The following is a 57,671-nucleotide window of genomic DNA, read 5'->3' on the forward strand; positions in this document are numbered from 1 at the left end:
CGCCAGCGAATCGCCGAACACGGCGACCTGCGTGGTCGGAGCCGCCTTCGGCACGGCGGGCTTGGGCTGGGCGACGGCGGGCGGCGGGCTCGGGCGACGGCGGCGCGCGGCGCGCTCCTCCTCCGACCGGCTGGTCACCGCCGGTGCGCGGGGGCGCGAGGGACGGGCATAGCCCGGCGGCGGGGCGGCGCCCGGCGCAGCCTGGCCCGGCGGCGGAGGCGGCGGGCTGCGCGGCTGATCCTCCCATGGCCAGTAGAACGAGCGCGATTCCTGCTGGGGCTGCGGGGCGGGACGGCGGGGCTGGGGGCGGGCATAGCCGTCGTCGCGGTAGCCGCCGCGGGGGCGGCGCGGGGCATAATAGGGATCCTGCGGCGGCGCGTCGTAGGTGTCGCCCCATTGGGCCGAGACCGGCGAGGGGCCGGCGAGGCAAGCGGCGCCGAGTGCGAGAAGGCCGAGGATCGCGGCAGGGCGCGGCAGCGCCGGGCGATCGGTCGGGCAACGGGCCATCCAGAAACCTCGATCGGTGACACGCGGACCGGGTGATGTCCGACCCGGTTCGAAGGAACGAGGATAACGCGAGACGGCGCATCCGTCTAAGGCCGCCGCGCGTGGGATTGTCGCCCCGCCCGGCATCCGCGATCAGCGGCCACCCTCCAGACGTTCCAGCAGAGCGGGTCGGGCATAGCCGTCGGCCGGGATGTGTTCGCGGATCTGGTAGCGCCGGACCGCTTCGCGCAGCTTCGGCCCGGCCCGCCCGTCGGCCTCGCCGTCGTAGAAACCTTCGCGGGCGAGCCCGGTCTGCAGGCGCTTCAGTCCTGCCCCGTCGAGGCGCGCGGCGTTGTTCGGCCAGGGGGCGGCCAGCGCCGGGGCGCCGGCCAGCCGATCGGCGAGATGGCCCACCGCGAGGGCGTAGGAATCGCTGGTGTTGTAGCCGCGGATCGCCTCGAAATTCTCGGTGATGAGAAAGACCGGCGCGCCCAGGCCGCCGGGCAGGAACAGGCTCGCCTCGCCTCTCAGAGGCAGCGGCTTGCCGTCGGTGCGGCGCACGCCGCGGGCGGCGAAATCCGAGAGCGGACCGCGATAGCGCGTCAGGTCGAAATCCTTCGGCAGGCTGACCTCGTAGCCCCAGCTCACGGCGGGGTTCCAGCCGAGCGAGCGCAGGTAATGCGCGATGGAGGCCAGCGCGTCGGCCTCCGAGCGCCAGATGTCGCGCCGCCCGTCGCCGTCGAAATCGACCGCCTCGCGCAGATAGACCGAGGGCAGGAACTGCACCTGACCCATGGCGCCGGCCCAGGAGCCGACCATGTTCCGCGGTTCCACGTCACCGTTCTCCAGGATCCGGAGAGCGGCGAGCAATTCGTCGCGGAACAGCCGGCCGCGATGACCGGCATAGGCGAGACTCGCGAGCGAGCGCAGGACCGACAGGCTGCCCGCGCTCGCCCCGAAATCCGACTCGACGCCCCAGAAGGCGAGGATGACGGAGCGGGGCACCCCGGTCTTCGCCTCGATCGCCGCGAGGGTGCCCGAGAGCCGCGCGGCCTGCGCCTTGCCCCGCGCGATGCGACCCGCGGAAACCGCGCCGACGAGGTAGTCCCAGACCGGACGGCTGAACTCATTCTGGCGACGGGTGCGGGCGATCACCTCCGGATCGGGCGCGGTCACGCCGGCGAAGGCCGCGTCGAATGTCGCCTGGGAGATGCCGCGGGCCTTGGCTTCCGGGCGCAGCCCGGCAAGGAATCCAGGGAAATCGCCCTCCTGCGCCCGCGCGGGCGCAGTGGCGACGAGGAGGGCCGTGAGGAGCGCGGCGAGCCGAACCCTCACCGGCGGTTCCGCTTGGACAGGGCATCCTCCCAGGCGAACGCCTGTCCGACGATGGCGTCGAGATCGTCGTGCTTCGGCGCCCAGCCGAGCTCGCTGCGGATGCGGTCGGCGCCGGCGATGATCTGGGCCGGGTCACCGGCACGGCGGGGCGAGAGCCGGACCTCGAAATCGCGGCCGGAGATGCGCTTGACCACCTCGATCACCTCCAGCACCGAGTAGCCCCGGCCGTAGCCGCAATTCAGGGTCAGGCTGTCGCCGCCGCGGCGCAGGTGATCGAGGGCCACCATATGGGCCTCGGCGAGGTCGGAGACCTGGATGTAGTCGCGCAGGCACGAGCCGTCGCGGGTCGGGTAATCGGTGCCGAACACCTCGAGATGCGTCCGCTGGCCGAGAGCGGCCTGGGTCGCGACCTTGATGAGATGGGTGGCGTTGGGCGTCGACTGGCCGGTGCGCCCGCGCGGATCGGCACCGGCGACGTTGAAGTAGCGCAGCACCACGTAGGAGAAGCCGTGGGCCTTGGCCGCATCGGCCAGCATCCACTCGCTCATCAGCTTGGAGCGGCCGTACGGGTTGATCGGGTTCGTCGCCAGCGTCTCGGGCACCGGCACGGTTTCGGGCTCGCCGTAGACGGCGGCGGTGGAGGAGAAGATGAAGTGCTTCACGCCGGTGCGGGCCGCGGTCTCGATCAGAGCGCGCGTCTTCACCGTGTTGGCGAGATAGTACCCCAGCGGATCGGACACCGAATCCGGGACCACGATCTTGGCCGCGAAATGGGCGATGGCGTCGATCCGGTGGCGCAAGATCGTCTCGGTGACGAGCGCCTGATCCGAGACGTCGCCGACGACGAGACGCACCTCCGGCGGCAGGGCCCAATCGAAGCCGGTGGAGAGGTCGTCCAGCACGACCACCTCCTCGTGGCCGGCATCGACCAGCGCCAACACCATGTGGCTGCCAATGTAACCGGCGCCGCCCGTGACCAGAACCGCCATGAATATTCCCCTTGATGATCGCCCCGAACGCGAAAGCCCCGCCCGAAATACCGTATCCGTGGCGATGCCCCAGGCTCTTGAGTCTTATTGATAATTTTCGAAAACCGGCGGCCGTCTCTCGGGCCGGAGGCTCTAGCGGATAAAGTTTCAGGTCCGATTAATCGCGAAAAGTGTCATGCTATGCCGCAAGCGGGGCTGTTGCCGGACGCGCGTGTACTATTTCATTGACAGCGCGGCCGACGATGGTCGCCCCGCCCCACACCATCCACGGGTTCCGTCAGATGAAACCGATTCGCAAGGCCGTCCTCCCCGTCGCCGGCCTCGGCACGCGCTTCCTGCCGGCCACCAAGGCGGTACCTAAGGAGATGCTCACCGTCGTCGACCGCCCGGTCGTTCAGCACGTGGTGGACGAGGCCCGCGAGGCCGGCATCGAGCATTTCATCTTCGTCACCGGCCGCGGCAAGGCGGTGATCGAGGACCATTTCGACATCGCCTTCGAACTCGATCACACCCTGCAGGAGCGCGGCAAGACCGCGGCTTACGAAGAGCTGAAGCGGGACCTCCCCAAGGCCGGACAGACCAGCTTCACCCGTCAGCAGGCCCCCCTCGGCCTCGGCCACGCCGTATGGTGCGCCCGCGAGATCGTCGGCGACGAGCCGTTCGCGGTGCTGCTTCCGGACATGCTGAGCCGCGGCTGCATGGGCCAGATGCTCAAGGCCTACGAGCAGCATGGCGGCAACGTCATCGCTGTCGAGGAGGTCAAGCCCGAAGAGACCCACCAATACGGCATCGTCGCCGTGGGCGAGACCTTCGGTCAGACCTTCGAGATCACCGGCATGGTCGAGAAGCCCAAGCAGGGCACCGCGCCGTCGAACTACATCATTTCCGGCCGCTACATCCTCCAGCCCGAAATCTTCTCGATCCTGGAGCGGGGCGAGAAGGGGGCCGGCGGCGAGATCCAGCTCACCGACGCCATGATCCGGCTGGCCGAGCAGCAGAAGTTCTTCGGCATGCGCTTCGACGGGCGTACCTACGACACCGGCTCGAAGATCGGCTTCCTCACCGCCAATCTCGCCTATGGCCTGGAACGTCCGGAACTGTCCGAGGCGCTGAAGGCTGAAATCCGCGCGCTTCTCGGGTAAGCGCTCGAAACCGGCGAATTTTCTCTGAATCTCGAAAATCGAGTGAGATCAGGACGTTAAGACAAGAATCTGGGATTCCACATTCCAGATTCCACCAATTTTAAGCGGTTCCATGCGCAAGAGCGTGCGAGCTATGCACACAGCGCAGGTGAAAACGATCTCACAGCTCTTGCGTTTTGTGCGTCGCGATGCGAATTGTGCATTGCGAGATCGCGATGGCGTCGCGGTCCCGCAGCCCTTCTTGGGCGTTTCCTCCCTAGACTTCGGGCCGCCCTCCATCGGGGCGGCCTTTTTTCTTGGTGATGCCCGCGGTTGGACGCCGCGTCTCGCGCCACCTGTGGCCTGAACCTCGACTCTGTTCTCGATCCTTCCGCCCGACCCCGTCGGGCCGTAGTCCGTCTACTCGGCGGCGATGCGGAGGGGCGATGTGTCGATGGTCTCGGCGGCGACTTCGGCGATCACCTGGGAGAGGTGACGGCTGAGGGGCGCGAACCCCGCGGTCAGCGCCAAGGACTGCTCGTTCATGTAGAGCGCCCGATTGATCTCGATCTGAAGCGCGTGCCGTCCGAGACCGGGCTCGCCGTAATGCTCGGTGATGAAGCCGCCGGCATAGGGCTTGTTGCGCACCACCCGGTACCCCAGGGCCCGCAGACGATCCTCCACGCTCTCGGTGAGACCGGGACTGCAGCTCGTTCCGAAGCGATCGCCGAGCACGAAATCCGCCTGAGCGCTCTCGTCGCGTCCGAGGCTCGACGAGGGCATCGAGTGGCAATCGATCAGGATCGCCTTGCCGAAGGTCCGCGCCGTGCGCTGGATCAGGCCGCGCAGGGTCCGATGATAGGGCTTGTAGAGGGTCTCGATCCGCGTCACCGCCTCCTCGACCGGTAGACGCTCCCGGTAGATCTCCTGCCCGTCCGCGACGATGCGCGGCACGGTGCCCAAGCCCCCCGCGACCCGCATCGACCGGGTGTTGGCGTAGGACGGCAACCGCCCGGTGAACATGCGGGGGTCGAGCTCGTAAGGCTCGCGGTTCAGGTCGAGATAGGCGCGGGGAAAGCACGCTCGCATGAGCGGCGCGCCGAGCCCGACCACGGAGGCGAACAATCGGTCGACATGGGCGTCTTCCGAGCGGCGCAGCGTCAGCGCGTCGAGGCGGGAGGCGGCGAGGAAGGCCGGCGGATAATGCGCCCCGGAATGGGGCGCGTTGAACACGAAGGGAAAGACGTGCTCGGCGGGCTCGTCCACGAGGAAAGGCGGATCGAACGTCTCGCAGCCGTCGGCGGGGAGGGGGCTCATCGCGTCGCGGACGCCGATCTGTGGCGGATGGAGGACATCGGACCACTTTGGGGCGGCGGAGCCGACCTGTCTACTGCGTCCCGCGCCATCGATGGGGGTCCGGCCGTGGCCGCGACCTTAACCCCGTGTTTACCATGCGGCGGCTTTATGGAATGAACACCACAGGGCGCATAGGCACCGGGACGCCGTTCGATGAAGATCCTGCTCGCGGAAGACGATAACGACATGCGCCGGTTCCTGGCCAAGGCGTTGCAGAACGCCGGCTACGACGTGCTGTCGTTCGACAACGGGCTCTCTGCCTATAACCGTTTGCGCGAGGAGCCGTTCGAGCTTCTCCTGACAGATATCGTGATGCCGGAGATGGACGGGATCGAGTTGGCGCGCCGCGCCACCGAACTCGATCCGGACATCAAGGTGATGTTCATCACGGGCTTCGCCGCCGTGGCGCTGAATCCCGACTCCAAGGCTCCCAAGGACGCGAAAGTCCTTTCCAAGCCGTTCCACCTGCGCGAGCTCGTGAACGAGGTCGAGAAGCTGCTCGCCGCGGCCTGAGACGCGGCCGGATCGGGCTCTTCCCACCAGCGCCTCATCCTGAGGTGCCCGCGCCAGCAGGCCTCGAAGGGGGCTCCAGGGATCGCGCGATACGCCGGAGCCTCCTTTGAGGCTTCGCCACGCTCCGCACCTCAGGATGAGGGCGGAGGGTCGAATGAGCGCTGTGTCTTCCCCGCAGTAGGAAGATCGGCGCCGCTCACCTATATCGGCTGCTTCTTCTCCTCGGGCGCGCGAGCGACCATGCAGCCGGTCACCCTCTACACAACGGCCTGGTGCCCCTATTGCTCGGCGGCCAAGAGCCTGCTGCGCGACAAGGGCGTGGCCTTCACCGAGATCGACGTCGAGAAGACGGCGGGCGCCCGGGCCGCGATGGTCCAGCGGGCCGGCGGGCGCACGAGCGTGCCGCAGATCTTCGTCGGCGACCGCCATGTCGGCGGCTGCGACGACCTCTACGCCCTGGACCGGGCGGGCGGACTCGATCCGCTGCTCGCCGCATGAGCGACGGCACCCGCTTCATCGCCGCCTGCGTCCAGATGCGGGGTGGGCGCGATCCTGCCGCCAACCGCGCGGCGGCCGTGATGGCCGTGCGCGAGGCCGCGCGGGCGGGCGCGGCCTATGTCCAGACACCCGAGACCACCTCGCTGATCGAGCGCGACCGGACCGCCCTGTTCGCCCATGTCGGGCCGCAGGATCAGGACGCGACGCTCGCCGCGCTGCGCGAGGTCGCGCGGACGGAGAAGATCGTCCTCCAGATCGGGTCGCTGGCGATCCGCGAAGGGGACAAAATCGCCAACCGCGCCTTCCTGATCGATGCCGAGGGCGAGATCCGGGCGGCCTACGACAAGCTGCATCTCTACGACGTCGATCTGCCGAACGGCGAGAGCTGGCGCGAATCGGCAACCTATTCGGGCGGTGCCTGCGCCGTCGTGGCGGAGACGCCGCTCGCCGCCTTCGGCATCACCATCTGCTACGATCTGCGCTTCCCCGCGCTCTACCGGGCCCTGGCCGAGGCGGGCGCCACGGTCCTGACGGCCCCGGCCTGCTTCACGCGGCAGACGGGCGAGGCGCATTGGCACGTGCTCCAGAGGGCCCGCGCCATAGAGACCGGGTCGTTCATGATCTCGGCGGCGCAGGGCGGGCGACACGAGGACGGGCGCGAGACCTTCGGCCATTCTCTCATCATCGATCCCTGGGGCGTGATCCTGGCCGAGGCCGAGGGCGACGCGCCGGGTGTGATCCTCGCCGAGATCGATCTTGCCCGCGTCGCCGAGGCGCGCGCGCGCATCCCCACCCTGTCGCACGCACGCCCCTTCAACGTGCGCCGCGTCTGATCTCCCGTCACCTCTCGCCTGCGGACGCGGCCCCGAGCCGGGACCCGAGGCCCATGCCCCATGATCCGCTTCACCCTTGTCTGCGATTCCGGTCACGACTTCGAGAGCTGGTTCCCCTCAGGCTCGGCCTATGACGAGCAGGCCGCCCGCGGGCTCGTGACCTGCCCGTTCTGCAACTCGGCGAAGGTGACCAAGGCGCCGATGGCCCCGGCGGTGGCGCGCACCGACCGCGAGCGCCGGCCCGCCGCCGAGCCCCCCGGCGCGGCCGGCCTCCCGGCGGTCCCGAGCCCGCCGCCCGCCGCGCCCGTGCCGATGATTGCCGAGCCGGAGCGACGTCTGCGCGCCCTGCTCAACGCGATGCGCGAGCAGGTGGTCGCGAGCGCCGAGCATGTCGGCGACCGCTTCGCCGAGGAGGCGCGGGCGATCCATTACGGCGATGCCGAAGGGCGGCCGATCTACGGCGAGGCGACCCTGAACGAGGCGCAGGAACTTGCCGAGGAGGGCATCCCGGTCATGCCGCTGCCGTCCGCGCCGGACGACCGGCATTGAATCCTGCCCGGCCCGCCGGGCCGGGCTACAAACCCCGCTCGCGCCGCAACCGCACGATCGCGCGGTCGAGGGCGCCGAGGAAGGCCGAGCGATCGCTCTTCGAGAACGGCTTCGGGCCACCGGTGATGGCGCCGGCCTCGCGCAACTCCTGCATCAAGTTGCGGGTGGCGAGGGCCATGCCGACGGAGGCATCGGTGAAGGCCTTGCCCGTGGGACTCAGGGCCACCGCACCGGCCTTCACGCAGCGGCTCGCCAGCGGCACGTCGGCGGTGATGACGACGGCGCCGGGGCTCGCCCGCTCGGCGATCCAGTCATCGGCGGCATCGAATTTGTCCCCGACCACGACACGCTCGATCCAGGGCTCGCGCGGCAGGTTCAGGAAGGCGTTCGCAACGACGAAGACGTGAAGCCCGTAGCGCGCCGCCACGCGAAAAACCTCGTCCTTCACCGGGCAGGCATCGGCATCGACGTAGATGCGGATCGGGTCGGGCGTCGTCATGCCGCTCGCCTCGCGGACAGGACGATGCGGGCCGCCGCCCGGCTAGGCTCCTCGTCGCCGGGCAGACGCATCCTGTCGTCGATGCGGCCGAGGGCGTCGAGCTGGGTCCGGCGGGCCGGGCCACCGGCCATGAGCGGCGCCAAGGTATCGGCCAGACGCTCGGGGGTGCAGTCGGCCTGCACGTATTCCGGCATGGCATTTTCCGAGAGGATCAGGTTCGGCAGGACGATGGTCGGCACCTGGATCAGGCGGCGCGCGATCACCTCCTCGACCCGCGAGACCTTGTAGGCCACCACCATCGGCACGCCGGAGAGGGCGAGTTCGAGGGTCACCGTGCCCGAGGCCGCCAGCGCCGCCCGCGCCCGGCGGAAGGTCGCGTGCTTGGCGGGCTCGCCGTGGACGATGCGGGGCTGGCGCTCCCAGGCGACCGCGAGCCGCTCGATCAGCGCCCGGTGGCGGCTCACCGCCGGCAGCTCGATCTCGAACGGGCCGACCCGCCGGACCAGCTCGGCGGTCGCACGGCCGAAGACCGGCATCAGCCGCTCGATCTCGGAGCGGCGCGAGCCCGGCAGCACGGCCAGCACCGGCGGGCGCCCGTCGCGGATCGCCTGCTCCTCGGGGGAGGGGCGCAGGTCCGAAAGGCGCTCGATCAACGGATGGCCGACATAGGTGCAGGGCGGGCCGCCGAGGCGGCGATGCGCCTCCGGCTCGAACGGCAGCAGGGCGAGCACGTGATCGATGAAGGGCACCATGCCCTTGGCCCGCCACGGCCGCCATGCCCAGACGCTCGGCGAGACGTAATCCACGATCGGCAGGCCGGGCAGCCGCTTGCGCACGCGGGTCGCGACCGCGTGGGTGAAGCCGGGGCTGTCGATGATGACGAGAACGTCGGGCCGGGCCGCCACGATGTCCTCGACCGTCTCGCGGATGCGCCGCAGCAGGGTGCGGGCGCGGGCCAGCACCGGCAGGTAGCCCATCACCGCCACGTCGTCGATCGGGAAGAGCGACCCGAATCCTTCCGCCGCCATGGCCTCGCCGCCGACGCCGCCCAGCGTCAGGGGCGCGGGCGAGAGGCCGCGCAGGGCCCGGATCAGCTTGGCGCCGAGCTGGTCGCCGGAATCCTCGCCCGCCACCAGCCAGATTTTTTGGTGGGGGTTCACGGCGTCACCTCCAGGCCGATCAGGAAGAGACCGGCCGCATCCGCGGCCGCCACCGTCTCCTCCGAGTCGATCACCAAGGTGTAGCCGGCGCCGATGGCGATGCCGACGCAGCCCGCCGCGGCCGCCCGATGCACCGTGCGCGGGCCGATCGCCGGCAGGTCGATGCGCAGGTCCTGGCCGAGCTTGGGCAGCTTGACCAGGACCGCGCCCTTGGGCGCCCTGCCGTAGCCGAGCGGCCTGCGGTTGAGCGCGCGGGCGCGGATCAGCATCCGGTCGGTGCCCTCCGGGCCCTCGACGGCGACGACCCGCTCGGCGGCGACCACCGCCGCCTGCCCGACATCGAACGGGCTCAGCGCGCCGAGCATGGCCCGGCCGGTGGCGATCGATAGCGATGCATCCGGGTCGGGAGCGTGCCGGCCGAGGCGACCGGGCCGGCCGAGCAGATCGGGGGCGACCTCGTGGACGCCGAGCACCCGGTGGCCGTTCTCTTCGAGGAGCGACAGCACGGCGCGCAGCAGCCGGTCGTCACCGCCCGCGAGCCCCCGCAGGATGTCCCGGTTCTTCACGGCATGGGCGGCGTTCAGCAAGGCCGCCGGACTCGGGCGGGCCACGCCGCCCGCCGGCACCACGGCCTCCGGGGCCCAGTCCTTCAGGATGCGCAGGGTGCCCGGAATGTCGAGGAGATCGACCACCGCGTCGGCCCGACGCCGCATCGACCGCTCGGTGAAGCCGCGCACGGCGAGCACCCGGAATGGTCGCCCCGCGCGCTCCAGGGACGCGGCGACGAGTTCCGGCAGGCGACCGGCCCCGGCCACCAGCGCGAGCGGTCGGGCCGTCCCCTGCATGGCGGAGTCAGCGTGCCGCATCGGCATTGCCCGAAAGCCGGTGCCCACGGTTCGGGCCGATGCCCTAGACCGCCGCAGCGACGGCGCGGGGCGTGCAGATCGAGCGCTTGCCGCCCTCGCGGATGAAGGACAGGATCTCGTGGATCGCCGGATGGGTGTCGAATTCGGCGGCCACGTCCTCCACGCGCTCCATCAGCGTGCCCTCCTGGGCGAAGAGCAGCCGGTAGGCGCGGCGCAGGGCATGGATGTCCTCGCGGGAGAAGCCGCGCCTTTGCAGACCGATGATGTTGAGACCCGAGAGATAGGCACGGTTGCCCAGCACCATCCCGTAGGGGATGCAGTCGTTCTCCAGGCCCGACAGCCCGCCGACGAAGGCGTGGTCGCCGACGCGGGCGAACTGGATCACCGCCGCGCCCCCACCCAGGATCGCGTAGTTGCCGACCGTGCAATGGCCGGCCAGCATCACGTTGTTGGAGAAGATGACGTGGTCGCCGACGCGGCAATCATGGCCAACATGGCTGTTGGCCAGGAAGGCGCAGTGATTACCGACCGTGGTCTCCAGCCCGCCCCCCGCGGTGCCGGGGTTCATGGTGACGCCCTCGCGGATCAGGCAATCGGAGCCGACGGCGAGCGTCGAGGGTTCGCCGCGATATTTCAGGTCCTGCGGCGGGTGACCGATCGAGGCGAACGGGTAGATCTTCGTCCGCGCGCCAATCGTCGTGCGCCCGGCGACCACCACGTGGCTGATCAGTTCGCAGCCATCGTCGAGCGTCACCTCGGGGCCGACATGGCAGAACGGGCCGATCCGCACGCCCTCGCCGAGGCGGGCGCCGTCCTCGATCACGCTGCTCGGGTGGATGCCGTCTCGCGAAGGGCTCACCAAGGCGCTCACTCCGTCACCAGCATGGCGCCGATCTCGGCCTCGGCGACGAGGACACCGTCGACGCGGGCCTCGCCCCGGAACCACCACATCGTCTTGCGCTGCTTCATCTTGGTCATGTGCAGCCGCACCTGGTCGCCGGGGACGACGGGCTTGCGGAACTTGCACTTGTCGATGGTCATGAAGAAGACCTGTTTGGTCTTCAGCTCCGCCGCGCGGTCGCCGATGATGTGGCGGCAGCAGATCGCGCCCGCGGTCTGGGCCATGGCCTCGATCAGCAGGACGCCGGGGAAGACCGGCATGCCCGGAAAGTGTCCGGTGAATTGCGGCTCGTTGGCGGTGACGTTCTTGATGCCGATGCAGCTCTCGTCGCGATCGATCTCGATGATCTTGTCGATCATCAGGAACGGGTAGCGGTGGGGCAGCAGCTCCAGAACCTTCTGGATATCGGCCGATCCCAACTCCCGCGGCGCTTCGCTCATCGGTCTCAACGCTCCCCGCTCAACGATACTGTGCGCGGCCGTTGCCGCTCGATCCGGCGACCCTGCCCGGTGAGGGCGCCTCATCGGCAGAAAATCGGGCGGATGCAAGACTTTTGGACCGATTCGACCTTTCGCGCCCCGGTGGACGCGCGGCGGACCCCGCAAACGATGCCGTTCGCGAACGCATCGGGGCGGCCACGCCCGCCCGCCGTCACCCTCGAAGACGCTGCCCGGACAGTATGCAACCCACCTGTACTCGACATCGCATCCTTACGGCCAAGCTTTCAGCTACGTACATTGCCGCGAGTGCTGGCGAAGATCATTCCATGGCTACTGAGTTTTTTCGGAGAACCGTTTCGACACTTGCCGCGTTTGATGGCGTCTTTCGAATTCGGAGGTTACGCCAATGAGAACGGTTGCACTTGGTCTTGCTGCGTTGCTGATGAGCACTTCGGTCTACGCGCAGGGCGCGGCCGGTGCGGGCGAGCGCGGCGGCATGCAGGCGGGCAGCGAGCGGGGCGCGTCCTCAGGCGGCATGCAGAACCGCGGCGGCGACACCCAAACCCGTGGCGGCGACACACAAGCCCGCGGCAGCGATGCCATGTCCGGCAAGGAGATGGGCAAAGGCGCCGACAGGGCCGGACGGGGCGAGACGGCCGGCCGTGAGTCGGGCAAGGATGACAGCAAGGGCGCGATGGCCCGCGACGGTCGCGGCGAGCGCGGCATGGACGGGCGCGCCGGACGCGACACGGCCGAGCGGGGGGATCGCGGCGAGCGGATGCGGGGCGAGTCCCGCAGCGAGCGCACCAGCCTGCGCGACAGCGACCGCAGCCGGGTCAGCAGCCGCACCGACGTGCGCTCGACCTCGACCACGGTCGATGGCGGCTACCGCCGCGAGGGCCGCTACGTGTTCATCGGCGGCCAGCGCGTCGTCTACGGCTCGCCCGAGTATCGTCGCCTGATCGTCACCGAGCGCCGGTCGAGCGGTCCGCGCCGCTACGTCACCATCCGCGGCCAGCGGGTGATCTACGGCTCGCCGGAATACCGCCGTCTCGTCAGCGTCAGCGAAGAGCGCCGTTACGTGACGATCCGCGGCCAGCGCGTCCTCTACGGTTCGCCGGAATACCGCCGTCTCTCCACCACCGTCTCGACCACCGAGCGGAGCGGCGGGGCGATCAATGCCGGCTACAGCGAGAGCCGTTCGAGCCGCACGGACGTGCGCAGCTCCAGCCGTTCCGAGACCCGCGGGGCGGAGCGCAACGAGCGCAACGAGATGCGCGGCAACGAGCAGGCGCGCAACAAGGCGACGGGCGAGGCCCGGGGCGAGAACAAGGGCATGGAGCGCGACGGCATGCGCAATGCCGGCATGCGCGGTGGCGAGTCGGGCGATCGCGGCGGCAACAACATCCGCAACGCCTCGGACAAGGGCGGAGCCGACCGGGGTGCCGACCGCGGTTCGATGGGCGGCAACATGCGCGGCGGTGAGGCCGGCGGCATGAAGAGCGGCGGCTCGACGGGTGGCTCGGAAGCCGGCCGCGGCGGCGGCGGCGGCCGGTAACACGGGCCCTCACGGTCGCGCCCCTCCGAAAGGTTGGGGCGCGGCGTCCACCACTCTTCGTGATGTCGGCCCTCATCCGTTCCGGGTGGGGGCCGATCTTGTTTTCAGGTCTTGAGCACGGGTTCGGTCACCGCGCCGGCGCCGCGCTCGGCGAGATAGTGCGGTTGGAACAGGCACATGCGCACCGCGTCGCGGTAGCGGCCGTTCACGAAGAACTCGTCCCTGAGGATGCCCTCCGGGCGGAAGCCGCAGCTCTCGTAGATGCCGGCGGCGCGCTTGTTGTCCTTGTCTACGTGCAGGTACAGCTTGTGGATGTTGAGCACCTTGAACGCGTAGTCGATGGCGATGCGGGTCGCGCGCTTGGCGTAGCCCTTTCCTTGATGATCGGGGTGGATCGCGATCTGGAATTCGCAGCGCCGGTGCAGGTGGTTGATCTCGACGAGCTCGACCATCCCGGCGGGCTCGCCGCGCTCGGTGGCGATGATGAAGCGCCGTTCGGTCTGGTTGTGGATGTTGCGCTCGTAGAGCTGCGCCAATTCGGCGAAGGACTCGTAGGCCTCCTCGAACCAGTAGCGCATGATGCTGTCGTTGTTGTTGAGCTGATGCACGAAGAGGAGATCCTCGCGCTCCAGCGGTCTCAGCTTGATGGTCATGTCCGTGCTCGGCCGGGGCTGCTGCGGGAGCGTTCGCCCAGGCCTACTCCCACGGCGCCCACGACGGAATGATGAAAGCCGGCTTTGCTCCCGGAACCGGACGATGCCGGACATCGTGCCGGCAGCGGGCGCTGAGGCATTCCGCCTTCACGCACCGCGCAGCGCCGCCTCCTCCGCCACGAGTGCCGCGACGTCGGCCTCGGTGATCGCGGCGAGACCGCAGGGCCGGCGCAGGGCACGGGTCGGCTCGCCCCAGCGCATGATCAGCACCACCGTCTCGACGCCGGGGCAGGTGGAATGGTTACAGGCGATCTCGTTGACCGAGAGCGCATCCTCCTCGGTCAGCCCGAGCGCCGGGGCGAGCAGCGCCTTGGCCCGCCGCGCCGCTTCGGCAAGCGCGGCGGAGCGGGCACGCCAATCCTTGAGGCTGACGAAGCCCATCGAGCGTCAGGCGGCCTCCCGGCGCCAGGCCGGGAACGGGTCGGACAGGGTGCGGTAGGCCTCTGCGTCGAACCGGGCCTCTTCCGTCCCCACGAGGCAGGCATCCAGCGCCGATCGAATGGCCGCCTGATCCATCTCGCGGCCGATGAAGACGAGTTCCTGACGACGGTCGCCCCAATTGTCGGTCCACACCGAATGCAGCCGCTCGCGGAACACCTCCTCCTCGGGCCAGCGGCGGCGCGGCACCGCCGCCCACCAGAAGCCCATGGCGCCGACATGCGCCACCGCGCCGGCGAGGGAGAACTCGCCGACCCAGTCGGGCCGGGTGGCGAGCCAGAAATGACCCTTCGCCCGGATCAGCCCCGGCCAGGTCGTGTCGACGAAGGCCTGGAACTTCGCGGGGTCGAAGGGCCGACGCGCCCGGTAGACGAAGGAGGTGATGCCGTATTCCTCGGTTTCCGGGACGTGCTCGTGCGCGCCGTAGAGTTCCTTGAACCAGAGCGGGTGCTCCTGGGCCTTCTCCTCGTCGAACAGGCCGGTATCGAGGATCGCCTCCGGCGGCACCCGGCCCTGCGTGGCCTCGACGATGCGGGCATCGGCGTTCAACGAGCGCACCACCGAGCGAACGAGGTCGCGCTGCGCGGGGCTCACATCCCCGGCCTTGTTGATCACGACGACATCGGCGAACTCGATCTGCTCGACGAGGAGATCCACCAGGGTCCGCGCATCGTCCTCGCCCGCGATCTCGCCGCGATCGCGCAGGAACGCGTTCGAGCCGTAATCCTTCAGGAGATTCATCGCGTCGACCACGGTGACCATCGTGTCGAGCCGGGCGACGTCGCTCAGTGCGCGGCCCGTCTCGTCGCGGAACGAGAAGGTCGAGGCCACGGGCAGCGGCTCGGCGATGCCGGTCCCCTCGATCAGGAGGTAATCGAAGCGGCCCTCACCGGCGAGGCGGCGCACCTCGGCCAAGAGATCGTCGCGCAGGGTGCAGCAGATGCAGCCGTTGGTCATCTCCACCAGCCGCTCGTCGGTGCGCGACAGGTTCGCGCCGCCGTCGCGGACGAGGTCGGCGTCGATATTCACCTCGCTCATGTCGTTGACGATCACCGCGACGCGGCGGCCCTCGCGGTTGTTGAGAACGTGGTTGAGCAGGGTCGTCTTTCCCGCGCCGAGGAAGCCGGACAGCACCGTGACGGGGAGGCGGGTGTCGGTCGAGGACATTGGAACTCCTGTGATATGTAACTTTATAACGTTTCATATCCTAGCCACGTCAAGCCTCAAACGCGCCCATGGGCCGGGCAATCGGTCATCCGGAGCGGTCAGTGGCTGGTACGGACCCGGAAAGCGGTCGACTCACCGGCCGAGTCGCGAGAAAAGGCGCTTTCGCGCGGCCCTGCCGAAACCGAGAACGGGTGACGCGCGTACCCGTGAGCGGCCCCGGTGGCCGGCGGAGCGAGGAGGAACGGGGTGCGACCCTGGCGCGAGGGACCGGGCGACCGGCGCAGCTACCACCACGGCAACCTCAAGGAGGCGCTGATCGAGGCCGCGCGCCGCTTCATCGCCGAGCGCGGCATCGGCGGATTCACCCTGGTCGACGCCGCCCGTCTCGTCGGGGTGACGCCCGCTGCCCTGTACCGCCATTTCCGCGGGCGCGAGGCTCTGCTCGAAGAGGTCGCCGGCCGCGGCTTCTCCGACCTCGCCGAGCGTCTGGCGCGGGCGCTGGCCGGCCGGGGCACGCCGCTGGAGCGCTTCACCCGGATGGGCGAAGCCTATCTGGCCTTCGCCGAGGAGGAGCCGGGCTACTACGCGGCGATCTTCGAGGTGCGGGGTGCCGCCGCCCCGGCGCACGCGCCCGATCGGCCGAACCCGTTCGACCTCTTGGTCGAGGCCCTGCGGGCGACCTTCCCCGAGGGGTTCAACGGCGTCGATCCGCGCTTCCTCGCGCTCGAGGTCTGGGCGCTCTCCCACGGCATCGCCACCCTCTCGGCCGCCGGCCAATTGCCCAAGAGCGGACCGGACAAGTACGAGTTGCTGCGCGCGGGCGTGCTCGCCCTCGTGCACGGAGCCGGCGAAAGGGTGAAGCCCACCCCTTGAAACCGCCGAGGCGGCCCCGCATGTGAATGTTGTTCACATTCACACCCCGGAGCCTTCAGCCGTGAACACGTCCTCTACGTCTCCCTGGTCCAGCGGCGCATCGCACCGCAACGGCCCGTTTCCGAAGCGCTCGATCGAGATCGGCGCGATCGTGGTGAGTTTCATCTATTTCTGGCCGGTCGCCGTCGCCTACGTGGCCTGGAAGATCGCGGGCTATCCCGCCCTCGATCAGATGCGGGAATTCGCCCGCAGCGGCGCCTGGAGCCTGGGCAGCACCAACGGTCAGTCGCGCTTTGCCCGCGCTTTCGAGGCGGCGAAGGGGGGCACCGGTTACCGTGCCCCCAGCGGCAACTGGGCCTTCGAAGAGTACCGCAAGGCCGAATTGGATCGGCTCGAGGCGCGCCGCCGGGCGCTCCAAGAGGAGAGCCAGGCCTTCGCCGACTTCGTCGAGGAGCTGAAGCGGGCCAAGGACCGCGAGCAGTTCGATGCGTTCATGGCCAAGCGTCGCTCCGAGGGCGGCGGCCCGACGATCGAGGCGTAATCCCCTCCATCGAGAGCGTGGCCTTCGCGAAGGGCGCCCCGCCGGAACCGGCGGGGCGCCCTTCGCATGTCTGAAGCATTTTGCGTGCAGTGCAGCGATTCCCGGGCCATGCCCGGTTGTCGCGGGCCGGGACCGCCATAACTGCCGCTTCTGGGAACAAGCGTTGGCGCGGCGCCTTGTGAGACACGAGGACACGCCCGCCGGGCCGGATGACCTTTGACCTTCCAGCGGAGAGCGGTGGCCTGATGCGGCGCGCCCATGCGATGCGGTTCGGCAGCGAGCTTGCCGAGGACGGAGTGCGGTTCGCCCTCTGGGCCCCCACCGCGGACGACGTGACCCTCGTGGTCGACGGATCGGATCACCCGATTCCGGAGGCCGGCGAGGGCTGGCGTGTGGCGACGTTGCCCGGCGTGAAGCCCGGCGCCCGCTACGGCTTCCGGATCGGCGGCGATCTCGTCGTGCCCGACCCTGCCTCGCGCTTCCAACCGGACGACGTCTCGGGCCTCTCCGAGGTGATCGACCCGAACGCCTTCGACTGGACCGATGCGGCGTGGACCGGGCGCCCCTGGGAGGAGGCCGTCGTCTACGAGGTGCATGTCGGCACCGCGACGCCGGAAGGCACCTATGCCGGACTGGAGAAGTGCCTCGACGACTTGGCCGATCTCGGCATCACCGCCATCGAGTTGCTGCCGCTCGCCGACTTCAAGGGCACCCGCAATTGGGGCTACGATGGCGTGCTGCCCTACGCACCGGATTCCGTCTACGGACGCCCGGAGGATCTGAAGCGCCTGATCGACAGCGCCCACGCCAAGGGGCTGATGGTGCTGATCGATTGCGTCTACAACCATTTCGGTCCGGCCGGGAATTACCTTCATTCCTACGCCAAGACCTTCTTCACCGAGCGGCACCAGACCCCCTGGGGCGCCGGGATCAATTTCGACGGCAAGGAATCGGGCCGGATCGTTCGCGACTACTTCATCGAGAACGCGCTGTACTGGCTGGAGGAGTACCATTTCGACGGCATCCGCTTCGACGCGGTGCACGCCATCCTCGACGATTCCGAGAGGCACTTCTTGGCCGAGCTCGGCGAGACGATCCGGAAGACCTTCCCGGACCGGCATGTCCACCTGATCCTCGAGAACGAGGCGAACCAAGCCTCCTGGCTGGAGCGCGACGCGTCGGCCAAGCCGATCCTGCACAGCGCGCAATGGGCCGACGACCTGCATCACGGCTGGCACGTCCTGCTGACGGGTGAGGATGCGGGCTATTACGCGAGCTTCGCGGACAGGCCGCTGGAACACTTGGCCCGCAGCCTCGCCGAGGGCTTCGCCTATCAGGGCGAACCGTTCCCGACGCTCGACAACCATCCCCGCGGCGAGCCCTCGGCGCATCTGCCGCCCTCGGCCTTCGTCACCTTTCTCCAGAACCACGATCAGGTCGGCAACCGCGCGCTCGGCGAGCGGCTGAACCACCTCGCCGATCCCGCGAGGCTGGCGCTGGCCCGGGCCGGGCTGCTGCTCGCGCCGCAGATCCCGATGCTATGGATGGGCGAGGAATGGTCGGCCTCGGCGCCGTTCCTGTTCTTCGTCGATTTCGCGCCGGACGAGGAGCTGAACAAGGCGGTGCGCGAGGGGCGGCGGCGCGAGTTCAAGAGCTTCGCGGCGTTCGCCGACGACACCTCCGTGATCCCGGATCCCACCGAGGAGAAGACCTTCACGGATTCGAAGATCGACTGGGACGAGGCGGAACGCGAGCCGCATCGCGCGGTCTGGGCCGACACCCGCAATCTGCTCCAGATCCGCCACCAGAACGTCGTGCCGCTGACCAAGACCGCCTATCGCGGCGCGACCGCGACGTTGCCGGCACCGGGGGTGATCGACGTCGCGTGGCGCTACGCGGGCGGCACCCTGCGCTTCATCGCCAATTTCGGCGACGACGACCACGCCGTGACGTTCGCGGGCGAGCAGGTGATCTGGTCGAACGGCCTTTCGCGGCAATCCGGCCAGCTCCCATCCTGGACGGGCGTGTTCCTTCTCGGAGCGGCCCAGCGTGACTGATCAAGCGACAGAGAAGGTGGGCGTGTCCGACGTGAGTCTCCTCGAACAACTCGCCGCCCTCGTCGGCATCGCCGACGGCTTCACCGACGCCTTCGGGCAACGGGTCGACACGCCGCTGGAGGTCCGCCGCGGGATGCTCGAAGCCCTCGGCTTCCCCGCGGGGGATGACGGCGCGATCGCGCGCAGCCTCGAATCGGTGGAGGCGGTGCGCGCCGCCATCGCGCCGCCGCTGCTCGCGGCGGAGGCGCGCCGGACCCTGCGCGTGCCGCTTCGGATCGAGGCCACCGGCGGCACCGTGACGTGGCGCCTCGTGGACGAGCATGACCGTGCCCGCGAGGGCCGCGCGGCGCTGACGCCCGGCGCGGAGGGAATCGGCTTCGATCTCCCGCCGCTGACGCCCGGTTATCATCGTCTCACCGTGTCCTTCGGCGAGCGCAAGGCCAATACCTGGATCGTCTCGGCCCCGCAGCGCTGCTGGCGCCCGCGCGCCTATGCCGAGGACGGGGCCCGCGACTGGGGCCTCGCGACCCAGCTCTACGGCCTTCGCTCGCCCGACAATCTCGGCATCGGCACGTACGCCGATGCCGGGCGCGCCGCCCGGGACGCGGGCCTGCGCGGGGCCTCGTTCCTGGGTCTGAGCCCGGCCCACGCGCTGTTTCCGTCGGATCGCGGCAAGATCTCCCCTTACTCGCCGTCCTCGCGGCTGTTCCTGGAGACGCTCTACATCGAGCCCGGCGTCCTGCCGGGGTTCGCCGGGAGCCGCGCGGCAGAGATTCTGGAGACCCACCGCGCCCGGATCGAGACCCTGCGCGACACTGCCCTCGTCGATCATGCCGGCGTCTGGGAGGTGCTGGCCCCCATCCTCGAGACCTACTGGGAGGATTCGGACGCCCGGCGCGGCGCGGATCCCGACTTCGCCGCCTTCCGCCGCGAGGGCGGCGAGGATCTCGAATCGCACGCGACCTTCGACGCCCTGTCCGAACATTTCCGTCAGAACGGCGCCCACTGGCTCGGCGACTGGCCGGAGCCGTTTCGCCGCGCGGGGACGGAGGCCGTCACGGCCTTCGCCACGGAGAACGCCGACAGGATCGGCTACCATGTCTTCCTGCAATACCTCGCCGACAGCCAGCTGAAGGCGGCCTCCGAACTCGCGCTGGCGACCGGCATGCGGCTCGGCCTCTACCGCGACCTCGCCGTCGGCGCGGATCGCGGCGGCTCCGAGATCTGGTCTCACCCTGAGCGCTTCGCCAACGGCGTGTCGATCGGCGCCCCGCCGGATCTGCTGGCGCCCAAGGGGCAGGATTGGGGCCTGCCCGCCTTCGATCCGCTGGAGATGGAGCGCGACGGCCTCAAGGCGTTCCGTGCGCTGGTGAAGGCCAATATGCGCCATGCCGGCGCCATCCGCATCGACCACGCCTTCCAGCTCGCCCGCCTGTTCCTGATCCCGCTCGGCAAATCGGCCCGTGAAGGCGCCTACGTCCTGATGCCGTTCGAGCCGATGCTCGCCGTCCTGCGGCTGGAGAGCCACCGCGCCAAGTGCCTCGTCATCGCCGAGGATCTCGGCACGGCGCCCGAGGGCTTCTCCGACGCCCTGATGGCGTCCGGCATCCTCAGCTATCGCATCCTCGCCTTCGAGCGCGAGCATGGCGGCGCCTTCAAGAGCCCGGACGCCTACCCGAAGGACGCGCTCACCGCGATCACCACCCACGATCTGCCGACCTTCGTCGGCTGGTGGCGCGGCGTCGACACCGATACGCGCCAGTCGCTCGGCCTCTACGACGCCGAACGGGCTGAGGCCGAGCGCGTCGAGCGCGTCACCGAGCGTTGGCGCCTCGCGGAGGCCCTGGCCTCGCAGCAGCTTCTCCCCAGCGCCGAGCCGCCGGAGCACGCCCCCTTCGAGGCCGCCGCGCGCTACCTTGCCCGCGCGCCCTCGATCCTCACCGCCGTCCAGTACGAGGACGTGGTCGGGGAATTGTCCCAGGCCAACGTGCCGGGCTCGACCGAGGGCTACCCGAACTGGCGGCGCAAGCTCGACCGGAATCTGGAGGCCATCGCCGCGCCGGGCGGGCCGCTCGCCAAGCTGGCCGCCGCCCTCTCCGCCGAGGAACGGGGCCCCCGCTCAGGCGCCGCACGGCTCAGTTCGGCCCCGCCGCGGGCGACCTACCGGCTGCAATTCCACGAGGGCTTCACCTTCGCGGACGCGGAAAAGATCGTCCCCTATCTCGCCAAGCTCGGGGTCAGCCACGTCTACGCCTCGCCGCTCCAGAGGGCGCGGCCCGGCTCGACCCACGGCTACGACATCGTCGACCACTCGCAGATCAACCCGGAGATCGGCGGCGAAGAGGGATTCCGGAGCTTCACCGACGCCCTGCACGCGCACGGCCTGAAGCTCCTGCTCGACATCGTGCCGAACCACATGGGCGTCGGCGGGGCGGACAATCCCTGGTGGCTGTCGGTCCTCGAATGGGGCGGCCTGTCGCCGGAGGCCAACGCCTACGACATCGATTGGGAGCGCCTCGGCGCCAACGGCAAGCTCGTCATTCCCTTCCTCGGCGAACGCTACGGCGAGGCGCTGGAGAAGGGCACGCTGGAACTGAAGTTCGACGAAGCGGCCGGCGCCTTCAGCGTCTGGCACTACGAGCACCAGTTCCCGATCTGCCCGCTCCACTATCCGACGATCCTCAACCGGGCGCTCGCCGCGCTCGGCGAGATCGGCGACGACATGTCGGCGGACGTGCTCAAGATCTCCGAGCAGCTGCGCGCCATGGGGGAGGAGACGCACCCCGAGCGCCGCCGCGCCCTGCCCGAGGCGGCCGAGGCGCTCAAGCGCGACCTCGCCGGGGCCGTGCGCGCCTCGCCGCAGATCGCCGCGGCGATCGACCGGGCGCTGCACCTGCTCAACGGCAACCGCGACTATCCGGATTCCTTCGGGCCGCTGCATCGGCTGCTCGAGCAGCAGAGCTACCGACTGGCCCATTGGCGGATCGCGTCGAGCGACATCAACTACCGCCGCTTCTTCGACGTGAACTCGCTGGCCGGCCTGCGCGTCGAGCTGTCGGACGTCTTCCAGAAGTCGCACGAACTGCTGTTCCGCCTGATCCGCGAGGACCGCATCGACGGCCTGCGCATCGATCACATCGACGGGCTGGCCGATCCGCTCGGCTATGCCCGCGCGCTCCAGGCGGCGGTGGGCCCCGGCTTCTACATCGTGGTCGAGAAGATCTTGGAACCCGGCGAGAAGCTGCGGGACTGGCCGGTCGCCGGAACTACCGGCTACGACGTTCTGAACCAGCTCGACGGCATCCTCGTCGATCAGAAACTGCGATCGCGGATCGAGAAGTTCTACGCCTGGGCGACGGAGGTGGACGAGCCCTACGGCTTCCAGTTCCGCGCCGCCAAGGCCGAGATCCTCGAGATCAGCTTCGCCTCCGAACTGGAGGTGATGACCGGCGACCTCAAGCAGATCGCCGATGCGGACCGGCGCACCCGCGACTTCTCGACCAACGCCATCCGCCGGGCGCTGATCGAGATCGTGGCGCGCTTCCCCGTCTACCGCTCGTATCTGCCGGGGGATCTCGACGAGACCGAAGTCGAGGACGAGGATGTGGCCCTGATCGAGGGCGCCGTGCGCAAGGCCAAGCGCTGGAGCGCCCTGCCGGACCGTTCGGTGCACGACTTCGCCGCGAACGCCCTGCTCGGCCGGATCGATGTCGGCGGCGCCGGCCAGCCGGACCCGGGCGTGGTCCTGCGCTTCCGCCGCCGCTTCCAGCAGCTCACCGGCCCGGTGATGGCCAAGAGCCTCGAAGACACCCTGTTCTACCGCTATGTGCCCTTGCTGGCGCTCAACGAGGTCGGGGGCGATCCCGGCGAGTACGGGATTGATCTGGAGCATTTCCACGCGCTCCAGACGGCGCGGGCGCGCGACTGGCCGAACGCGATGATCACCACGGCCACCCACGACACCAAGCGCGGCGAGGATGCCCGCTCGCGCCAGCTCGCCCTGTCGGAATTGCCGGAGGAGTGGGCCCGCGCCTGGGACACGTGGCGGCGCGCCTCCGCGCCCCACATCCGCCAGGTCGAGGGCGAGGCGGCGCCCGACGCCAACGACCAGTGGATGTTCCTCCAGGCGATCCTCGGCGCATGGCCGCTGGAACTCTTGGAGGGCGACGACGCGGGCGAGATCGAGGATTTCCGGAAGCGCCTCGACGCCTATGCCGAGAAGGCGCTCCGCGAGAGCAAGCGCCGGTCGAGCTGGGTCAACGTGGACGAGGCCTATGAGGGGGCGGTCCACGGGCTGTTCGCCGCGTTGGTGGCCCCGGGCTCGGACTGCCTCGCGCGGTTGCGGCCCTTCGCCCGCCGTCTGGCCTATCTCGGCATGATCGCGGGCCTCGGCCGCACGGTGCTCAAATGCACCCTGCCGGGCATCCCCGACACCTACCAGGGCACGGAGTTCTGGGACTTCTCGTTCGTCGATCCCGACAACCGACGGCCGGTCGATTATCCGGCCCGCGAACGGTCCCTGGAGGCGGGCACCGCGCCCGCCGCGCTGATGGCATCCTGGGCTGACGGCCGGGTCAAGCAGGCGACGCTGGCGCGGCTCCTCATCGACCGCGCCGCGCGGCCCGCCTTCTACGCCGATGCCGATTACCGGCCGCTCGCCGCCGAGGGTGAGCGCGCGGAGCACGTGATCGCCTTCACCCGCTCGGCGGCGACCTCCGGCGAGGACGACCTGATCGTGGCCGTGCCCCGCCTCGTCGCCCGGCTGACGCCGGAGGGCGCGTGGGACGGCAAGGCCTTCGCCGGAACGACGCTGACCGTGCCCGAGGGCAGCCGCTGGACCGACGTGATCGGCGGCGAAACCGTCGAGGCGGCCGACGGCCGGCTCGATCTCGGTCGGCACTTCGGGACGTTGCCCTATCTGGTGCTGCGACGGACCGCCTGACGGCCCGTCTCACGACTGAACCGCCGACCATCACGCGAAACGACGCCCGAGCCAGAAGACGGAGGCGAGAATGAACGCACCGAACACCGCCGTGACGCCCGCAACGCGGACCGACGCGGGAACCGTGGCGCTGCCCGCCGCCTTCGCGCCCCGCGCCGAGGGACCGCGCATCTACAACCTGTTCCCGCTCCTCGTCGGCACGGTCTCGGCCTGGACCGCCGAGCTGCCGCGGATCGCCGGGCTCGGCTTCGACTGGATCTACCTCAACCCCTTCCACCAGACCGGCGGCTCGCGCAGCCTCTACGCGGTGGCCGATCTCGACCGCCTCGACGACCGCTTCCGCGATCAGGACGGGACACCGGACGACGAGCAGATCGCCCGCTTCTGCAGGGAAGCCGCCGCGCATGGCATCGCGGTGATGAGCGACCTCGTCATCAACCACACCGCCGACAACGCCCGCCTGCTCCACGAGCGGCCGGACCTGTTCGTGCGCGACAACGAGGGCAAGCCGGTCAGTCCGGCGGCGATCGATCCCGACGATCCGAGCAAGCGCACGGTCTGGGGCGACCTGATCGAACTCGACTATCATTCCGAGCACGCGCGCTCGGAGCTGACGCATATCTTCGATGGCTACATCGCCAAATTGCAGACGCTCGGCGTGCGCGGCTTCCGCTGCGACGCCGCCTACAAGGTGCCGCCGGATGTCTGGCGCGCCCTGATCCGGTCCGCCAAGGCGCGCGAGCCGCAAACCCTGTTCGCCGCCGAGACGCTCGGCTGCACCTTCGAGGAGGCGCAGGCGACGGCGGGCGCGGGCTTCGACTACCTGTTCAACTCCTTCGCTTGGTGGAACCTCAAGGCGCCCTGGGCCCTGGAGCAGTACGAGCGCCTGCGGGTGGTGGCGCCCTCCATCGCCTTCCCCGAGAATCACGACATGGCGCGGCTGGCCGCCGAGATCCCCGGCGGGCCCGAGGCCGTGGCCGCCCGGCTCAAGGCCCGCTACGCGCTCGCCGCCTTCTTCTCGGCGGGCGTGCTGATGCCGATCGGCTACGAATGGGGCTATCGCCGCGCGCTCCACGTGGTCGAGACGAGCCCCGGCTCGCGCGAGCACGAGACCGGCATCGACATCTCCGGCACCATCGCCGCGATCAACGCCCTGAAGGCCGAGGTCCCGGCGGCCAATGTCGAGGGGGCGCAGATGCGTCTCTCGGCGCCCGACGCCCCCTTCGTCGCCCTGTTCCGCACCGATACCGGCCACGCGGCCTCCGCGAACTCGGCGACGCTGGTGCTCTACAATCCCGGGGAGACGCCCGCGCCCGTCGATGCCGGCGCGCTGATCGCCCGAACCGGCGGCCTGCTCGGCAGCTTCCTCGACCGCACACCGGATGCCGAGCCGATCGCCTTCCATCCCGGCGCCAGCATCGATCTGACGCCCGGCGAGCTGCGCATTCTCGTGGTCGAGCGCGCCAAGGTCGCCGCGCCCCCGCCCTCCACCACGCCCGACGGCCGGGGCCGCGTCGTCATCGAGGCGGTGAGTCCCGAGATCGACGGCGGTCGCTCGGCGGTCAAGCGCGTCGTCGGCGAGCAGGTGCGGGTCGAGGCCGACATCTTCTCCGACGGCCACGAGATCATCAACGCGGCGATCCTCTCCCGCGTCGTCGGCGCGGCGACGTGGCGGCGCGACCCGATGATCTTCGTCGACAACGACCGCTGGGCCGGCCATTTCCCGCTGGAGAAGAACGCCCGCTACGAGTTCACCATCGAGGCGTGGCGCGACGGCTTCTCGTCCTGGGTCCGCGACACGCTGAAGAAGCGCGACGCGGGCGTCGACGTGCGGCTGGAGACGATCGAGGGCGTCGAGCTCGTCCAGATCGCCGCCGACCTCGCGGAGGGCCGCGACAAGGAGCGGCTCAAAGCCCTGATCGCGTCGCTCGCGGCGGAGCCCGAGGGCTCGCCCGCGATCCTGCAGAAGATCCTGGCGCCCGAGGCCGCCTCGCTGGTCCGGCGCAACGCCGAGCGGGTGAACCTCTCGCGTTATCCGGTGCATGTGCCGGTCATCGCCGACCGCTTGGCCGCCCGATTCTCCGCTTGGTACGAGATCTTCCCGCGCTCGCAATCGGGCGACCCGAACCGCCACGGTACCTTCAAGGACGTGATCGCGCGCCTGCCGGAGATCCGCGAACTGGGCTTCGACGTGCTCTACTTCACGCCGATCCACCCGATCGGGAAGACCAACCGCAAGGGCAAGAACAACACCCTCAAGGCGTTGGAGGGGGATGTCGGCTCGGTCTACGCGGTGGGTTCGGAGGAGGGCGGCCACGAGGCCGTCCACCCGGAACTCGGCACCCTGGAGGATTTCCGCCAGCTGGTCGCGGCGAGCCACGCCCACGGCATGGAGGTCGCGATCGACTTCGCGATCCAGTGCTCGCCGGACCATCCCTGGATCAAGAACCATCCCGAATGGTTCGAGTGGCGGCCCGACGGCACGCTGAAATTCGCCGAGAATCCGCCGAAGAAGTACGAGGACATCTCCAACGTCCACTTCTACGGCGGGGCCTTGCCCTCGCTCTGGATCGAGCTGCGCGACATCGTGCTCGGCTGGTGCGCCCACGGTGCCCGCATCTTCCGCGTCGACAACCCGCACACCAAGCCGATCCCGTTCTGGGAGTGGATGCTGGGGGAGGTGAACGCCGCCTATCCCGACGCGATCTTCCTCGCCGAAGCCTTCACCCGGCCGAAGATGATGAAGAAGCTCGCCAAGGCCGGCTACCAGCAGAGCTACACCTACTTCACGTGGCGCAACACGAAGGCCGAGCTGACCGAGTACGCGCTCGAACTCGCCGGCGAGATGGGCGAGTACTACCGCCCGAACTTCTTCGCGAACACGCCGGACATCAATCCGTATTATCTCCAGACGAGCGGCCGGCCGGGCTTCATCGTGCGGGCGACGCTCGCGGCGACGCTCTCATCGATCTACGGCATCTATAACGGCTTCGAACTGTGCGAGGCCGCGCCGTATCCGGGCAAGGAAGAGTATCTCGACTCGGAGAAATACGAGCTGAAGGCGTGGGACTACCACCGCCCCGGCAACATTCGCGAGCACATCATCAAGCTCAATCAGGCCCGCCGGGACAACCCGGCCCTGTGGGACTTCCGCAATATCCACTTCACCGGCGCGTTCAACGACAACATCATCGCCTACGCGAAGGTGACGCCGGAGCGGGACAATTGCGTGTTCGTGATGGTCAATCTCGACCCGAAGAACCGCCAGGAATGCACCTACGAGGTGCCGCTCTGGCTGTTCGGCCTGCCCGACGACGGTGCCGTCGAGGTCGAGGATCTGCTGCAGGGCTACACGTTCGAGCTCTACGGCAAGAGCCACCGCATCGCGCTGGACCCCGCCGAACGCTCGGCGATCGTCTGGCGCATCCGCCCGCGCCGGGTTGTTTGAACCGGCTCCGACGTGAGATCGGCAGAAAGCGGCGTGTCCGTCGCGTTCTCGCCAAGAAGCGGGCTCAGCAGGCTCGCAGCCCGGCGCCGTGCGCGCCGGCCCCGCTCTCGAAGTGACGTGAGGCAGCGACGCGATGATCGATCGCAGCGATCCGCAATGGTACCGTGACGCCATCATCTACCAGATCCACGTCAAGTCGTTCTTCGACTCGACGAATGACGGGATCGGCGACTTCGAGGGCCTGACCCAGAAGCTCGACTATGTCCGCGACCTCGGCGTGACGGCGATCTGGCTGATGCCGTTCTACCCGTCGCCCCTGCGCGACGACGGGTACGACATCGCCGATTACCGTGACATCAATCCCTCCTACGGGACGATGGAGGACTTTCGCGCTTTCGTGGCGGCGGCGCATGAGCGGGGCCTGCGCGTCATCACCGAGCTCGTCATCAACCACACCTCGGACCAGCATCCCTGGTTCCAGCGCGCCCGCGAGGCCCCTCCCGGCTCGCCGGAGCGGGATTTCTACGTCTGGTCGGACACTGACGAGCCGTACGGCGACACGCGCATCATCTTCCTCGACACCGAGGCCTCGAACTGGACCTGGGACCCGGTCGCCAAGCAGTATTTCTGGCACCGCTTCTACAGCCACCAGCCCGACCTCAACTTCGACAACCCGGCCGTGCTGGAGGCCGTGATCGAGGTGATGCGCTACTGGCTCGACATGGGCGTGGACGGGTTGCGCCTCGACGCGATCCCCTACCTGATCGAGCGCGACGGCACGAATTGCGAGAACCTCCCCGAGACCCACGATGTCATCAAGGCGATCCGCGCGGCCCTCGACGAGAGCTATCCCGACCGGATGCTTCTGGCGGAAGCCAACCAGTGGCCGGAGGAGACCGCGCAGTATTTCGGCGACGGCGACGAATGCCACATGGCATTCCACTTCCCGCTGATGCCGCGCATGTACATGGCGATCGCCCGCGAGGACCGGCACCCGATCACCGACATCATGCGCCAGACCCCGGAGATCCCCGAGGGCTGCCAATGGGCGATCTTCCTGCGCAACCACGACGAGCTGACGCTCGAAATGGTCACGGCCGAAGAGCGTGACTACCTCTGGTCGTTCTACGCCGCCGAGCGGCGCGCCCGGATCAATCTGGGCATCCGCCGCCGCCTCGCGCCGCTCCTGGAGAACGACCGGCGCAAGATCGAGCTGATGAAGTCCCTCGTCCTGTCGATGCCCGGCACGCCGGTGCTCTATTACGGCGACGAGATCGGCATGGGCGACAACATCTATCTCGGCGACCGCGACGGCGTGCGCACGCCGATGCAATGGTCGCCCGACCGCAACGGCGGCTTCTCGCGGGCCAATCCGCAGAAGCTGTTCCTGCCCGCGATCCAGGACCCGATCTACGGCTACGACGCCATCAACGTCGAGGCGCAGACCCAGGCCCAGACCTCGCTGCTGAACTGGACGCGGCGCATGATCGCGATCCGCAACAACTCCGTCGCCCTCGGGCGCGGCGCGATCCAGTTCCTGTATCCGACGAACCGCAAGGTTCTGGCGTGGCTGCGCGAGCACGAGGGCGAGCGCATCCTCTGCGTCGCCAACCTCTCGCGGGCGCCGCAGGCGGTGCAGCTCGACCTGTCGGACCTGCGCGGCGCGATCCCCGTCGAGCTCACCGGCGGCAGCCAGTTCCCGGCCATCGGCGAGTTGCCCTACCTGCTGACGCTGCCGGCCTACGGCTTCTACTGGTTCTCGCTCTCGGCGGCGAATACCGGCGAGATCGGCCCGCAGCCGGCGACGCCCGAACTGTTCACGCTGGTGCTCACCGGCGGCGTCGAGACCCTGATCAAGGGTCGAGAGCGCACCGCCTTCGAGCGCACCGTCGCCCCGGCCTTCATCAATTCGCGCCGCTGGTTCGGGGCCAAGGGCTCGCGCATCAAGGCCGTGCAGGTCGACGACAGCGCGATCGTCAAGGACGATGCGGGCGAGGGCAAGTTCCTGCTGCCGCGGGTCGCCGTGACACTGGCGAACGGCGAGCGCCAGGACTACTTCGTGCCGCTCGCCGTCGACGAGGGCCGCGAGGACGAGTCCCTGCTCGATCACGCGGTCGCCCGCGTGCGGCGGGGCCCGCGCACGGGCCTGCTCTACGAGGCCGCCGCTGCCGCGCCCTTCGCGATCGCCCTGATCGAGGCGATGCGCGACGGCGCGACGATCCCCTCCGAGCGCGGCCAGATCGTCTTCTCGACGACCTCGGCCTACGATCCGGAAGTGCCGTTCGAGGCCGCCGACGTGCGCCGCCTCTCGGCGGAGCAGAGCAACACCTCCATCGCCATCGGCGCCCGGATGATGCTCAAGCTCCTGCGCCGCCTCCAGCCCGGCACGCATCCGGAGATCGAGATCGGCCGCTTCCTCACGGAGGAGGCCCATTTCGCCAACACGCCGGCGCTGCTCGGCGTGGTCGAGCACGTTGCCGAGGACGGCACCCGCACGGCGCTCGCGCTCCTTCAGAAATTCGTCCTCAATCAGGGCGATGCCTGGACCCTGATGCTGGAGGGGCTGCGGCGCGATTTCGACACCGTGGTGCTCGCACCCGAGAGCGAGGCGCCGACGCCGGAGGAAGCGTTCGCCTCGCATCTGCGCTGGGCGATCCTGCTGGGGCAGCGCACGGCCGAGCTGCACAAGGCCTTCGCCACCCCGACCGACGACCCGGCCTTCGCGGTCGAGCCGTTCACGGAATCCGATCTCAAGGCCCTGGCCGACGACGCCCGCCATCAGGCCTCCCGCGCCTTCCGCGGGCTCGACGCGATCACCGCCTGGTCGCCGGGTTCGGCCGCCGAGGCGCTCGCGGCGCGGCGCGGCGAGGTCGAGGCGCTGATCGGAGACCTGGCCTCCGGGCCGCTGCGGGGCGCCACCAAGACGCGCATCCACGGCGACTACCATCTCGGCCAGGTGCTGGCCTCGGAGGGGGATCTCATCATCGTCGATTTCGAGGGCGAGCCCTCGCGACCGGTCGAGCAGCGCCGGGCCAAATCGACGCCGCTCCGGGACGTGGCCGGCATGCTGCGCTCCTTCGCCTACGGGGCCGAGACGGTGGTGCGCGAGATCGCCGCCCGCTTCGGCGACAGCGCGGAGCGGGCCCGCAACGCCTCGATCGCGTGGCGCGGCATGATCGATGCAGCGTTCCTCGACGGGTACGGTCAGGCCGTCGCTGGCAGCCAAGCGGCGGTCGAGGACGCCGACACCCATCGGCGGCTGCTGCGTCTGAGCCTCCTGGCGAAGGCGCTCTACGAGGTCGATTACGAGGTCAACAACCGACCCGACTGGATCGAAATCCCGGCACGCGGGGTTCTCAACATGCTGGACGAGGCCAAGCGCGACCGCGCCTCGGCCTAATCTCTGCCGCGTGAGGGCCGGACCGGCCCCATGCCGGTCCGGCTCAAGAGAATGAACGAAGCGACGGGCGGGGCGGAGCGCGAAGCCCCCCGGCTCGTTGTCACATCGAAGCAGACCTAGACGGCGCATCGGAAGAGGTGACTGCATGACGGCTCTGGACGACAAGGCGACCTCCCCGGCGGCAGCCTCGAACGAGGGCCGCGCGGCCGCCGACGTCCCGAACAGGTCAGGCGTGGCCGAGGCGGCGTCAGCCCCCCGGTCTCCTGAATCGTTGGCCGGAGAGGGCGGCGCACCGCGCGCCGGTCGCCCCGTCTCCCAGCCCCGCGACACGCACCTGTCCCCCGAGGCCGTCGCCTCGGTGATGGCCGCCGATCACGGCGACGCCTTCGGCGTGCTCGGACCGCATCAAGTCGGTCCCGGCGCCTGGGAGATCCGCGCGATCCTGCCCGAGGCCAAGGGCGCCCGGCTGCTCACCGGCGGCCAGAGCCTGCCCTTTGAGCGCGTGCATCCCGACGGATTCTACGTCGCCAGCGTGAAGAGCGAGGGCCGACCGCTCTACGAGATCGAGGTCGAGGCCTGGGACGGCTCGACGGCGCGCTGCCACGATCCCTACGGCTTCGGTCCCTCGCTGGAACAGCACGAGATCGACGGCCTGCGCGAGATCGGCAGCAACCTCGTCTACCGCGTGCTCGGGGCCCATGCCGGCACCCTCGACGGCATCGACGGCTACCGCTTCGCGGTCTGGGCGCCGAATGCCCGCCGGGTCAGCGTGGTCGGCGACTTCAACGATTGGGACGGGCGCCGTCACCCGATGCGCCTGTGGCGCAACGGCGGCATCTGGGAGCTGTTCGTGCCGGGCCTCACCGCCGGTCAGAACTACAAGTTCGAGATCCGCGGTCCCGACGGCGCCTTGCAGCCGCTCAAGGCCGATCCGCTCGCCTTCCGGGCGCAGCATCCGCCGCAGACGGCCTCGATCCTGCACGGTCTGGGAGAGCCAGCCTGGAACGATGCCTCATGGATGGAATCCCGCGGCAAGGGCGATCCGCGCCACTCCGCGATGTCGGTCTATGAGGTCCATCTCGGGTCCTGGGCGCGGGTGCCCGGCGAGGGCAACCGCTACCTGACCTACAAGGAGCTGTCCGAGCGCCTGATCCCCTACGTCAAGGAACTCGGCTTCACCCATATCGAGCTGCTGCCGATCACGGAGTACCCGTTCGACGGCTCCTGGGGCTATCAACCGGTCTCATTGTTCGCGCCGACCAGCCGCTTCGGCACGCCGGAAGAGTTCTGCGCCTTCGTCGACGCCGCGCACGAGGCCGGTATCGGCGTGCTGCTCGACTGGGTGCCGGGCCACTTCCCCCTCGACGCCCACGGCTTCGGCCTGTTCGACGGCACGCATCTCTACGAGCATGCGGACCCGCGCCAGGGCTTCCACCAGGATTGGGGCACCTACATCTACAATTTCGGCCGCGACGAGGTCTCGGCTTTCCTCACCGCCAACGCCCGGTTCTGGCTGGAGCATTACCATCTCGACGGCCTGCGCGTGGATGCGGTCGCCTCGATGCTCTACCTCGACTACTCGCGCCGGGCGGGCGAGTGGATCCCGAACCAGTATGGCGGCAACGAGAATCTCGACGCCATCAACTTCCTGCGCAAGACCAACGAGGCGACCTACAGCCACGCCCCGGGCACGATCACGGTCGCCGAGGAATCGACCTCCTGGCCCGGGGTCTCGCACCCGACCTATACCGGCGGCCTCGGCTTCGGCTTCAAGTGGAACATGGGGTGGATGCACGACACCCTGAAGTTCATGTCCGAGGATCCGATCCATCGGCGCTACCATCACCACAACCTGACCTTCGGGCTGCTCTACGCCTTCTCCGAGAACTTCGTGCTGCCGCTCTCCCACGACGAGGTCGTGCACGGGAAGGGCTCACTGCTCGGCAAGATGCCCGGCGACCGCTGGCAGAAATTCGCGAACCTGCGCGCCTATTTCGGCTTCATGTGGGGCCATCCGGGCAAGAAGCTGCTCTTCATGGGCGGCGAGTTCGGCCAGGAGCGGGAGTGGAACCACAACCAGTCGCTCGACTGGCACCTGCTCGAGGATCCGCTCCATGGCGGCCTCAAGGATCTGATCCGCGACCTCAACCACGTCTACACGTCGACGCCGGCCCTCCACAGCCGCGACGTCGAGCCCGGCGGCTTCCAGTGGCTGGTGGCGGATGATTCCGACAACTCGGTCATCGCCTGGGCCCGCAAGGGGAAGAACGAGGGCGAGATCGCCATCGTGGTCTCGAACTTCACCCCCGTGGTGCGGGAAGGCTACCGCGTCGGCGTGCCGAGCGGGGGGCGCTACCGCGAGGCGATCAACTCCGATGCCGAGCGCTACGGCGGCTCCAATGTCGGCAATATGGGCGGCGTCCAGGCGGACGCCGAGCCGAGCCATGGCCAGTCCCATTCGCTCCGCCTGACCCTGCCGCCGCTGGCCACGCTGATCCTCGTGCGCGAGGGCTGACCCGTCACGCTCCGGGACCGCGTCGCCGCGGTCCCGATCCTCGTCACGTCACCATGCGCTATCGTGCCGGCGCCGGATGCCCGTTTTGAATTATTCTTGAAATGAGGCATGCTGCCTCCTGCCATCGAAAACCGGCCCGTCGAACGAGGCCCGGCCCGAGCGCGGAGGACACATGAACGAGATCGTCAAGCCGGACTCCCTGATCGTCGCCGAGGCCGAGAGCCTGACGGAAACGTTCTTCGGAGGTTGCCCGCACGATTGCCCCGATACCTGCTCGATGCTGTTCGACGTCAAGGACGGACAGCTTCAGGGCGTGCGCGGCAATCCGGACCACCCGATGACCCGCGGTGGCCTCTGCGTGAAGCTGAAGGATTACGAGAAGCGCCACTACCATCCCGACCGGCTGCTCTACCCGATGAAGCGGGTCGGCCCGAAGGGCTCGAAGGAGTTCGAGCGCATCAGCTGGGACGAGGCGCTGGACACCATCGTCACGCGCTGGAAGGCCATCATCGACCAGTACGGTCCGCAGGCCATCGCGCCCTACAGCTATCTCGGCAACCAGGGTCTGGTGCACGGGCTGAACGGCGGCGACGCCTTCTTCAACCGCCTGGGCGCGACCGTGACCGAGCGCACCTTCTGCGGCGAGGGCTCCTGCACCGCGTGGCTCCTCACGGTCGGCCCGACCGCCGGCCTCGATCCGGACAGCTACATCCACTCGAAATACATCGTGATCTGGGCCTGCAACTCGATCAGCACGAACCTGCACCACTGGGCCATCGTGAAGGATGCCCAGAAGAAGGGCGCCAAGGTCGTCGTGATCGACACCTACGCCTCACGCACCGCCAAGGCCGCCGACTGGCACATCGCGCCGAAGCCCGGCACCGACGGCGCGCTCGCCATGGCGCTCATCAATTCGATCATCGAGCAGGGGCTCGTCGATCAGGATTACGTCGACAACCACACGGTCGGCTTCGAGGAGCTGAAGGAGCGCGCCGCCACCCGCACGCCCGAATGGGCCGCCGAGATCACCGGCGTCTCCGCCGACGATATCCGTCAGCTCGCCCGGGAGATGGCGACCGAGCAGCCGGTGGGCATCCGCATCGGCGTGGCGCTGGAGCGGCATTACGGCGGCGGCCAGACCATCCGGGCGGTCGCCTGCATCCCTGCGCTGACCGGCGCATGGCGCCATGTCGGCGGCGGCATCACCCAGTTCGGCGTCTGGGAGCATCCCTACAAGTTCGACGTCATCTGCCGCCCGGACCTGATCCCGGAGGGCACCCGCGTCGTCTCGAACCTGCAGATCGGCCGGGCGCTGACCGGCGAGATGCAGCTCGACCCGCCGATCATGTCGATGATGTGCTGGAACTCGAACCCCGTCACGCAGGCACCCGAGACCGACAAGATCGTCGAGGGGCTGATGCGCGAGGACCTGTTCATGGTCTCGGCCGAGCACTTCATCTCGGATACCGCCTCCTACGCTGACATCCTGCTGCCGGCGACGATGGGCGCGGAGATGGAGGACATGATCCTGTCCTGGGGCCACCTCTACCTCACCTACAACACCAAGTGCGCCGAGGCGCCCGGCGAGGCGATCCCGAACAACGAGATCTTCCGCCAGCTCGCGGCGCGGCTCGGCTTCGAGGAAGAGAACTTCAAGTGGAGCGACAGCGAGTGCCTCGAGCACTACGTCGATTGGTCGTCGCCGGCCTGCGAGGGCATCGACCTCGCCTATATGCGCGAGCACGGCTTCGCCCGCCTCAAAGTGGGCACGCCGGACGACCGCGCGCCGCACAAGGAGGGCAACTTCCCGACGCCCACCGGCAAGTGCATGCTGAAGGTCGAGGGCGCCACGAACTTCGTCGCCCCCCCGTTCCGGCAGATGTACGAGGGCTTCCAGCCCGGCGAGGCGCTCGACCCGCTGCCCGACTATCTCGGACCGCGCGAGTCCCACACGAACGATCCGGAGCTCGCCAAGCGCTTTCCGCTCAACATCGTCTCGCCCAAGAGCCACTACTTCCTGAACTCCTGCTACGCGAATATGGAGGACAAGCAGAAGGGCCAGGGCGAGCAGTTCGTGATGATCAACCAAGCCGACGCCGACGCCCGCGGCATCCGTGACGGCGACCGGGTCCAGGTCGGCAACGACCGCGGCGCCTTCAAGGGCGTGGCGCGGATCACCGACGACGTGAATGCCGGCATCGTGGTGGCGACGCTGGGCTACTGGCGCCAGCTCAACGAGGGCACGGTCAACAGCATCTCCTCGGGCGCCTTCACCGACATGGGCCACGCGCCGTCGTTCTCGGACAACCTCGTCGAGGTCTCGCGCTCGAACTGACGGGCGCGTCTCTCCTCCCCCTCGTGGGGAGGAGACGCGCCTCAGCGTCCGGGCGGCTGCCCCTTCGCCCGGCGGAACGCATCGGCCAGCGCCCCACCGCGCTCCGGCTGGGAGGCCTGCGGCGCGGGCCGCTGCGCCACCGGAGCCGGCCGCGGCCCGGCGCTCCGCGGCGCCGCCGGCGTCCCGTCCACCGGATCGTCGAGGCGCATCGACAGGCCGATGCGCTTGCGCGGCACGTCCACCGACAGCACCAGCACCCGCACCACGTCGCCGGCCTTCACCACCTCGGAGGGCGAGGCGATGCGGCGGCGCGCCATCGCCGAGATGTGGACCAGCCCGTCCTGGTGGACGCCGATATCGACGAAGGCGCCGAAGGCCGCGACGTTGGTGACGACGCCCTCCAGCTGCATCCCCGGCTTGAGGTCGGAGATCTTCTCGACCCCCTCCTGAAAGCTCGCGGTCTTGAAGGCGGGGCGGGGATCGCGGCCGGGCTTTTCCAACTCGGCGATGATGTCCCGCACCGTCGGCACGCCGAAGCGCTCGTCGGCGAAGCGCTCCGGTGAGAGCCCGCCGAGAACGGCCGCATTGCCGATCAGCACTTTGATGTCGCTCTTCGTCGCCTCCAGGATGCGCCGCACCACCGGATAGGCCTCCGGATGGACGCCGGACCGGTCGAGCGGATCGGTGCCGTCGGGGATGCGCAGGAAGCCCGCGGCCAGCTCGAAGGTCTTGGGCCCGAGCCCCGGCACTTTCTTGAGCGCGGCGCGGGTGCGGAACGGGCCGTTGCCGTCGCGATGGGCCACGATCTTGGTCGCGACCGACTCTCCGAGACCCGAGACCTGCGCCAGCAGCGGCACCGAGGCGGTGTTCACGTCGACGCCGACCGCGTTCACCGCATCCTCGACCACGCCGTCGAGGGAGCGCGACAGCTTCTGCTCGCCGATATCGTGCTGGTACTGGCCGACGCCGATGGATTTCGGGTCGATCTTCACGAGTTCGGCCAGCGGATCCTGAAGACGCCTTGCGATCGAGACGGCGCCGCGATGCGACACGTCGAGGTCGGGCAATTCCTTGGAGGCGATGGCGGAGGCCGAATAGACCGAGGCGCCGGCTTCCGAGACCATGACCTTGGCCATGGACAGATCGGGGTTGGCCGAGAGGATCTCGGCGGCGAGCTTGTCGGTCTCGCGCGAGGCGGTGCCGTTGCCGACCGCGATCAGCTCGACCCTATGGCGGCGGCAGAGCTTCGACAGGGCCGCGACCGCCTCGTTCCAGCGCCGCTGCGGCTCGTGCGGATAGGTCGTCTCGACGGCGAGCACCTTGCCGGTGGCATCGACCACCGCCGCCTTCACGCCGTTGCGGTAGCCCGGATCGAGCCCGAGCGTCGCCCGGCCGCCGGCGGGGGCGGCCAGCAGCAGATCCTTGAGATTGCCGGCGAAGACCTTCACGGCGGCATCCTCCGCCCGCTCGAACAGGCGGGTGCGCAGGTCCGCCTTGATGCCGGTGCGGATCTTGGTGCGCCACGCCACGCGCACCGTCTCGATGAGCCACGCATCGGCCGGGCGTCCACGGGCCGAGACGGCGTGGCGGCGGCAGATCGCCAGCTCGAACGGGCCGGGGATGCCGGACGGCGAATCCTCGCCTTCCGCCGCGAGCCCGATCTCCAGCACCTCCTCGGCCTCGCCGCGGAAGAGGGCCAGCACCCGATGCGAGGGCATCCGCTCCAGGCGCTCGCGCCAGTCGAAATAGTCCGAAAACTTCTGGCCCGCCGCCTCCTTGCCCTTGCGCACCCGCGAGACCGCCTCGCCGGACTTCCAGAAATCCTCGCGCAGGCGCCCGATCAGGTCGGCATCCTCGGCGAAGCGCTCGATCAGGATGGCGCGGGCGCCCTCCAGCGCCGCCTCGGCGGACTCGACGCCCTTGTCGGCGGCGACGTAGCCCTGCGCCGCCCGCTCGGGAGGCGTCTCGGGCTTGGCCAGCAGCGTCTCGGCCAGGGGCGCGAGGCCGGCCTCGCGGGCGGACTGCGCCTTGGAGCGGCGTTTCGGGCGGAACGGCAGGTAGATGTCCTCGAGCCGCGCCTTGGTCTCGGCGCCCGCGATCGCCGCCGACAGCTCCGGCGTCAGCTTGCCCTGCGACCGGACGCTCTCGATGATCGCGGCGCGTCGCTCGGCGAGGTCCCGCAGGTAGCCGAGGCGCTCGGCGAGGGTGCGCAGCTGCGCATCGTCGAGGGAGCCGGTCGCCTCCTTGCGGTAGCGGGCAACGAAGGGAACGGTGTAGCCGCCGTCGAGCAGTTCGACCGCCGCTGCGACCTGTCCCTCGCGCACCCCGAGTTCCTCGGCGATGAGCCCGTTCACGGTCTTCGTCACGGCCATCCAGGGCTCTCCATCGCGGCGGCAGATTCGTCGGGGCCACGGGGATAAGGCGCTGGCGGCGAGACGCAAGGCGGAAGCGGATCGGGGGAGGGCGCCGGCCGCCGCATGATGGGCCGAAGGCCGGCCTTCCTCCCTCCGTCGTCCTGAAGAGGCCGCTCGTCAGCGCCTCGCCATGACGGCGAGGATGGGGCTTGCACTCGCAGTCCTGCCGATCAGGGCAGATCGTCGTCCGGCGCGGCCAGCAGCGCCCCCCGGCGCAGGGCGGCGCGCTCGTCCGATTCTTCGCGGCATTTCAGGACATGGCCGGCGCGGTTGACGACCTGGAGGTTCGGCGCGCCCCAATAGGCCAGCAGGAACGGCCAGGGCAGGTCGCGCTCCTCGCGCCAGACCCGGTAGAGCGGGAGCCGGTGATCGACCTCCGCGCCCCGCAGCAGGCGCTTGCCGGAGACAGCGCAGCGATGGCGCTGGCGCGCCTTCAATTCCTTGAGGTGGTCGCTCGGCGCGCACCAGAACTCCCAGGCCACGACACAGGCGGCGTGCCAGGATGCGCGGCGGCTCGGCGCGCCGTCGCCCGCGAGGTCTCGATGCCAGCCGAAGCGGAAGACCGCCTGCCCGCAGATCCGGCAGGCGCCGGGGCCGGGGGCGTGACGCTCCTCGCGAAAGGGTGCGGGCGGCACCCGGAAGCTCGTCGGCAACCCCTCGCCGCGTCCCACCTGCCACGTCCAGCCCTCGGGCGCACCGGAACGGGCGGCGAGGGCGCGGGCGAGGCGGTCGGCCCGCAGCACGTGATGGCGCCAATAGCTCGCCACCGCCCGGCTCGGCGTCGGCGGGGTCAGCGGCCGGCTGAGCGCATGGTGCAGGACATGGGCCGGAAAGCCCGGGCGCAGGGAGCGCTCCAGACGGGCGCGGGCCGATGCGTTGCGCGACGAGCGCCATTCCGAGGTCGCCATGGCACGGCCTAACCCGACGCGGCCCCGATGCGAAAGGGGAGGGCGGCCCTGCTCCGCCCGCCTGCCGCCGAGGGTTCATCCGGCGTCGCATCGCGGCCACAGCTGATGCCGAACGTGCTCGGCCGCACCGCATGCCCGAGCATGAGAATGAACGTTCATTGACATGAGAATGAACGTTCACTATCAATCTTCACAGCGCAGGAGGTGCCGGTGAGCCCGTCTCTCGATCATCGTTGGGAAATGCCCTCGGCCCGCCCGAACCGTCTCGGGATGCTGGCCCTGCGCGTGGTCCGGGACGTCTGCACCCCGGCCAACCTCGCCCTCTGCGCCGTGGTGGCGCTCGGCTGGCTGGCGCTGATCGGCTGGACCGGCGCGGGTGCCACGGGCTGGCAGGCCCGGCTCTGCGCCGATCTCGACCTCCAGCCCCGCGCCTGCGCCGTGCTGCCCGGCGCCGCGGACCGCGCCGGCCTCGACTTGGCGCGGGCGTCATGAGCCTGGGCGCCGTCACCGCGGCTCCGATCGAGCCGACCTCCGCGCAGGCGGCGCGGCGGGCGCACATCCTCGACGCGGCGGAAGCCTGCTTCGTGCGCAACGGCTTCCACCGGACGACGATGCAGGATCTCGCCCGCGAGGCGGCGATGAGCCCCGGCAACATCTACCGCTACTTCGATTCCAAGGAGGCCGTCGTCCTGGGCCTCGCCGAGCGCGACCGTGAGCGCGGTGCCGTCCTAGTCGAGATGCTGGAGCGGGCCGGCGACCGTCGCGGCGTCCTCAACGGCATCCTCGCGACCTACTTCTCCGAGATGACCCGCGGCGCGGCGATCCTGCGCCTCGACCTCTGGGGGGAGGCGACGCGCAATCCGGCCATCGGCGCCATGATCGCGCGCGGGGACGAAGAGGGCCGCATGTGGCTCATCGAGACGTTCTCGGCCATCGCGCCGGGATGCGATGCTGTCGGCCTGTTCGAGGCGGTCGCCCCCCTGATGAAGGGGCTGATCGTCAGCCGGGCGCTGATTCCCGACTACGATGCCGGTCCGGCGATCCGGCAACTGCTCGCCTTGATCGATGCGGGCTTCGCCGGTCCGGTCCCCGCCGCCGAGAAGGCTGCCTGATGAGAGCCGCCCGCCGCCTGTTTCTCTTCACCGCGACGGCGCTCGCCATCGCCGCCGCACCCGCCGCGCGCGCCGAGGTGCCGGCACCCGCGACGCCGCGCTTGCCCGCGGTCAGCGTGGTCGAGGCGGCGCGCCGCGAGATCGTCGAGCGCGTCGTCGTCACCGGGACGCTGGTGCCCCGCGACGAGATCCTGGTCAGCCCGGAGATCGACGGCTACCGCATCGTCGAATTGCTGGTGGAGGAGGGCACGCGCGTCGCCAAGGGTCAGGTGCTCGCCCGCCTCAACCGCGACCTGATCGACCGCCAGCTCGCGCAGCAGGCGGCGCTCGTCGAGAAGGCGTCCGCCGCTCTGCCGCAGGCTCAGGCGAGCATCGAGCAGGCCGAGGCCGCCGAGACCGAAGCGCGCCTCTCGTTCGAGCGGGCCAAGTCGCTCATGCAGACCGGCAACGCCACGGCGGCCGTGATGGAGAACCGCACCGCCCTGCTGCGCCAGGCCGAGGGCAAGCTGACCTTCGCCCGCAACGGCCTCTCGATCGCCCGGGCCGACCTCGCCCAGGCGCAGGCGGTGAAGGCCGAGCTCGAACTGCGCCTCGCCCGCACGGAAATCCGTGCGCCGGAGGCCGGCATCGTCAGCCGCCGCACAGCCCGCATCGGCATGTCGGCATCCTCGTCCGCCGAGCCGCTGTTCCGCCTGATCGCCCGCGGCGAGATCGAGCTGGAGGGCGAGGTCATCGAGACCAAGCTGCCGCTCCTGCGCGAGGGCTCGCCCGCCTTCATCGAGATCGGCGAGGGCGAGCGCATCGCGGGCAGCGTCCGCGTCGTCTATCCGGAGGTCGACCGGGCGAGCCGGCTCGGCAAGGTGCGCGTGCGCCTCGATCCCGATCCGCGCCTGCGCATAGGCACCTTCGTGCGCGGCGCGGTCGAACTCGCCCGCACCCGCGGCGTCACCGTGCCCCAGGCCTCCGTGCTCTATGGCGGGGGCAAGCGCAGCTCCGTCCTCGTCGTCGCCGAGGACCGGGTGGAATCCCGCGAGGTCCGCACCGGCCTGTCCGACGACGACGACATCGAGATCCGCGCGGGTCTCAACGAGGGCGAGCGGGTCGTCGCCCGCGCCGGCAGCTTCTTGCGGGATGGGGACCGGGTCCGTCCGATCTCCGTCACCACACGAACGCCGACAGTCGCCGCCGCCCCCGCGCCGCAGGCCACCGCCGACGCGCGCTGACGCGCGTCCGCCCCTGTCTTGAATCCTTGAACGGGTCGCCCCGATGCGCCTGAACGTCTCCGCCTGGGCGATCCGCAACCCGATCGCGCCCCTCGTCCTGTTCCTCGTGCTGATCGTACTCGGCCTCGTCAGCTTCCGGGGGCTCGCGGTCACGCGCATGCCGAACGTGGACGTGCCGATCGTCTCGGTCACGATCACGCAGGGGGGCGCGGCGCCCTCCGAATTGCAGACCCAGGTGACCAAGTGGGTCGAGGATTCGATCGCGGGGGTGAGGGGCGTCAAGCACATCACCTCGGCGATCACCGAAGGCTCCTCGGTCACGACGGTCGAGTTCCGGCTCGAGGTGAACACCGACCGCGCCGTCAACGACGTGAAGGATGCGATCTCGAAGATCCGCATCAACCTGCCGCGCACCATCGACGAGCCGGTGATCCAGCGGGTCGAGATCACCGGCCTGCCGATCCTGATCTACGGCGTCACGGCGCCCGCGATGACGCCGGCCGAGCTGTCGTGGTTCGTCGAGGACAAGGTCGCCCGCACGCTCCAGGGGGTGAAGGGCGTCGGCGGCGTCGAGCGCGTCGGCGGCGTCGCCCGCGAGATCCGCATCACGCCCCAGCCCGACCGGCTGCTGGCGCTCGGCATCACCGCGGCGGAAGTGAACCGGCAGGTGCGCGCCACCTCCGCCGACATGGCGGGCGGGCGCGGCGAGATCGGCGGGCGCGAACAGTCGATCCGCACCCTCGCCGCCTCGCGCACCATCCGCGACCTCAAGGCCACCTCCATCGTCCTGCCCGGCGGTCGCAAGGTGCGCCTCGACGATCTCGCCACGGTCGAGGACGGGATCGAGGAGCCGCGCACCTTCGCCCGCTTCAACGGCGAACCGGTGGTCGCCTTCTCGGTCTCCCGCGGCTCCGGCGCCAGCGACGCGGAAGTGGCGAAGGGCGTGGAAGCGAAGATCGCGGAATTCCGCGAGGGCTATCCCGATATCCGCTTCGAGACGATCGATTCCTCGGTCGCGGCGACCATCGGCAGCTACGATTCCGCCATGCACACCCTGATCGAGGGGGCGCTGCTCGCGGTCATCGTGGTGTTCCTGTTCCTGCGCGACTGGCGCGCCACCCTGATCGCGGCGATCGCCCTGCCGCTCTCGGTCTTCCCGACCTTCTGGGCGATGGATGCGCTGGGCTTCACGCTCAACGGCATCAGCCTGCTCGCCATCACCCTGGTGACCGGCATCCTCGTCGACGACGCCATCGTCGAGATCGAGAACATCGTCCGGCACATGCGGCTCGGCAAATCCCCCTATCGCGCGGCGATCGAGGGCGCCGACGAGATCGGGCTGGCGGTCATCGCCATCACGGCGACGCTGATCGCGGTGTTCGCGCCCGTCTCCTTCATGGGCGGCATCGCCGGGCGCTACTTCATCCAGTTCGGCCTCACCATCGCGGTGTCGGTGTTCATGTCGCTGCTGGTGGCGCGGCTGATCACGCCGCTGCTCGCCGCCTATTTCCTGCGCGACCACGGCCATGCGGACGAGAAGGAAGGCCCGGTGATGCGCGCCTATGGCCGCCTCGTCGGCTGGTCGGTGCGCCACAAGTGGATCACGCTGTTCGTCGGGCTCGCGCTGTTCGTCGGCTCGCTCGCCTCCACCAAGCTGCTGCCCTCGGGCTTCATCCCCAAGCAGGACAACGCCCGCACCCTGTTCATGCTCGAACTGGCCCCCGGCGCCCGGCTGCCCGATACGATCGCGGTCGCCGACCGGGTGGTGGAGCGGATCCGCGCGCTGCCCGAGGTGGTCTCGGTCTTCGTCGACGGCGGACGGCAGGCCGGCGGCAAGAAGGAGACGCGGCTCGCGACGCTGATCGTCAATCTCAAGCCGAAGAACCAGCGCGTGAAGCGCCAGTGGACGCTCGAGACCGAGATCGCCGGCCTGCTCGCCGACGAGCCCGACATCCGCTCCTGGACCCTGCGCGACAGCGGCCAGCGCGATCTCGCCCTGGTCGTCGGCGGGCCGGACGTCACCGTGGTCAGCGAGGTCGCCGCCCGGCTCCAGCGCGACATGGCGGCGATCCCGCACCTCGTCTCGGTGATGTCGACCGCCCCCCTCAACCGCACGGAGGTGCGGATCCGCCCGAAGGAGGGTGCGGCGGCCGATCTCGGCGTCTCGACCGACACCATCGCCGAGACCGTGCGCGTCGGCACGATCGGCGACATCGGCCTGAACCTCGCCAAGTTCAACGCCGCCGACCGGCAGGTTCCGATCCGGGTGCAGCTGCCCGAGAGCGCCCGCGGCGCGGTCGCGCGGCTGGAGAACCTCAAGGTACCGGCCAAGAACGGCACCGCCGTGCCCCTCGCCGCGGTGGCCGACATCGAACTCGACCAGGGGCCGGGCGCCATCGAGCGCTACGACCGCGTCGTGCGCGTGGCGGTGGAAGCCAATATGGAGGGCTCCGACGCGTTGGGCTCGCTCATCGAGCAAGCGTTGAATACGCCCACGGCGAAGAACCTGCCGCCGGGCGTGACGATCCGCCAAGTCGGCGATGCCGAGATCATGCAGGAGGTGTTTTCCGGCTTCCTCATGGCGATGGGCGCCGGGATCATGATGGTCTACGCGGTGCTGGTCCTGCTGTTCGGCAATTTCCTCCAGCCGCTCACCATCCTGTTCTCGCTGCCGCTCTCCATCGGCGGCGCCATCCTCGGCCTCCTGATCTTCAAGATGCCGATCTCGATGCCGGTGGTCATCGGCATCCTGATGCTGATGGGGCTGGTGACCAAGAACGCGATCATGCTGGTCGATTTCGCCGTCGAGGAGATGCGGGCGGGCGTCGATCGGGTCACGGCGATCGTCGATGCCGGCCGCAAGCGGGCGCGGCCCATCGTGATGACTACCATCGCCATGGCGGCCGGCATGGTGCCCTCGGCCATGGCCTTCGGCATCGGCGGCGAGTTCCGCGCGCCGATGGCGGTGGCGGTGATCGCCGGCCTCATCGTCTCGACCCTGCTCTCGCTGGTCTTCGTGCCGGCGGTGTTCCTGCTGATGGACAGCCTCGGGAGCCTGATCGGGCGCGGGCTCGGCCGCTTCGTCGGCCCGCGCGACGAGGCGCCCGTGTCCCATCCGGCCCCGAGCGTTCACTAGAGGCGGACAGCTCACGCGCATCCGCTCGGATCGCGCGGGATGCCGGCCCGCGCGATCGCCCCCTCGCGCGGGCCGGCCGGTCGTGGCAGACGGGGGGTTAGGGGCAGGGGAGTTCTTCGCCGTGGGGCAGGTGGCAGACGCGGCGGGCGGACGGCCAGCCTCGGCGCGCCGCGTCCTTCGTCCGACCTGGCGCCCGACCCTTCGCCAGATCCGCCTGGCCAGCGGCCTCGTGCTGTTCGCCTACGTGCTCAGCCATCTCCTCTGCCACGCGCTCGGCAACGTCTCGCTCGGCGCCCTTCAGGCGGGACTGGCGGTGAAGGTCGCCCTCTGGCGCAACCCGCCCGCCCTGTTCCTGCTCTACGGCGCACTCCTCGCCCATCTCGCCCTCGGTCTGCGGGCCCTCTACGAGCGGCGGCTGTTCCGGCTGCGGCCGGGGGAGACGGCTCAGCTGATCCTCGGACTCGCGGTGCCGCTGCTGCTGCTCAACCACGTCGTCGGCACCCGCATCGCCTGGAGCGCCGAGGGACTGGAGCGGGACTACCCGCAGGTGCTCTGGGCGTTCTGGGTCGCGAGCCCGGGGGGCAGCGGCGTCTCGCTGACGCTGGGTCTGCTCGCCGCTTGGCTGCACGGATGCCTCGGCCTCCATTTCTGGCTCCGGCTGAAGCCGGCCTATCCGCGCTTCTCCCCCTGGCTGCTCGCGGGCGCGGTGCTGGTGCCGGTGCTGGCGCTTCTCGGGGCGGTGCAGGGCGGACGGGCCGTGGCGCTCGCCGCCGCCGATCCGGCTTGGCGCGAGCGGGTGTTCGATGCCCGGCACATCGGCGATGCGGCGCAGGCCGAGCGGCTGTCCGCGATCCGCCGCTTTGTGTTCGGCGCCTATGCGGGCGCCCTCGTCCTCGTCCTCCTCGCCCGCGGCCTGCGCACGCTGATGGAGGCGCGCGGCGGCCTCGTGCGGGTCACCTATCCGGACGGGCGGATGGTGCGGGTGCCGCGGGGGGCGAGCGTGCTGGAGGCGAGCCGGCGCGGGCGCATCCCGCATGCCAGCATCTGCGGCGGGCGGGGGCGCTGCTCGACCTGCCGCATCCGCGTCGTCGACGGCGAGCGCGGTCGGTTCCTGCCCCCGCCCGAACGGACCGAGCGGGCGGTGCTGGACCGGATCGGTGCGAGCCCCGGCATCCGGCTCGCCTGCCAGCTCCGGCCGGATCGCGACCTGACGGTGGTGCCCCTGTTCACGCCCCAGTCCCAGGGCGCGCAGGCGGGCGCGCCCGAGCGGGCCGGGGCGGGCGAGGAACGCTTCGTCGTGGTGCTGTTCGCCGACCTGCGCGGATCGACCCGGCTGGCCGAGGAGCGGCTCGCCTACGATACGGTCTTCGTCATCAACCGCTTCCTCGGCGCCGTCGGCCACGCGGTGCGGGCGCAGGGCGGCAGCGTGAACCGGCATCTCGGCGATGGGCTGATGGCCCTGTTCGGCCTCGACGGCGACCCGCGCCGGGCCGCCCGCGCCGCCCTCGACGCGGTCGATGCCGTCGCCGCGGAACTCGAGGGGCTGAACCGGACGCTCGCCGCCGATCTCGGCGAGCGTCTGCGCTACGGCATCGGACTGCATGCGGGCACCGCCATCGTCGGCGAACTCGGCGACGAGGCCGATGCCCGCTTCACCGCGCTGGGCGACACGATCAATGTCGCGGCACGGCTGGAGGCGCTGACCAAGCCGATGGGGCAGGTGGCCATCGTCTCCGAGGCGGTCTACCGCGCCGCCGGGATCGAGCCCGGCGACCTGACCGAAGTGACCTTGACGGGCCGGGCGCAGCCGCTGCGGGCGCGGCTGGTCGGGGCGGGCGAGACGGTGGCCGTATGAGGCAGCCACCGTCCGCCTTCTCTTCCCCGCAAGGGGGAGGGGACGAGCCCCCTGCGATCAGCGTGCCGGCCCGGTCGAACCGGTCGCGTCGCCCGCCCCCGGCTTGATCGCCCACAGCTCGGTCGGCAGGCTCACCGGGGCGCCGGGCTTGTAATCGGCCGAATCCTGGATGTGCGAGGTCGTGACGTAGATCGTGCCGTCGGGCCCCTCGCTGAACGTGTCGGGCCAGCGCAGCTGCGGATCCTTCACCAGCGTCGTCAGCGGGGCATCCGCCTTCGACAGGTCGCGCACCTTCACGGAATCGTCCTGCGGCGAGGTCACGTACATCCGGCCGTCGCGGCGGCCGATGAGGAGGCCGTCGGCGACGCCGTTCTCCCCGACCTTCGTCACCTTGCCCGACAGGCTCTTGTCGGAGAGCGCCTCGGGCACGAGGGAGGACGCGGCCCAGCCGGTGAGGGCGTCGGTCGGCAGGCTGTAGAGCGTCTTGCCCTTGATCGCCTGCCAGTACAGCGTCTTGCCGTCGCCCGACAGGGCGATGCCGTCGGCGGAGAAGTTCACGCCGCGCCCGTCGGGCCGGCGCAGGGGCTTGCCGTCATAGGTCACGGTCACCGACTTGTCCGGCATAGTCGAGGGATCGCCCGCGAGCAGGCGCTTGGCCGCGCCGCTGTCGAGATCGACCACGATCAGGGCGCCCTCCGCGCCGGAATCGGTGAGATAGGCGGTCTTGCCGTCGGGCGCGATGCGCACGTCGTTGAGGTAAGAGCCCTGAAGCGCGACGCTCGTGTCGAAGGGGATCGTCTTGATGACCTTGTTGGTCTTCAGATCGATCCCGACGAGCTTCGGACCATCCTTGATGACATGGGCCATGGCGGGAGAGGCCGCATCGACCACCCAGAGCCGATCCTGCGCGTCCGCCACCACGCTCTGCACGCAGACGAAATGGTCCTTGGGCGAGAGTTCGTCGGCGCGGGCGTTGCGCCAGGAATTCCAGCTCTCGTCGGGATAGGGGACCGGCTTGCCGTCCTTCAGCTCGGCGACCGAGACCGGGGCGTCCTCGCTCCAGCGGGGGAAGTTCACGAAGATGCGCCCGTCGCGGGCGACGGTGACGCCGGTCACCTGATGCTCGAAACCCGCCACCTTGGTGAGCTGCGCCCCGCCCGCCGCGCCCTGGGCGTAGGCGGGCGGACCGGAGGCCGCCGTGCCGGCGAGCAGCAGGGCGGCGAGGGCGAGGGAGGTTCTGATCATGGCGGGAAGCCTCGAAGCGGGAACGTCGTTCGTCCCAGCAACCGGCGCTTCTCCGGCCAAGCTCCTTCACGATAGCGTTGGCATCCGCCGGACCGGAATCCGATCCATCGAGCCCAGCCCCCGCTCGCGCATCCGGTTGCGCTCCGGGCGGAGCCGAACGGGGGCCTGACAGGGCACGGGACGCATCCGTATCGGGCGCCCGACGGGGCTGCGCCGCGAGGCTGCAGGCCGGGCGGAACGGGCGGAGATCGTCGGCATCGCTCCGCCGCGCCACGCCCGAGGCCTCCTGCTGCAACAGACCGGGACGGGCGAGCGTACGGACGATGCGAACAGGCTGGAACGGTTGAGGTTCCCGCGTCGTTGAGAGCGCAGTTTTCACCCCTCTCGGAGGACGCTATGCGGAACACTCTTCTCGCCGCCGCCGCCCTGACCCTCGCCGGCCTCACCGGCGCCAGCGCTCAGACCACCGTGATCGAGCGCGACGCGCCGGATCGGGTCGTGGTCGATCGCCCCGCCACCACCTCCTCGACCACGGTCGAGCGCCGCGACAGCACCAGCACCGGCTGCTCCAGCAAGACGGTGACGAAGGAGAACGACGTCGGCGACCGCAAGACCGTCACCAAGGAATCCTGCGACTGATCTTTCGGGACGTCCTGCGTCCTGACGGACAAGAACCCGCCGCGGAGGACCGCGGCGGGTTCTTGTCTGTTCAGGCCTGTCCCATCATTGGGTTATGCGGCGGCCCCGCGCCAGGACGGTCAGGCCATCAGCGTTTGGCGAAGCCGATATCCGCGGCGACCGCCTTCAACTGCTCCGGCTCGCGCTCCTTCCGTTCGGAATAGCGATCCACGAGGTAATCGGCCCGTCCGCGGGTCAGGAGCGTGAACTTCATCAGTTCCTCGCAGACGTCCACGACCCGGTCGTAGAGCGGACCCGGTTTCATCCGGCCCTCATCGTCGAACTCCTTGAAGGCCATCGGAACCGATGATTGGTTCGGGATGGTGATCATCCGCATCCAGCGCCCGAGGATGCGCAGGCTGTTCACGGCATTGAAGCTCTGTGAGCCGCCCGAGACCTGCATCACCGCCAGCGTACGACCCTGCGTCGGGCGCACGGAGCCCTCGCTGAGAGGCAACCAATCGATCTGGCTCTTCATGACGCCGGTCAGGGTGCCGTGCCGCTCCGGACTGACCCAGACCTGCCCCTCGGACCAGATCGAGAGCTGGCGCAGTTCCTGGACCTTCGGATGCTCGGCGGTGGCGTCGTCGGGCAGCGGCAGCCCGTCCGCGTGGAAGATGCGCACCTCGCCGCCCATGGCTTCCAGCAGTCGCGCGGCCTCGTAGGCCAGAAAGCGGCTGAAGGACCGCTCCCGAAGCGAGCCGTAGAGGATCAAGAAGCGGGGTGCGTGCGCCAACGGCGCCGACGCCTCCACCCGCTCCGAAGTCGGCACCTCGACATGTGCCTCGGAAAGATTCGGCATCCCGTCGGCGAACGGCTGCTGGGGCTTGTCCACGCTGCGGTCATCCCATACGTTTCAACAAAAGTTGGATTGATGGATCATCCATGGATGAACGGCAAGCCCTCGCGGCCTTCGCCGCCCTCGGTCAGGAGCACCGGCTCCGGGTCGTGCGCGCCCTCGTCACCGCCGGGCCGGACGGTCTCGCCGCCGGCGCGCTGGCGGCCGAGGTCGGGATCGCGAGCACCAATCTGTCCTTCCATCTGAAGGAACTCTCGCATGCCGGACTGATCACCTCCCGGCGCGAGGGCAAGTCGGTCATCTACAGCGCCGCCTATGCCTCCCTGTCCGACCTGATCGCCTTCCTGATGCGCGATTGCTGCGGGGGCCGGCCGGAAGTCTGCGCCCCGGCCGTCGCCGCCCTGTCCGCCTGCGATTGCACGACCGGAGACACCGCCCATGCCTGAGGCATTCGACGTCGTCGTCTACCACAACCCTGCCTGCGGCACGTCCCGCAACACCCTGGCGATGATCCGCAACGCCGGCATCGAGCCGCACGTGGTCGAGTACCTGAAGACACCGCCGCACCGCGCGCTCCTCTGGCAACTGCTCGCCCGCGCCGGCCTCACGGTGCGCGACGCGCTGCGCGAGAAGGGCACGCCCTACGCCGAACTCGGCCTCGCCGACCCGGCGCTGACCGACGACCAGCTTCTCGATGCCATCGCGGCGCATCCGGTCCTGCTCAACCGCCCGCTGGTGGTGAGCCCGAAGGGCGTGCGCCTGTGCCGACCGTCCGAGGCGGTGCTGGACCTGCTCCCGGCCCAGCAGGGTGCGTTCGTGAAGGAGGACGGCGAGCGCGTCGTCGACGAGCACGGCCGCCGCGTCGCCACCGCCTGAGGCACCATGAGCACCTTCGAGCGCTACCTGACCCTCTGGGTCGCCCTCTGCATCGTGGCCGGCATCGCACTCGGCCACGTCATGCCGGGCGTCTTCCACGCCGTCGGCGCCGCCGAGATCGCCCGGGTGAACCTGCCGGTGGCGATCCTGATCTGGCTCATGGTCATTCCCATGCTGCTGAAGATCGACTTCGCCTCGCTGCGCCATGTCGGCCGGCACTGGCGCGGCATCGGCGTGACGCTCTTCATCAACTGGGCCGTGAAGCCGTTCTCGATGGCCGCCCTCGGCTGGCTGTTCATCGGCGTCCTGTTCCGGCCCTCCCTGCCCGCCGACCAGATCGACAGCTACATCGCCGGGCTCATCATCCTGGCGGCGGCGCCCTGCACGGCCATGGTGTTCGTCTGGTCGAACCTGACCCGAGGGGAACCTCATTTCACCCTGAGCCAGGTGGCGCTCAACGACACCATCATGGTGGTGGCCTTCGCGCCCATCGTCGGCCTGCTGCTAGGGCTCTCGGCGATCACCGTGCCCTGGGGCACGCTGGTGCTGTCGGTGGTACTCTACATCGTCATTCCGGTGATCATCGCGCAGCTCGTGCGCCGGAGCCTCCTCGCCTCGAGCGGGCCGGCCGGCCTCGACCGGCTTCTCGCCCGGCTCGGCCCCGTGTCGCTCGTGGCGCTGCTCGCCACCCTGGTCCTGCTGTTCGGCTTCCAGGGCGAGCAGATCCTGGCGCAGCCGGCGGTGATCGGACTGCTGGCGGTGCCCATCCTGATCCAAGTCTACCTGAACTCGGGGCTGGCCTACCTCCTGAACCGCGCAGCGGGCGAGCAGCATTGCGTCGCCGGCCCCTCGGCGCTGATCGGCGCCTCGAACTTCTTCGAGCTCGCGGTGGCGGCGGCCATCAGCCTGTTCGGCTTCCATTCGGGCGCGGCGCTCGCGACCGTGGTCGGCGTCCTCATCGAGGTTCCGGTCATGCTCTCGGTCGTCTGGATCGTGAACCGGAGCCAGGGCTGGTACGAGCGGGGCGCCGCGACCAGGAGAGCGTCCCTGAAGACTGCCTCCCGCGAGACCTGACCGGAGAGCCACGGCCCGGAGGGACCGTCATCTCCGTCCGGGGTCCTGCCATTCGTCGAAACGGCGGGCCGGCCACCGGAGGCGGGGCGGTTCCCATGAGGGATTCGTGTCCGGATGCAGGCGAGGGGGCTGCCGCTCCGATGGCAGCCCCCTCGTTCTCGGTCGCCGGGATCAGGCGTGCGCCAGGATCGCCAGAAGCAGCAGAGCGATGATGTTGGTGATCTTGATCGCCGGGTTCACGGCGGGCCCCGCCGTGTCCTTGTAGGGATCGCCGACGGTGTCGCCGGTCACCGCCGCCTTGTGGGCGTCGGACCCCTTGCCGCCGTGATGACCGTCCTCGATGTACTTCTTGGCGTTGTCCCAGGCGCCGCCGCCGGAGGTCATCGAGATCGCGACGTAGAGGCCGGTCAGGATCACGCCGAGCAGGGAGGCGCCCACCGTGGCGAAGGCCTGGCCCTTGCCCGCGATCGCCTGGATCACGAAGAACAGCACGACCGGCATCAGCACCGGCAGCAGCGAGGGGATGATCATCTCCTTGATCGCCGCCCGGGTCAGCATGTCGACGGCCCGGCCGTAATCGGGCCGGTCGGTCCCCTGCATGATGCCGGGCTTCTCGCGGAACTGGCGGCGGACTTCCTCGACCACCGCGCCCGCGGCGCGGCCCACCGCCGTCATCGCCATGCCGGCGAACAGGAACGGGATCAGGCCGCCCAGCAGCAGGCCGACGACGACGTAGGGGTTGGAGAGCGAGAAATCGACGGTGACGCCCTGGAAGAAGCGGTACTGCGTCGGGCTGGCATTGGCGATGAAGTAGTTCAGGTCCGAGGTGTAGGCCGCGAACAGCACCAGCGCTCCAAGGCCGGCCGAGCCGATGGCGTAGCCCTTGGTGACGGCCTTGGTGGTGTTGCCCACCGCGTCGAGCGCGTCGGTTGCCTTGCGCACGTCGGAGGGCAGGCCGGACATCTCGGCGATGCCGCCCGCATTGTCGGTGACGGGGCCGAAGGCGTCGAGCGCCACGATGAAGCCGGCCAAGGCCAACATCGCGGTGACCGCGATGGCGATGCCGAACAGCCCGGCCAGCGCGTAGGTGGCGATGATGCCGGCCACGATGATGATCGCGGGCAGCGCCGTCGATTCGAGGGAGATCGCCAGCCCCTGGATCACGTTGGTGCCGTGGCCGGTGACCGAGGATTCGGCGATCGACTTCACCGGCCGGAAGTTGGTGCCGGTATAATACTCGGTGATGACGACGATCAGCGCCGTGATGACGAGGCCGAGCACCGCGCAGCCGAACAGGCCGCCCGAGGAGAAGGTCAGTCCGGTATTCGTCGTGAAGGTGGTCGAGAAGCCGCCGAACAGCGCGAAGTTCACGGCCGCGATCGCCGCGACCGAGAGCACGCCCGCCGCGATCAGACCCTTGTAGAGCGCCCCCATGATCGACTGGTTGGCGCCGAGGGTGACGGCATAGGTGCCGGCGATGGAGGTGACGATGCAGGCCGCGCCGATGGCGAGCGGGTAGAGCATCATGCTCTCGAGCACCGCGGCATTGCCGGCGAAGAAGATCGCGGCGAGCACCATGGTGGCGACGACGGTGACCGCGTAGGTCTCGAACAGGTCGGCGGCCATGCCGGCGCAATCGCCGACATTGTCGCCCACGTTGTCCGCGATCGTGGCGGGGTTGCGCGGATCGTCCTCGGGAATCCCCGCCTCGACCTTGCCGACGAGGTCGCCGCCGACATCGGCGCCCTTGGTGAAGATGCCGCCGCCGAGCCGGGCGAAGATCGAGATCAGCGAGGCGCCGAAGCCCAGGGCCACCAGCGCGTCGATCACCTCGCGGCTGCCCGGCGCCAGCCCGGCGCCGCGGGTGAGGTAGAGGTAGTAGAGCGCCACGCCGAGCAGCGCGAGGCCCGCCACCAGCATGCCGGTGACCGCGCCCGACTTGAACGCCACGTCGAGACCACCGCCGAGGGATTGCGTCGCGGCCTGCGCGGTGCGGACATTGGCGCGCACCGAGACGTTCATGCCGATGAAGCCCGCCGCGCCCGAGAGCACCGCGCCGATCAGGAAGCCGATGGCGACCTTGATCCCGAGGAAGTAGGCGAGAAGGGCGAACAGGAGGATGCCGACGAGGCCGATCGTGGCGTATTGGCGCTTGAGATAGGCCTGGGCACCCTCGGCAATGGCGCCGGCGATCTCCTGCATGCGCTGCGTTCCCGCGTCCCGTCGCATCACGTCGCGGATGGTCACGACACCGTAGGCGACGGCGCAAAGCCCGCCCACGATGATCAGCAAGAGTGCGGTCATTCGTGCGTCCTTGGATTGTGATGATGGTTGCCGAGCTTGGCCGGGATGGCCACGGGACGTGTTGCTCGGTTCTTTGAGGCGCCCTCCCTGAAAGAGCGGAACTTGATTGCCAAACTTCAGCGTGGAGCGCAAACGTCCCGCGCAGCTTGGAACCGCTTCAACCGCGAAGTTGAACGATAATGATTGATACCCACTTTGTGCAGCGCAGTTATTGCGGCGCACAAATCCATGGAATCTCAGGGAAGACGAAGAATTCGAGCCTTGCCCATCGAAGCCGGACGCGAGCAACACGGGCTGTCGCGCCCGGCGCGCGGCAATGATAGACGGGATCCCTGTCCTGCGAGCCGAGCGTTCCGTGAGCCGACCCGAAGCCGAGATCGACGTCGCCGTCGAGGATCCCCGCTGGGAAGAAGCTTTGCCCGACCTCGAAGCCTTCGTGATCCGCGCCGTCGAAGCGGGGCTCGCCATCGCTCCCGATTCGCCCTCCGGCCCCATGGAAGTCAGCGTCCTGCTGACCGACGACGCGGCCGTGCGGGTGCTGAACCGCACATGGCGTGGCAAGGACAAGGCGACCAATGTCCTCTCCTTCCCTGCGCCCGTGCAACCCTCCCATCCCGGCGCGCCGCGCCCGCTCGGCGATGTCGTCCTTGCGTATGAGACGCTCGTGCGCGAGACTGGCGAGCAATCGAAGCCGCTGGCGCATCATCTCGCCCATCTCCTGGTCCATGGCACCCTTCATCTCCTCGGACAGGACCACGAGACCGGCGAGGCAGAGGCCGAGGCCATGGAGGCGCTCGAAATCGCCGCGCTTCGTACTCTCGACATCCCCGACCCCTACGACGGGTGAATCGCGGCCGGTCCGGCCGTCCCGACCCCTTCAACACAGAGACCGATGACCAACGACCGAAGTCGCGGCGCGGCCCTTGCCGCGCCGACCGCCGACGCCGAATCGCCACCCCGCGAGGCGTGGTATGATCGTCTGCTCAGCGTCTTCCACCTGCGCCCGCGCGATTCCCTGCGTGCCGGCATCGAGGAGGCGCTGGCCGAGCCCGATACCGGCGAGGATGCGTTCTCGCCCCTCGAACGGGCCATGCTCAAGAACGTGCTGGGCCTGCACAAGGTGCGGGTCGATGACGTGATGGTGCCCCGCGCCGACATCGTTGCCGTCGCCGTCGAGACGAGCCTCAGCGATCTGCTCAAGCTGTTCCGCACCGCAGGGCATTCGCGCCTGCCGGTCTACGGCGAGACGCTCGACGATCCCCGCGGCATGGTCCACATCCGCGACTTCGTGGAGTACCTCGCCACCAAGGCCGAGGCCGGCCCGCGCCGCGCATCGCCGCAGGCCGCGGCGCAGGCGACGGCCGCCGCGCCCGACGCGGCGGCGGAGGCCAAGCCCGCCCCGCGGCCCCGGCGCCAGAGCGCATCCCGGGCCCTGCGCGGGCTCGACCTCGGCAAGGTCGATCTCTCGGCGACCCTCGCCTCCACCCGGATCCAGCGCCCGGTGCTGTTCGTGCCGCCCTCCATGCCGGCGATCGACCTGCTCGTGCGCATGCAGGCGACCCGCACCCACATGGCCCTCGTCATCGACGAGTATGGCGGCACCGACGGCCTGATCTCGATCGAGGATCTGATCGAGATGGTGGTCGGCGACATCGAGGACGAGCACGACGTGGCCGAGGGTCACCTCGTCCACCGGCTCGAGGGCGAGGCGGAGGCCTTCGTGGCCGATGCCCGTGCCGGCCTCGCCGAAGTGGCCGAGACCACGGGCGTCGATCTCGTCGCGGCGGTGGGCGAGATGGCCGAGGAGATCGACACGATCGGCGGCCTGATCGTGACGCTCGCCGGCCGCGTGCCGTCCCGCGGCGAGGTGATCGCCGGCCCCGGCGATCTCGAGTTCGAGGTACTCGACGCCGATCCCCGTCGGGTGAAGCGGATCAAGCTCCAGCGGGCGCCGGCCAAGATCGGCACCGTCGTGCCCCTCGCCCTGCCGCCGCCCCGCGCGCCGTCCCCGCCGGAGGGACCTCAGGCCGCCGAATCGGGTCACTGATCCCGCGACGATCCCGCCGGGCATGACCCGGCCCACGAGGACGACCAGAGGACGCCTATGAGAACGGCCTCCGTCGGCACGGCCGACGACGGCACGCGCCCGGCCGCGGCGCGCACCGGCCTCCTCGACGCCCTGGCCCATCGGGTCATCCTCAGCCACGGCTGGGGCCGGTTCGCCTGGGCGGTGGCGGCGGGCGCCCTCGGCGCTGTGGCGATGCCGCCCTACGGGTTGTTCCCGGCCCTCGTCGTCTCGCTCGCCCTCGCCGTCTGGCTGATCGACGGCGCGGGTGTCGGCGGTTCGCTCCGGCGTACCTTGCTGAGCTGCGCGGGCATCGGCTGGGCCTGGGGCTTCGGGTACTTCACCGCCGGCCTGTGGTGGCTCGGCGCCGCCTTCCTGGTGGAGGCGGACCAGTTCGCCTGGGCGATGCCGCTCGGCGTGCTCGGCCTGCCCGCCGTGCTGGCCCTGTTCTTCGCCGCCGGCTTCGCCGCCGCGCGGCTGGTCTGGTCGCGCGGCTCCGGCCGGATCGCCGCCCTCGCCGTCGCTCTCGCCTCCGCCGAGTGGCTGCGCGGACACCTGTTCACCGGGTTTCCGTGGAACACGCTGGGCATGGCGCTCGGGAGCAACCTGTGGACGATGCAGGCGGCTTCCCTCGTCGGCCTCTACGGCCTGACGCTGCTGGCGGTGGCGATCGCCGCCGCCCCCGCGACCCTCGCCACCGGCACCACCACGCGCGGACGCTTCGCCCCCGCCCTCGCGGCGCTGGCAACTCTGGCGCTGCTCGCCGGCTACGGCGCCGCGCGGATTCCCTCAAGCCCGGACCCGACCGTGGCGGGGGTGCGCCTGCGGCTGATCCAGCCGAACGTGCCCCAGGACGCGCGCTTCCGCGCCGACATGCGCGACGAGATTGTCGGCAAGTATCTGGAGATGAGCGACCGGGCGCTCTCGCCGGAGCGCACCGGCATCAGCGACGTGACCCACCTGATCTGGCCGGAATCGGCCTTTCCCTTCCTGATCCAGCGCGACCCGCAGGCGCTCGGGCGGATCGGCACGGCGCTTCCCGAGGGCAAGCAGCTCGTCACCGGCGCGGCGCGGGGGCGCGAGCCGCTGACCCGCGAGAACGCGGTGTTCCACAATTCCATCCTGACGATCGGCCCCGGCGGCCGGATCGGCGAGGTCTACGACAAGGTCCATCTGGTGCCCTTCGGGGAGTACCTGCCGGGGCCGCTCGACGCCGCCTTGCGGGCGGTGGGGCTGCGCCAGTTCGTGGCGGTACCGGGCGGCTTCACCGCAGGCAGCCGCGAGGGCCAGCGCATCCTCGCCGTGCCGGGTCTGCCGCCGGTGGCGGCGACGATCTGCTACGAGGCGATCTTTCCCGGCGCGATCCTGCCGCCCGTCCCGGACGATGCCGCGCCCGCGGTGCCGGGCCTGATCCTGAACCTCACCAACGACGCGTGGTTCGGCGACACGCCGGGGCCGCGCCAGCACTTCGCCCAGGCGCGCCTGCGCGCGGTGGAGGAGGGTCTGCCGCTGGTGCGGGACGCCAATTCCGGCATCTCGGCGGTGGTGGACGGCCACGGCCGCATCCTGGCGAGCCTGCCGCTCGGCACCGAGGGCGTGCTCGATTCAGCCCTGCCGCAGCGGCTCCCGGGCCGCACCTTCTACGCCCGTTTCGGCGACCTGCCCTTCGCCCTGATGTGCCTCGCCGCCCTCTCGGCCGCTCTCATCGGGCGCTCCGACCGTGGGGGGAGCTTCGGCCAGAAGGGAAACCGGCTATCCTGAGAATACCGGTTCGATACACAGACTGAACGTCCTGTTCCCGACCGGAAATCGGCGACAATACTCGGATTCGGCTCCTACGCGGCACACAATTGTGGCAGCGTCAAATTTAATCCCAACATTGAGCAATCCCCTGAGACACTGAGTCGTGGAGCCAGTGACGGTCTGGGACGTTTGAACGATCAGAACGGTTCGCGGCCGGTCACGGGACCGGACTCGCTCGGACCTCGAACACGGACACGACACAATGAAGCGCATTCTCTTAGGCTCGGCGGCCCTGGTCGGCGCGTTCGCCTTCCTGCCTGCGGCGGCCAATGCTGGTCCGGGCGGCCCCGTCATCGGTGCGGCCGGTATCGGTGGCGGCCTGGGCTCGGGCGGTATCGGTCGTGGCGGTGGCCTCGGCGGGGGTGGGTTCGGCGGCGGGGCCGTCCGCGCGGGCGGCGGCGCCGGCATCGGTGCGGCCGGCTTGGGTGGCGGCTTCAGCGGGGCCGGCCTCGGCCGCGGCGGATATAGCGGCGGCGCTCTGACCGGCGGGGGCATCAACCCGAATGGCGGCGCGATCGGCGCGGGCGGCTACCCCGTCGGCACGAATATCGGTGGCGGACGCCCAGGCATCGGCAACGGCGCCATCGGCGGCGGTCGCCCCGACTACGGGGCCGGCTACGGCAACAACCGCCCGGGCTACGGCGGC

44 protein-coding genes (2 of these 44 cut by a window edge) are annotated in these 57,671 nt (G+C 69.7%); 27 read left to right on the forward strand and 17 right to left on the reverse strand.

Annotated features, from left to right (window positions below):
• The 3 genes from MFF26_RS21355 to galE all read right to left on the reverse strand — a co-directional run.
• Positions 1-507, reverse strand: the beginning of a protein-coding gene (locus MFF26_RS21355; RefSeq protein ID WP_238308507.1) for an SGNH/GDSL hydrolase family protein. Its footprint begins 936 nt before the window's first position; the window shows 507 of its 1,443 coding nt (coding positions 1-507); it begins with the start codon at positions 505-507; the stop codon falls past the left edge of the window.
• A gap of 132 nt (positions 508-639) precedes the next feature.
• Entirely contained in the window at positions 640-1,821 is a 1,182-nt protein-coding gene (locus MFF26_RS21360; protein WP_137830628.1) for a lytic murein transglycosylase, read from the reverse strand.
• Positions 1,818-2,810, reverse strand: a complete 993-nt coding sequence (gene galE, locus MFF26_RS21365) for a UDP-glucose 4-epimerase GalE (RefSeq protein ID WP_137830629.1) — start codon at positions 2,808-2,810, stop codon at positions 1,818-1,820. Before galE ends, MFF26_RS21360 begins: the two co-directional genes overlap by 4 nt.
• A gap of 281 nt (positions 2,811-3,091) precedes the next feature.
• Between galE and galU the strand changes: the two genes are divergently transcribed.
• A complete protein-coding gene (galU, locus tag MFF26_RS21370; RefSeq protein WP_137830630.1) occupies positions 3,092-3,952 on the forward strand; it encodes a UTP--glucose-1-phosphate uridylyltransferase GalU in 861 nt (286 codons plus the stop codon).
• A 399-nt stretch (positions 3,953-4,351) separates the two neighbouring features.
• Here the strand turns inward: galU and MFF26_RS21375 are convergent, their stop codons facing one another.
• Complete coding sequence (locus tag MFF26_RS21375; protein WP_137830631.1) at positions 4,352-5,248, reverse strand: N-formylglutamate amidohydrolase; 897 nt, start codon at positions 5,246-5,248, stop codon at positions 4,352-4,354.
• Between the two features lie 192 nt (positions 5,249-5,440).
• Between MFF26_RS21375 and cpdR the strand changes: the two genes are divergently transcribed.
• The 4 genes from cpdR to MFF26_RS21395 all read left to right on the forward strand — a co-directional run bounded on the left by cpdR (position 5,441) and on the right by MFF26_RS21395 (position 7,680).
• A complete protein-coding gene (gene cpdR / locus MFF26_RS21380; RefSeq protein WP_056242220.1) occupies positions 5,441-5,800 on the forward strand; it encodes a cell cycle two-component system response regulator CpdR in 360 nt (119 codons plus the stop codon).
• A gap of 240 nt (positions 5,801-6,040) precedes the next feature.
• Positions 6,041-6,298 carry a glutaredoxin 3 gene (gene grxC, locus MFF26_RS21385; protein ID WP_091946073.1) on the forward strand — a complete coding sequence of 86 codons (258 nt, stop codon included), beginning with the start codon at positions 6,041-6,043 and terminating at the stop codon, positions 6,296-6,298.
• On the forward strand, positions 6,295-7,131 hold the full coding sequence (locus MFF26_RS21390) for a carbon-nitrogen hydrolase family protein (protein WP_137830632.1): 837 nt from the start codon (positions 6,295-6,297) through the stop codon (positions 7,129-7,131). Before grxC ends, MFF26_RS21390 begins: the two co-directional genes overlap by 4 nt.
• Positions 7,132-7,191: 60 nt before the next feature.
• Positions 7,192-7,680, forward strand: a complete 489-nt coding sequence (locus MFF26_RS21395) for a DUF1178 family protein (RefSeq protein WP_137830633.1) — start codon at positions 7,192-7,194, stop codon at positions 7,678-7,680.
• A gap of 25 nt (positions 7,681-7,705) precedes the next feature.
• Here MFF26_RS21395 and MFF26_RS21400 read toward each other — a convergent pair whose 3' ends face one another.
• From MFF26_RS21400 to fabZ, 5 genes are all read right to left on the reverse strand, one after another.
• The gene (locus MFF26_RS21400; protein ID WP_137830634.1) at positions 7,706-8,179 is read right to left on the reverse strand and encodes a YaiI/YqxD family protein; all 474 of its coding nucleotides are present in this window, start codon (positions 8,177-8,179) and stop codon (positions 7,706-7,708) included.
• Complete coding sequence (lpxB, locus tag MFF26_RS21405) at positions 8,176-9,339, reverse strand: lipid-A-disaccharide synthase (protein WP_137830635.1); 1,164 nt, start codon at positions 9,337-9,339, stop codon at positions 8,176-8,178. The genes MFF26_RS21400 and lpxB overlap by 4 nt, the downstream gene beginning before the upstream one ends.
• Positions 9,336-10,184, reverse strand: coding sequence for an LpxI family protein (locus tag MFF26_RS21410; protein ID WP_137830654.1), 849 nt, complete (start codon positions 10,182-10,184; stop codon positions 9,336-9,338). The genes lpxB and MFF26_RS21410 overlap by 4 nt, the downstream gene beginning before the upstream one ends.
• A gap of 64 nt (positions 10,185-10,248) precedes the next feature.
• On the reverse strand, positions 10,249-11,064 hold the full coding sequence (gene lpxA / locus MFF26_RS21415) for an acyl-ACP--UDP-N-acetylglucosamine O-acyltransferase (RefSeq protein WP_373324513.1): 816 nt from the start codon (positions 11,062-11,064) through the stop codon (positions 10,249-10,251).
• Between the two features lie 8 nt (positions 11,065-11,072).
• Positions 11,073-11,546, reverse strand: coding sequence for a 3-hydroxyacyl-ACP dehydratase FabZ (gene fabZ / locus MFF26_RS21420; RefSeq protein ID WP_137830637.1), 474 nt, complete (start codon positions 11,544-11,546; stop codon positions 11,073-11,075).
• Positions 11,547-11,952: 406 nt separating this feature from the next.
• Between fabZ and MFF26_RS21425 the strand changes: the two genes are divergently transcribed.
• Complete coding sequence (locus tag MFF26_RS21425; RefSeq protein WP_137830638.1) at positions 11,953-13,104, forward strand: hypothetical protein; 1,152 nt, start codon at positions 11,953-11,955, stop codon at positions 13,102-13,104.
• 104 nt (positions 13,105-13,208) lie between these two features.
• On the opposite strand, the gene speG is transcribed toward MFF26_RS21425, so the two are convergent.
• The 3 genes from speG to zigA form a co-directional block, all read right to left on the reverse strand.
• The gene (gene speG, locus MFF26_RS21430) at positions 13,209-13,757 is read right to left on the reverse strand and encodes a spermidine N1-acetyltransferase (protein ID WP_137830639.1); all 549 of its coding nucleotides are present in this window, start codon (positions 13,755-13,757) and stop codon (positions 13,209-13,211) included.
• A 147-nt stretch (positions 13,758-13,904) separates the two neighbouring features.
• Positions 13,905-14,198, reverse strand: coding sequence for a hypothetical protein (locus MFF26_RS21435; protein WP_137830640.1), 294 nt, complete (start codon positions 14,196-14,198; stop codon positions 13,905-13,907).
• A gap of 6 nt (positions 14,199-14,204) precedes the next feature.
• The gene (gene zigA / locus MFF26_RS21440) at positions 14,205-15,422 is read right to left on the reverse strand and encodes a zinc metallochaperone GTPase ZigA (RefSeq protein WP_137830641.1); all 1,218 of its coding nucleotides are present in this window, start codon (positions 15,420-15,422) and stop codon (positions 14,205-14,207) included.
• A gap of 246 nt (positions 15,423-15,668) precedes the next feature.
• Between zigA and MFF26_RS21445 the strand changes: the two genes are divergently transcribed.
• The 8 genes from MFF26_RS21445 (at position 15,669) to MFF26_RS21480 (ending at position 35,533) form a co-directional block, all read left to right on the forward strand.
• Entirely contained in the window at positions 15,669-16,295 is a 627-nt protein-coding gene (locus tag MFF26_RS21445; RefSeq protein ID WP_137830642.1) for a TetR/AcrR family transcriptional regulator, read from the forward strand.
• A 61-nt stretch (positions 16,296-16,356) separates the two neighbouring features.
• Positions 16,357-16,836, forward strand: coding sequence for a DUF2852 domain-containing protein (locus tag MFF26_RS21450; protein ID WP_137830643.1), 480 nt, complete (start codon positions 16,357-16,359; stop codon positions 16,834-16,836).
• A gap of 245 nt (positions 16,837-17,081) precedes the next feature.
• Positions 17,082-18,893, forward strand: coding sequence for a malto-oligosyltrehalose trehalohydrolase (treZ, locus tag MFF26_RS21455; protein ID WP_137830644.1), 1,812 nt, complete (start codon positions 17,082-17,084; stop codon positions 18,891-18,893).
• Between the two features lie 16 nt (positions 18,894-18,909).
• A complete protein-coding gene (locus MFF26_RS21460) occupies positions 18,910-23,835 on the forward strand; it encodes a malto-oligosyltrehalose synthase (protein ID WP_373324515.1) in 4,926 nt (1,641 codons plus the stop codon).
• 70 nt (positions 23,836-23,905) lie between these two features.
• Complete coding sequence (locus MFF26_RS21465; protein WP_137830645.1) at positions 23,906-27,283, forward strand: maltotransferase domain-containing protein; 3,378 nt, start codon at positions 23,906-23,908, stop codon at positions 27,281-27,283.
• 133 nt (positions 27,284-27,416) lie between these two features.
• Positions 27,417-30,683: a maltose alpha-D-glucosyltransferase gene (gene treS / locus MFF26_RS21470; protein WP_137830646.1), complete on the forward strand. Its 3,267-nt coding sequence runs from the start codon at positions 27,417-27,419 to the stop codon at positions 30,681-30,683.
• Between the two features lie 145 nt (positions 30,684-30,828).
• The gene (glgB, locus tag MFF26_RS21475) at positions 30,829-33,198 is read left to right on the forward strand and encodes a 1,4-alpha-glucan branching protein GlgB (RefSeq protein ID WP_238308508.1); all 2,370 of its coding nucleotides are present in this window, start codon (positions 30,829-30,831) and stop codon (positions 33,196-33,198) included.
• Positions 33,199-33,370: 172 nt separating this feature from the next.
• Positions 33,371-35,533: a molybdopterin-containing oxidoreductase family protein gene (locus MFF26_RS21480; RefSeq protein WP_137830648.1), complete on the forward strand. Its 2,163-nt coding sequence runs from the start codon at positions 33,371-33,373 to the stop codon at positions 35,531-35,533.
• 41 nt (positions 35,534-35,574) lie between these two features.
• Here the strand turns inward: MFF26_RS21480 and MFF26_RS21485 are convergent, their stop codons facing one another.
• Complete coding sequence (locus tag MFF26_RS21485; RefSeq protein WP_137830649.1) at positions 35,575-37,905, reverse strand: Tex family protein; 2,331 nt, start codon at positions 37,903-37,905, stop codon at positions 35,575-35,577.
• A gap of 212 nt (positions 37,906-38,117) precedes the next feature.
• Positions 38,118-38,855, reverse strand: coding sequence for a hypothetical protein (locus tag MFF26_RS21490; RefSeq protein WP_137830650.1), 738 nt, complete (start codon positions 38,853-38,855; stop codon positions 38,118-38,120).
• Between the two features lie 240 nt (positions 38,856-39,095).
• Between MFF26_RS21490 and MFF26_RS21495 the strand changes: the two genes are divergently transcribed.
• The 5 genes from MFF26_RS21495 (at position 39,096) to MFF26_RS21515 (ending at position 46,181) form a co-directional block, all read left to right on the forward strand.
• On the forward strand, positions 39,096-39,347 hold the full coding sequence (locus tag MFF26_RS21495; RefSeq protein ID WP_373324516.1) for a hypothetical protein: 252 nt from the start codon (positions 39,096-39,098) through the stop codon (positions 39,345-39,347).
• Complete coding sequence (locus MFF26_RS21500; protein ID WP_137830651.1) at positions 39,344-39,967, forward strand: TetR/AcrR family transcriptional regulator; 624 nt, start codon at positions 39,344-39,346, stop codon at positions 39,965-39,967. The genes MFF26_RS21495 and MFF26_RS21500 overlap by 4 nt, the downstream gene beginning before the upstream one ends.
• Positions 39,967-41,190, forward strand: a complete 1,224-nt coding sequence (locus tag MFF26_RS21505) for an efflux RND transporter periplasmic adaptor subunit (protein ID WP_137830652.1) — start codon at positions 39,967-39,969, stop codon at positions 41,188-41,190. Before MFF26_RS21500 ends, MFF26_RS21505 begins: the two co-directional genes overlap by 1 nt.
• Positions 41,191-41,233: 43 nt before the next feature.
• Positions 41,234-44,326 (forward strand): efflux RND transporter permease subunit, encoded by a 3,093-nt coding sequence (locus MFF26_RS21510; protein ID WP_238308510.1) that lies wholly within the window; start codon positions 41,234-41,236, stop codon positions 44,324-44,326.
• A 121-nt stretch (positions 44,327-44,447) separates the two neighbouring features.
• Positions 44,448-46,181 carry an adenylate/guanylate cyclase domain-containing protein gene (locus MFF26_RS21515; protein WP_137831672.1) on the forward strand — a complete coding sequence of 578 codons (1,734 nt, stop codon included), beginning with the start codon at positions 44,448-44,450 and terminating at the stop codon, positions 46,179-46,181.
• Positions 46,182-46,238: 57 nt separating this feature from the next.
• Here MFF26_RS21515 and MFF26_RS21520 read toward each other — a convergent pair whose 3' ends face one another.
• Positions 46,239-47,426, reverse strand: a complete 1,188-nt coding sequence (locus tag MFF26_RS21520; RefSeq protein ID WP_137831671.1) for an L-dopachrome tautomerase-related protein — start codon at positions 47,424-47,426, stop codon at positions 46,239-46,241.
• 396 nt (positions 47,427-47,822) lie between these two features.
• On the opposite strand from MFF26_RS21520, the gene MFF26_RS21525 reads away from it, so the two are divergent.
• Complete coding sequence (locus MFF26_RS21525) at positions 47,823-48,065, forward strand: hypothetical protein (protein WP_137831670.1); 243 nt, start codon at positions 47,823-47,825, stop codon at positions 48,063-48,065.
• A gap of 127 nt (positions 48,066-48,192) precedes the next feature.
• On the opposite strand, the gene arsH is transcribed toward MFF26_RS21525, so the two are convergent.
• On the reverse strand, positions 48,193-48,939 hold the full coding sequence (gene arsH / locus MFF26_RS21530; protein ID WP_137831669.1) for an arsenical resistance protein ArsH: 747 nt from the start codon (positions 48,937-48,939) through the stop codon (positions 48,193-48,195).
• A gap of 50 nt (positions 48,940-48,989) precedes the next feature.
• On the opposite strand from arsH, the gene MFF26_RS21535 reads away from it, so the two are divergent.
• From MFF26_RS21535 to arsB, 3 genes are read left to right on the forward strand one after another with little or no spacing between them, the layout of a single operon-like run.
• Positions 48,990-49,349 (forward strand): ArsR/SmtB family transcription factor, encoded by a 360-nt coding sequence (locus tag MFF26_RS21535; RefSeq protein WP_137831668.1) that lies wholly within the window; start codon positions 48,990-48,992, stop codon positions 49,347-49,349.
• Positions 49,342-49,779 (forward strand): arsenate reductase (glutaredoxin), encoded by a 438-nt coding sequence (arsC, locus tag MFF26_RS21540; protein ID WP_137831667.1) that lies wholly within the window; start codon positions 49,342-49,344, stop codon positions 49,777-49,779. The genes MFF26_RS21535 and arsC overlap by 8 nt, the downstream gene beginning before the upstream one ends.
• Before the next feature lie 6 nt (positions 49,780-49,785).
• On the forward strand, positions 49,786-50,853 hold the full coding sequence (gene arsB, locus MFF26_RS21545; RefSeq protein ID WP_137831666.1) for an ACR3 family arsenite efflux transporter: 1,068 nt from the start codon (positions 49,786-49,788) through the stop codon (positions 50,851-50,853).
• Positions 50,854-51,024: 171 nt separating this feature from the next.
• Here arsB and MFF26_RS21550 read toward each other — a convergent pair whose 3' ends face one another.
• A complete protein-coding gene (locus MFF26_RS21550; RefSeq protein WP_238308511.1) occupies positions 51,025-53,157 on the reverse strand; it encodes a sodium-translocating pyrophosphatase in 2,133 nt (710 codons plus the stop codon).
• Positions 53,158-53,512: 355 nt separating this feature from the next.
• On the opposite strand from MFF26_RS21550, the gene ybeY reads away from it, so the two are divergent.
• From ybeY to MFF26_RS21570, 4 genes are all read left to right on the forward strand, one after another.
• A complete protein-coding gene (ybeY, locus tag MFF26_RS21555; RefSeq protein ID WP_238308512.1) occupies positions 53,513-54,004 on the forward strand; it encodes an rRNA maturation RNase YbeY in 492 nt (163 codons plus the stop codon).
• Positions 54,005-54,049: 45 nt separating this feature from the next.
• Positions 54,050-55,204, forward strand: a complete 1,155-nt coding sequence (locus MFF26_RS21560; protein ID WP_238308513.1) for a hemolysin family protein — start codon at positions 54,050-54,052, stop codon at positions 55,202-55,204.
• A gap of 57 nt (positions 55,205-55,261) precedes the next feature.
• On the forward strand, positions 55,262-56,983 hold the full coding sequence (lnt, locus tag MFF26_RS21565; protein ID WP_238308514.1) for an apolipoprotein N-acyltransferase: 1,722 nt from the start codon (positions 55,262-55,264) through the stop codon (positions 56,981-56,983).
• A gap of 244 nt (positions 56,984-57,227) precedes the next feature.
• Positions 57,228-57,671, forward strand: partial view of a BA14K family protein gene (locus tag MFF26_RS21570; RefSeq protein WP_238308515.1) — the 5' portion only. It continues 339 nt past the right edge of the window; 444 of the gene's 783 nt are visible here — the first part of the coding sequence; its start codon is at positions 57,228-57,230; its stop codon lies off the right edge, out of view.

Origin of the sequence: Methylorubrum suomiense (assembly GCF_022179765.1) — a bacterium.
Taxonomy (GTDB): domain Bacteria; phylum Pseudomonadota; class Alphaproteobacteria; order Rhizobiales; family Beijerinckiaceae; genus Methylobacterium; species Methylobacterium suomiense.

Excerpts from the sequence above, each read along its gene's own strand:
- glgB (WP_238308508.1), top strand. The coding sequence starts at position 30,829 with ATGACGGCTCTGGACGACAAGGCGACCTCCCCGGCGGCAGCCTCGAAC.
- speG (WP_137830639.1), bottom strand. The coding sequence starts at position 13,757 with ATGACCATCAAGCTGAGACCGCTGGAGCGCGAGGATCTCCTCTTCGTG.
- arsB (WP_137831666.1), top strand. The coding sequence starts at position 49,786 with ATGAGCACCTTCGAGCGCTACCTGACCCTCTGGGTCGCCCTCTGCATC.
- MFF26_RS21465 (WP_137830645.1), top strand. The coding sequence starts at position 23,906 with ATGAACGCACCGAACACCGCCGTGACGCCCGCAACGCGGACCGACGCG.
- arsC (WP_137831667.1), top strand. The coding sequence starts at position 49,342 with ATGCCTGAGGCATTCGACGTCGTCGTCTACCACAACCCTGCCTGCGGC.
- MFF26_RS21550 (WP_238308511.1), bottom strand. The coding sequence starts at position 53,157 with ATGACCGCACTCTTGCTGATCATCGTGGGCGGGCTTTGCGCCGTCGCC.
- MFF26_RS21520 (WP_137831671.1), bottom strand. The coding sequence starts at position 47,426 with ATGATCAGAACCTCCCTCGCCCTCGCCGCCCTGCTGCTCGCCGGCACG.
- MFF26_RS21375 (WP_137830631.1), bottom strand. The coding sequence starts at position 5,248 with ATGAGCCCCCTCCCCGCCGACGGCTGCGAGACGTTCGATCCGCCTTTC.
- treZ (WP_137830644.1), top strand. The coding sequence starts at position 17,082 with ATGCGGCGCGCCCATGCGATGCGGTTCGGCAGCGAGCTTGCCGAGGAC.
- MFF26_RS21510 (WP_238308510.1), top strand. The coding sequence starts at position 41,234 with ATGCGCCTGAACGTCTCCGCCTGGGCGATCCGCAACCCGATCGCGCCC.
- MFF26_RS21485 (WP_137830649.1), bottom strand. The coding sequence starts at position 37,905 with ATGGCCGTGACGAAGACCGTGAACGGGCTCATCGCCGAGGAACTCGGG.
- MFF26_RS21435 (WP_137830640.1), bottom strand. The coding sequence starts at position 14,198 with ATGGGCTTCGTCAGCCTCAAGGATTGGCGTGCCCGCTCCGCCGCGCTT.
- MFF26_RS21500 (WP_137830651.1), top strand. The coding sequence starts at position 39,344 with ATGAGCCTGGGCGCCGTCACCGCGGCTCCGATCGAGCCGACCTCCGCG.
- MFF26_RS21410 (WP_137830654.1), bottom strand. The coding sequence starts at position 10,184 with ATGCAGGGGACGGCCCGACCGCTCGCGCTGGTGGCCGGGGCCGGTCGC.
- fabZ (WP_137830637.1), bottom strand. The coding sequence starts at position 11,546 with ATGAGCGAAGCGCCGCGGGAGTTGGGATCGGCCGATATCCAGAAGGTT.
- MFF26_RS21400 (WP_137830634.1), bottom strand. The coding sequence starts at position 8,179 with ATGACGACGCCCGACCCGATCCGCATCTACGTCGATGCCGATGCCTGC.
- MFF26_RS21395 (WP_137830633.1), top strand. The coding sequence starts at position 7,192 with ATGATCCGCTTCACCCTTGTCTGCGATTCCGGTCACGACTTCGAGAGC.
- galU (WP_137830630.1), top strand. The coding sequence starts at position 3,092 with ATGAAACCGATTCGCAAGGCCGTCCTCCCCGTCGCCGGCCTCGGCACG.
- MFF26_RS21560 (WP_238308513.1), top strand. The coding sequence starts at position 54,050 with ATGACCAACGACCGAAGTCGCGGCGCGGCCCTTGCCGCGCCGACCGCC.
- grxC (WP_091946073.1), top strand. The coding sequence starts at position 6,041 with ATGCAGCCGGTCACCCTCTACACAACGGCCTGGTGCCCCTATTGCTCG.
- MFF26_RS21495 (WP_373324516.1), top strand. The coding sequence starts at position 39,096 with ATGCCCTCGGCCCGCCCGAACCGTCTCGGGATGCTGGCCCTGCGCGTG.
- galE (WP_137830629.1), bottom strand. The coding sequence starts at position 2,810 with ATGGCGGTTCTGGTCACGGGCGGCGCCGGTTACATTGGCAGCCACATG.
- MFF26_RS21425 (WP_137830638.1), top strand. The coding sequence starts at position 11,953 with ATGAGAACGGTTGCACTTGGTCTTGCTGCGTTGCTGATGAGCACTTCG.
- treS (WP_137830646.1), top strand. The coding sequence starts at position 27,417 with ATGATCGATCGCAGCGATCCGCAATGGTACCGTGACGCCATCATCTAC.
- MFF26_RS21480 (WP_137830648.1), top strand. The coding sequence starts at position 33,371 with ATGAACGAGATCGTCAAGCCGGACTCCCTGATCGTCGCCGAGGCCGAG.
- lnt (WP_238308514.1), top strand. The coding sequence starts at position 55,262 with ATGAGAACGGCCTCCGTCGGCACGGCCGACGACGGCACGCGCCCGGCC.
- cpdR (WP_056242220.1), top strand. The coding sequence starts at position 5,441 with ATGAAGATCCTGCTCGCGGAAGACGATAACGACATGCGCCGGTTCCTG.
- MFF26_RS21390 (WP_137830632.1), top strand. The coding sequence starts at position 6,295 with ATGAGCGACGGCACCCGCTTCATCGCCGCCTGCGTCCAGATGCGGGGT.
- MFF26_RS21535 (WP_137831668.1), top strand. The coding sequence starts at position 48,990 with ATGGATGAACGGCAAGCCCTCGCGGCCTTCGCCGCCCTCGGTCAGGAG.
- MFF26_RS21525 (WP_137831670.1), top strand. The coding sequence starts at position 47,823 with ATGCGGAACACTCTTCTCGCCGCCGCCGCCCTGACCCTCGCCGGCCTC.
- MFF26_RS21490 (WP_137830650.1), bottom strand. The coding sequence starts at position 38,855 with ATGGCGACCTCGGAATGGCGCTCGTCGCGCAACGCATCGGCCCGCGCC.
- zigA (WP_137830641.1), bottom strand. The coding sequence starts at position 15,422 with ATGTCCTCGACCGACACCCGCCTCCCCGTCACGGTGCTGTCCGGCTTC.
- MFF26_RS21505 (WP_137830652.1), top strand. The coding sequence starts at position 39,967 with ATGAGAGCCGCCCGCCGCCTGTTTCTCTTCACCGCGACGGCGCTCGCC.